At 42.5% G+C, this 57,671-nt stretch carries 55 protein-coding genes (1 of these 55 running past the window's edge); 32 read left to right on the top strand and 23 right to left on the bottom strand.

Going from position 1 to position 57,671, the window contains the following annotated elements; translation table 11 throughout:
- The 6 genes from BBA02S_RS06775 to BBA02S_RS06750 form a co-directional block, all read left to right on the top strand.
- A protein-coding gene (locus BBA02S_RS06775) for a purine-cytosine permease family protein (RefSeq protein WP_041098798.1) crosses the window boundary here: on the top strand, positions 1-501 show its end. It extends 924 nt beyond the left edge of the window; the window shows 501 of its 1,425 coding nt (coding positions 925-1,425); the start codon falls outside the window, past its left edge; the stop codon is at positions 499-501.
- Positions 502-674: 173 nt separating this feature from the next.
- Positions 675-2,018 carry a glutamyl-tRNA reductase gene (hemA, locus tag BBA02S_RS06770; RefSeq protein WP_052477359.1) on the top strand — a complete coding sequence of 448 codons (1,344 nt, stop codon included), beginning with the start codon at positions 675-677 and terminating at the stop codon, positions 2,016-2,018.
- A gap of 39 nt (positions 2,019-2,057) precedes the next feature.
- A complete protein-coding gene (locus tag BBA02S_RS06765; protein ID WP_041114134.1) occupies positions 2,058-3,032 on the top strand; it encodes a heme-dependent oxidative N-demethylase family protein in 975 nt (324 codons plus the stop codon).
- Between the two features lie 27 nt (positions 3,033-3,059).
- On the top strand, positions 3,060-3,557 hold the full coding sequence (locus tag BBA02S_RS06760) for a hypothetical protein (RefSeq protein ID WP_041114135.1): 498 nt from the start codon (positions 3,060-3,062) through the stop codon (positions 3,555-3,557).
- A 42-nt stretch (positions 3,558-3,599) separates the two neighbouring features.
- On the top strand, positions 3,600-4,562 hold the full coding sequence (locus BBA02S_RS06755) for a PDR/VanB family oxidoreductase (protein WP_041114136.1): 963 nt from the start codon (positions 3,600-3,602) through the stop codon (positions 4,560-4,562).
- Between the two features lie 19 nt (positions 4,563-4,581).
- Positions 4,582-6,075 (top strand): aldehyde dehydrogenase family protein, encoded by a 1,494-nt coding sequence (locus BBA02S_RS06750; protein WP_052475213.1) that lies wholly within the window; start codon positions 4,582-4,584, stop codon positions 6,073-6,075.
- 549 nt (positions 6,076-6,624) lie between these two features.
- On the opposite strand, the gene BBA02S_RS06745 is transcribed toward BBA02S_RS06750, so the two are convergent.
- The 3 genes from BBA02S_RS06745 to BBA02S_RS06740 form a co-directional block, all read right to left on the bottom strand.
- The gene (locus BBA02S_RS06745) at positions 6,625-7,161 is read right to left on the bottom strand and encodes a GNAT family N-acetyltransferase (RefSeq protein WP_041114137.1); all 537 of its coding nucleotides are present in this window, start codon (positions 7,159-7,161) and stop codon (positions 6,625-6,627) included.
- A gap of 169 nt (positions 7,162-7,330) precedes the next feature.
- Positions 7,331-7,498 carry a hypothetical protein gene (locus tag BBA02S_RS20580; protein WP_156141486.1) on the bottom strand — a complete coding sequence of 56 codons (168 nt, stop codon included), beginning with the start codon at positions 7,496-7,498 and terminating at the stop codon, positions 7,331-7,333.
- Between the two features lie 300 nt (positions 7,499-7,798).
- Positions 7,799-8,176 carry a hypothetical protein gene (locus tag BBA02S_RS06740; protein WP_231557204.1) on the bottom strand — a complete coding sequence of 126 codons (378 nt, stop codon included), beginning with the start codon at positions 8,174-8,176 and terminating at the stop codon, positions 7,799-7,801.
- A gap of 697 nt (positions 8,177-8,873) precedes the next feature.
- Here BBA02S_RS06740 and BBA02S_RS20220 point away from each other — a divergent pair.
- Together BBA02S_RS20220 and BBA02S_RS06720 are read left to right on the top strand one after the other, a co-directional pair.
- Positions 8,874-10,207 (top strand): IS3 family transposase gene (locus BBA02S_RS20220; protein ID WP_087903777.1). Its coding sequence is split into 2 segments (ribosomal slippage): positions 8,874-9,246 and positions 9,246-10,207, totalling 1,335 coding nucleotides; the frame shifts between segments, so codons are not numbered across the junction.
- Positions 10,208-10,339: 132 nt separating this feature from the next.
- Positions 10,340-10,933, top strand: a complete 594-nt coding sequence (locus BBA02S_RS06720; protein WP_052477360.1) for a hypothetical protein — start codon at positions 10,340-10,342, stop codon at positions 10,931-10,933.
- A gap of 287 nt (positions 10,934-11,220) precedes the next feature.
- Here BBA02S_RS06720 and BBA02S_RS20215 read toward each other — a convergent pair whose 3' ends face one another.
- Positions 11,221-11,400 carry a hypothetical protein gene (locus tag BBA02S_RS20215; protein WP_041114140.1) on the bottom strand — a complete coding sequence of 60 codons (180 nt, stop codon included), beginning with the start codon at positions 11,398-11,400 and terminating at the stop codon, positions 11,221-11,223.
- A 189-nt stretch (positions 11,401-11,589) separates the two neighbouring features.
- Here BBA02S_RS20215 and BBA02S_RS06715 point away from each other — a divergent pair, with 189 nt between their 5' ends.
- The 5 genes from BBA02S_RS06715 (at position 11,590) to BBA02S_RS06695 (ending at position 14,779) form a co-directional block, all read left to right on the top strand.
- A complete protein-coding gene (locus BBA02S_RS06715) occupies positions 11,590-11,967 on the top strand; it encodes a hypothetical protein (RefSeq protein WP_052475214.1) in 378 nt (125 codons plus the stop codon).
- A 33-nt stretch (positions 11,968-12,000) separates the two neighbouring features.
- Complete coding sequence (locus BBA02S_RS06710) at positions 12,001-12,453, top strand: hypothetical protein (protein ID WP_041098814.1); 453 nt, start codon at positions 12,001-12,003, stop codon at positions 12,451-12,453.
- Between the two features lie 599 nt (positions 12,454-13,052).
- Positions 13,053-13,454 (top strand): hypothetical protein, encoded by a 402-nt coding sequence (locus BBA02S_RS06705; protein ID WP_082821857.1) that lies wholly within the window; start codon positions 13,053-13,055, stop codon positions 13,452-13,454.
- 57 nt (positions 13,455-13,511) lie between these two features.
- On the top strand, positions 13,512-14,030 hold the full coding sequence (locus BBA02S_RS06700; RefSeq protein WP_052477362.1) for a hypothetical protein: 519 nt from the start codon (positions 13,512-13,514) through the stop codon (positions 14,028-14,030).
- Positions 14,031-14,212: 182 nt separating this feature from the next.
- A complete protein-coding gene (locus BBA02S_RS06695; protein WP_041114141.1) occupies positions 14,213-14,779 on the top strand; it encodes a hypothetical protein in 567 nt (188 codons plus the stop codon).
- A 197-nt stretch (positions 14,780-14,976) separates the two neighbouring features.
- Here BBA02S_RS06695 and BBA02S_RS06690 read toward each other — a convergent pair whose 3' ends face one another.
- Both BBA02S_RS06690 and BBA02S_RS06685 read right to left on the bottom strand, forming a co-directional pair.
- Entirely contained in the window at positions 14,977-15,681 is a 705-nt protein-coding gene (locus tag BBA02S_RS06690) for a response regulator transcription factor (RefSeq protein WP_041098818.1), read from the bottom strand.
- The gene (locus BBA02S_RS06685) at positions 15,681-18,377 is read right to left on the bottom strand and encodes a sensor histidine kinase (protein ID WP_041114142.1); all 2,697 of its coding nucleotides are present in this window, start codon (positions 18,375-18,377) and stop codon (positions 15,681-15,683) included. The genes BBA02S_RS06690 and BBA02S_RS06685 overlap by 1 nt, the downstream gene beginning before the upstream one ends.
- Before the next feature lie 370 nt (positions 18,378-18,747).
- On the opposite strand from BBA02S_RS06685, the gene kdpA reads away from it, so the two are divergent.
- From kdpA to kdpC, 3 genes are read left to right on the top strand one after another with little or no spacing between them, the layout of a single operon-like run.
- Positions 18,748-20,442, top strand: coding sequence for a potassium-transporting ATPase subunit KdpA (gene kdpA, locus BBA02S_RS06680; RefSeq protein ID WP_041114143.1), 1,695 nt, complete (start codon positions 18,748-18,750; stop codon positions 20,440-20,442).
- Positions 20,443-20,457: 15 nt separating this feature from the next.
- Positions 20,458-22,524, top strand: coding sequence for a potassium-transporting ATPase subunit KdpB (kdpB, locus tag BBA02S_RS06675; RefSeq protein ID WP_041114144.1), 2,067 nt, complete (start codon positions 20,458-20,460; stop codon positions 22,522-22,524).
- A gap of 15 nt (positions 22,525-22,539) precedes the next feature.
- Positions 22,540-23,181: a potassium-transporting ATPase subunit KdpC gene (kdpC, locus tag BBA02S_RS06670; RefSeq protein ID WP_041114180.1), complete on the top strand. Its 642-nt coding sequence runs from the start codon at positions 22,540-22,542 to the stop codon at positions 23,179-23,181.
- Positions 23,182-23,214: 33 nt separating this feature from the next.
- Here kdpC and BBA02S_RS06665 read toward each other — a convergent pair whose 3' ends face one another.
- A complete protein-coding gene (locus BBA02S_RS06665) occupies positions 23,215-23,886 on the bottom strand; it encodes an HAD family hydrolase (RefSeq protein ID WP_370670944.1) in 672 nt (223 codons plus the stop codon).
- 118 nt (positions 23,887-24,004) lie between these two features.
- Between BBA02S_RS06665 and BBA02S_RS06660 the strand changes: the two genes are divergently transcribed.
- Both BBA02S_RS06660 and BBA02S_RS06655 read left to right on the top strand, forming a co-directional pair.
- Positions 24,005-25,132, top strand: a complete 1,128-nt coding sequence (locus tag BBA02S_RS06660; RefSeq protein ID WP_041114146.1) for a serine hydrolase — start codon at positions 24,005-24,007, stop codon at positions 25,130-25,132.
- A gap of 102 nt (positions 25,133-25,234) precedes the next feature.
- Positions 25,235-25,489 (top strand): hypothetical protein, encoded by a 255-nt coding sequence (locus tag BBA02S_RS06655; protein ID WP_041114147.1) that lies wholly within the window; start codon positions 25,235-25,237, stop codon positions 25,487-25,489.
- A 119-nt stretch (positions 25,490-25,608) separates the two neighbouring features.
- Here BBA02S_RS06655 and BBA02S_RS06650 read toward each other — a convergent pair whose 3' ends face one another.
- Positions 25,609-26,472, bottom strand: a complete 864-nt coding sequence (locus BBA02S_RS06650; RefSeq protein WP_041114148.1) for an AraC family transcriptional regulator — start codon at positions 26,470-26,472, stop codon at positions 25,609-25,611.
- A gap of 95 nt (positions 26,473-26,567) precedes the next feature.
- A complete protein-coding gene (locus BBA02S_RS06645) occupies positions 26,568-27,989 on the bottom strand; it encodes a YfcC family protein (RefSeq protein WP_041098834.1) in 1,422 nt (473 codons plus the stop codon).
- A 332-nt stretch (positions 27,990-28,321) separates the two neighbouring features.
- Here BBA02S_RS06645 and BBA02S_RS06640 point away from each other — a divergent pair, with 332 nt between their 5' ends.
- The gene (locus BBA02S_RS06640; RefSeq protein WP_041114149.1) at positions 28,322-28,972 is read left to right on the top strand and encodes a YczE/YyaS/YitT family protein; all 651 of its coding nucleotides are present in this window, start codon (positions 28,322-28,324) and stop codon (positions 28,970-28,972) included.
- A gap of 301 nt (positions 28,973-29,273) precedes the next feature.
- On the opposite strand, the gene BBA02S_RS06635 is transcribed toward BBA02S_RS06640, so the two are convergent.
- Positions 29,274-29,567 carry a hypothetical protein gene (locus BBA02S_RS06635; RefSeq protein ID WP_041098837.1) on the bottom strand — a complete coding sequence of 98 codons (294 nt, stop codon included), beginning with the start codon at positions 29,565-29,567 and terminating at the stop codon, positions 29,274-29,276.
- A 350-nt stretch (positions 29,568-29,917) separates the two neighbouring features.
- Between BBA02S_RS06635 and BBA02S_RS06630 the strand changes: the two genes are divergently transcribed.
- Positions 29,918-30,622 (top strand): ABC transporter permease, encoded by a 705-nt coding sequence (locus tag BBA02S_RS06630; RefSeq protein ID WP_041114150.1) that lies wholly within the window; start codon positions 29,918-29,920, stop codon positions 30,620-30,622.
- Positions 30,623-30,827: 205 nt separating this feature from the next.
- Here the strand turns inward: BBA02S_RS06630 and BBA02S_RS06625 are convergent, their stop codons facing one another.
- Positions 30,828-31,397: a GNAT family N-acetyltransferase gene (locus tag BBA02S_RS06625; protein WP_041114151.1), complete on the bottom strand. Its 570-nt coding sequence runs from the start codon at positions 31,395-31,397 to the stop codon at positions 30,828-30,830.
- Between the two features lie 91 nt (positions 31,398-31,488).
- Here BBA02S_RS06625 and pdxR point away from each other — a divergent pair, with 91 nt between their 5' ends.
- Positions 31,489-32,844 (top strand): MocR-like pyridoxine biosynthesis transcription factor PdxR, encoded by a 1,356-nt coding sequence (pdxR, locus tag BBA02S_RS06620; RefSeq protein ID WP_041114152.1) that lies wholly within the window; start codon positions 31,489-31,491, stop codon positions 32,842-32,844.
- A 299-nt stretch (positions 32,845-33,143) separates the two neighbouring features.
- Here the strand turns inward: pdxR and BBA02S_RS06615 are convergent, their stop codons facing one another.
- The 3 genes from BBA02S_RS06615 to BBA02S_RS06605 are packed head-to-tail and all read right to left on the bottom strand — an operon-like array spanning position 33,144 to position 34,929.
- On the bottom strand, positions 33,144-33,572 hold the full coding sequence (locus BBA02S_RS06615; RefSeq protein ID WP_041114153.1) for a hypothetical protein: 429 nt from the start codon (positions 33,570-33,572) through the stop codon (positions 33,144-33,146).
- A gap of 39 nt (positions 33,573-33,611) precedes the next feature.
- Positions 33,612-34,061: an SRPBCC family protein gene (locus tag BBA02S_RS06610; protein WP_041098847.1), complete on the bottom strand. Its 450-nt coding sequence runs from the start codon at positions 34,059-34,061 to the stop codon at positions 33,612-33,614.
- A gap of 43 nt (positions 34,062-34,104) precedes the next feature.
- Entirely contained in the window at positions 34,105-34,929 is an 825-nt protein-coding gene (locus tag BBA02S_RS06605; protein ID WP_306305168.1) for a lipid II flippase Amj family protein, read from the bottom strand.
- A gap of 254 nt (positions 34,930-35,183) precedes the next feature.
- Here BBA02S_RS06605 and BBA02S_RS06600 point away from each other — a divergent pair, with 254 nt between their 5' ends.
- Complete coding sequence (locus BBA02S_RS06600; protein WP_231557205.1) at positions 35,184-37,475, top strand: S-layer homology domain-containing protein; 2,292 nt, start codon at positions 35,184-35,186, stop codon at positions 37,473-37,475.
- Between the two features lie 147 nt (positions 37,476-37,622).
- On the opposite strand, the gene BBA02S_RS21690 is transcribed toward BBA02S_RS06600, so the two are convergent.
- From BBA02S_RS21690 to BBA02S_RS06585, 3 genes are all read right to left on the bottom strand, one after another.
- Positions 37,623-37,844: a YunG family protein gene (locus tag BBA02S_RS21690; RefSeq protein ID WP_041114156.1), complete on the bottom strand. Its 222-nt coding sequence runs from the start codon at positions 37,842-37,844 to the stop codon at positions 37,623-37,625.
- Between the two features lie 169 nt (positions 37,845-38,013).
- A complete protein-coding gene (locus tag BBA02S_RS06590; protein ID WP_041098855.1) occupies positions 38,014-38,451 on the bottom strand; it encodes a hypothetical protein in 438 nt (145 codons plus the stop codon).
- Between the two features lie 37 nt (positions 38,452-38,488).
- Positions 38,489-38,956: a hypothetical protein gene (locus tag BBA02S_RS06585; RefSeq protein WP_041114157.1), complete on the bottom strand. Its 468-nt coding sequence runs from the start codon at positions 38,954-38,956 to the stop codon at positions 38,489-38,491.
- A 480-nt stretch (positions 38,957-39,436) separates the two neighbouring features.
- On the opposite strand from BBA02S_RS06585, the gene BBA02S_RS06575 reads away from it, so the two are divergent.
- Positions 39,437-40,195 (top strand): IclR family transcriptional regulator, encoded by a 759-nt coding sequence (locus BBA02S_RS06575; protein WP_041114159.1) that lies wholly within the window; start codon positions 39,437-39,439, stop codon positions 40,193-40,195.
- A gap of 127 nt (positions 40,196-40,322) precedes the next feature.
- Here BBA02S_RS06575 and BBA02S_RS06570 read toward each other — a convergent pair whose 3' ends face one another.
- Both BBA02S_RS06570 and pxpB read right to left on the bottom strand, forming a co-directional pair.
- Complete coding sequence (locus BBA02S_RS06570) at positions 40,323-41,318, bottom strand: 5-oxoprolinase subunit C family protein (protein ID WP_041114160.1); 996 nt, start codon at positions 41,316-41,318, stop codon at positions 40,323-40,325.
- The gene (gene pxpB / locus BBA02S_RS06565) at positions 41,315-42,064 is read right to left on the bottom strand and encodes a 5-oxoprolinase subunit PxpB (protein WP_041114161.1); all 750 of its coding nucleotides are present in this window, start codon (positions 42,062-42,064) and stop codon (positions 41,315-41,317) included. Before pxpB ends, BBA02S_RS06570 begins: the two co-directional genes overlap by 4 nt.
- Positions 42,065-42,353: 289 nt before the next feature.
- On the opposite strand from pxpB, the gene BBA02S_RS06560 reads away from it, so the two are divergent.
- From BBA02S_RS06560 to BBA02S_RS06550, 3 genes are read left to right on the top strand one after another with little or no spacing between them, the layout of a single operon-like run.
- Complete coding sequence (locus BBA02S_RS06560) at positions 42,354-43,115, top strand: LamB/YcsF family protein (RefSeq protein ID WP_041114162.1); 762 nt, start codon at positions 42,354-42,356, stop codon at positions 43,113-43,115.
- Between the two features lie 14 nt (positions 43,116-43,129).
- The gene (locus BBA02S_RS06555; protein ID WP_041098868.1) at positions 43,130-44,356 is read left to right on the top strand and encodes an NRAMP family divalent metal transporter; all 1,227 of its coding nucleotides are present in this window, start codon (positions 43,130-43,132) and stop codon (positions 44,354-44,356) included.
- A 20-nt stretch (positions 44,357-44,376) separates the two neighbouring features.
- Positions 44,377-45,168, top strand: coding sequence for a putative hydro-lyase (locus BBA02S_RS06550; protein WP_041098870.1), 792 nt, complete (start codon positions 44,377-44,379; stop codon positions 45,166-45,168).
- Between the two features lie 268 nt (positions 45,169-45,436).
- On the opposite strand, the gene spoIIP is transcribed toward BBA02S_RS06550, so the two are convergent.
- Positions 45,437-46,576, bottom strand: a complete 1,140-nt coding sequence (gene spoIIP / locus BBA02S_RS06545) for a stage II sporulation protein P (protein WP_041098872.1) — start codon at positions 46,574-46,576, stop codon at positions 45,437-45,439.
- A 1,348-nt stretch (positions 46,577-47,924) separates the two neighbouring features.
- Between spoIIP and BBA02S_RS06540 the strand changes: the two genes are divergently transcribed.
- The 4 genes from BBA02S_RS06540 (at position 47,925) to BBA02S_RS06525 (ending at position 50,391) form a co-directional block, all read left to right on the top strand.
- Positions 47,925-48,722 (top strand): ParA family protein, encoded by a 798-nt coding sequence (locus tag BBA02S_RS06540; protein WP_041098874.1) that lies wholly within the window; start codon positions 47,925-47,927, stop codon positions 48,720-48,722.
- Positions 48,706-48,990 (top strand): hypothetical protein, encoded by a 285-nt coding sequence (locus BBA02S_RS06535; protein WP_041098876.1) that lies wholly within the window; start codon positions 48,706-48,708, stop codon positions 48,988-48,990. Before BBA02S_RS06540 ends, BBA02S_RS06535 begins: the two co-directional genes overlap by 17 nt.
- Before the next feature lie 318 nt (positions 48,991-49,308).
- Positions 49,309-49,722, top strand: coding sequence for a VOC family protein (locus BBA02S_RS06530; protein WP_052477366.1), 414 nt, complete (start codon positions 49,309-49,311; stop codon positions 49,720-49,722).
- 306 nt (positions 49,723-50,028) lie between these two features.
- Positions 50,029-50,391, top strand: coding sequence for a VOC family protein (locus BBA02S_RS06525; protein WP_041114163.1), 363 nt, complete (start codon positions 50,029-50,031; stop codon positions 50,389-50,391).
- 386 nt (positions 50,392-50,777) lie between these two features.
- Here BBA02S_RS06525 and BBA02S_RS06520 read toward each other — a convergent pair whose 3' ends face one another.
- Entirely contained in the window at positions 50,778-52,574 is a 1,797-nt protein-coding gene (locus BBA02S_RS06520) for a transcriptional regulator (protein WP_041114164.1), read from the bottom strand.
- Positions 52,575-53,289: 715 nt separating this feature from the next.
- Here BBA02S_RS06520 and BBA02S_RS06515 point away from each other — a divergent pair.
- Together BBA02S_RS06515 and BBA02S_RS06510 are read left to right on the top strand one after the other, a co-directional pair.
- Entirely contained in the window at positions 53,290-54,447 is a 1,158-nt protein-coding gene (locus BBA02S_RS06515; RefSeq protein ID WP_041098883.1) for a hypothetical protein, read from the top strand.
- Between the two features lie 582 nt (positions 54,448-55,029).
- The gene (locus tag BBA02S_RS06510) at positions 55,030-55,398 is read left to right on the top strand and encodes an HsmA family protein (protein ID WP_041098885.1); all 369 of its coding nucleotides are present in this window, start codon (positions 55,030-55,032) and stop codon (positions 55,396-55,398) included.
- Between the two features lie 227 nt (positions 55,399-55,625).
- On the opposite strand, the gene BBA02S_RS06505 is transcribed toward BBA02S_RS06510, so the two are convergent.
- Together BBA02S_RS06505 and BBA02S_RS06500 are read right to left on the bottom strand one after the other, a co-directional pair.
- Complete coding sequence (locus BBA02S_RS06505) at positions 55,626-56,081, bottom strand: DUF2262 domain-containing protein (RefSeq protein WP_041098886.1); 456 nt, start codon at positions 56,079-56,081, stop codon at positions 55,626-55,628.
- A 635-nt stretch (positions 56,082-56,716) separates the two neighbouring features.
- A complete protein-coding gene (locus BBA02S_RS06500; protein ID WP_052477364.1) occupies positions 56,717-57,049 on the bottom strand; it encodes a hypothetical protein in 333 nt (110 codons plus the stop codon).
- Positions 57,050-57,671 lie beyond the last annotated feature (622 nt).

The raw sequence follows: 57,671 nt of genomic DNA, 5'->3' as shown, positions 1-57,671 counted from the left end.
TTCCTGATGTATTCACAAGCAATCAGCTTTAAAACCGTGTTTCCAAAGAAATCCTGGACGGCGGCCATGGCAACGGCGATACCGACTGTCCTGTTATTGTTAAGCGCTTCTTTTTACGATGCGTTCGGATCTTTCATCACTGTGATTTCCTATATCATGGCGATATTTGGAGGAATCGTCATTGCTGACTTTTTCTTCGTAAAAAAACAGAAGATTTCCATCCGGGATCTTTACGATACAAACGGAAGCTATTATTACTGGCGAGGAGTGAACCCATCCGCCATTGTAAGCTTTATCATTGGCACGGTGGTGTATTGGAGCTTGTACAATCCGGTAGCTGATACGTCGAGCAGCTTGTTCTACTATATGTCCGCTGGGATTCCGGCATACTTTGCGGCAGGGATATGCTATTACGTTTCAGCCAAGTACATCTTTTCGTATGATGCCGATCTAAGCGTGACCAGCACTTCTTTGCCGTCCAAAAGCAACGACGCTGTTTAATCCGGAAAATTTACTTTTGAAATAAAATTTCCAAATTGAAATCATCCAGGCGAATGCAAAGCTCACTTATCCTGATGCAGCCTGGCATTCTTCGAAAATAACGCTTGGCACGGATATTGCAACTACTGAATCAAGAAAACGATTTCACAAAAATTATTGGAAGGAGGGATACTTTGACTATCTTGGCAATTGGGTTAAATCATGAGCGGGCTCCCCTGACCATCAGGGAACAGACGCACTTTGACATGCGCGAAAAGAAGGAGATGGAACTTCAATTAATCTCTAATCCCGTCATTAAAGAATGCTTGGTTCTCAGTACATGTAACCGGACAGAGATTTATGCAGCTGCAGACAATCTTTGTTTGGCAGCAAAGCTAGTAAAAGAAAAGCTGCTGAAAAAAGTGACCAAACACTATCACACAGCCGAAAAAGCAGTTTATGTGAAAGCCAATGATGAGGCTGTTGCTCATTTATTTAGCGTCATTTGCGGTCTAGACTCCTTAGTTATAGGGGAAGCGCAAATCCTCGGGCAGGTTAAACGGGCATTTTTCGACAGCCAAGAGAGCGGTCACACCGGCCGGCTGTTCAACCGTCTTTTTCAGCAGGCGATAACGATTGGAAAAAGAGCGCATACGCAAACAGCCGTAGGAAAGCAAGCGGTTTCCATCAGCTATGCAGCGATTCAAATGCTGAAGCAGAAAACTCCTCCATTAGAGCGGAAAAAAGCCCTGCTCATTGGCGCAGGAACGATGAACAAGTTAGCTGCCAGGCACTTAAAGGAAGCAGGATGCAGCCAGCTGTTTTTTACAAACCGCACATTAAATAAAGCGGAAGAATTAGCCGCTGTCCATAATGGGAACGCTGCCCCTTTGGATCAGTGCTTGCAGCTGCTGGAGCAAGTTGATGTAGTCATTTGCTCTATCGATAAAGCGGATTATCTGCTGAACAAAGCAGATGTAATCAACCTTGCAGGAAAAAGAAAAGAACGTCCTCTTACTTTCATTGATCTCGGGGTTCCAAGAAACATAGATCCCAAAATTGGCGAACTGGACAATGTTCATTTATATGACCTGGATCATTTAAATGACATCATTGCTTCCAACCGGCAGCAACGGTTAAGAGAGGCAAATAAGATCAAGCAGCTAATAGCAAATGAAGTAAATGAATTTCATGCGTGGAGAAAAACATTGCCTGTTACGCCCCTTATCCAAGAACTGCAAGAAAAAGCTTCTGGTATCAAGGCGGAGGCAATAAAGCACATTCAAAATAAATCCCCCGGCCTCTCTGAAAAAGAAAAGCAGGTTATTTTGAAATACACAGAAATGATTTCCAATCAACTCATCCGCCAGCCGATTCTTATGCTGAAAGAGATTGCTTCGCAGGAAGAGACTCCTGAAAAAAAGGTGGAATATCTGAAATTAATTTCCAGAATATTCGAACTGAAAAGCGAGCTGAAGCTTGACTTTGAGGCAGAACAGGCATTTCCGCATCACCTGTTAAAAGATACAGGAAGCTAATAGCAACAAGTTACTTTTACTTAAAAAGGAGAGAATCAGATGTTTAAATCAACTAATCTTGATCTGTTTACATTTCCATTTACGAATTTTAAAAATAAGACCTACCGTTATTCCAATGACTTAGTGGCTTTGAGTGAAGACAAAGTAAACTTTATGAAAATCACGCCTGAGTACAAAGTGCAAATCAAACGGAAGCGGGAGATGCTGGAAGAACAGCCGGAAGTCCGCTACCAGTCCTTCCCGCACACAATGGAAATGCAATGGGAGTTTGTGGAGCTGTTAATCGATCTGTCCATAAACAAATATCCTGAGCATTTCAGCGTGGAAAAAGACGGCGATCAATGGACATTCACGAATCATATCCTTGGAGAAACCGAAACCTTCATTTTCGGCGATGAATCCAGCCTTTCACTGGAGCCTTATGATATGATTGGCCGTCATTTCCATAATGACTTTATGTTAATGGTCAACCGAGACGACAACTTCTACTTAGAAGTCGCCCAGGAATCCTTTGCGGCGTTGTTCTCGCCAAACTGGAATCTTGGCATGTCCTTTAATGAAATACACGGGCCGGTGCCGTTTGTCAGCCGGGACGGTGTGGAACTCACTGACAGAATCAGAAAGTTCCTGCTGACCATTGAGCCGGGTGCGCCAAGAACGCGGGTAAACTGGAACCTCATGGCAGACCGCTGGGATGTCAATTATGAAACGATGGATATCTGGGGACCTGAAAGAGATAAAGTAACAGCGGAAAATGCCGGAAAGCTGGTTCATCTTCGGGTAGAAGAGCAATGGTTCATCCGTATGCCGCGAAGCAATGCCATTTTATTTGTCTTAGACACACAATTTCTCCCATTAGAAGACTTGGTGCTGAGACCGGAATGGCTGGAGACCACTTATTTCAACCTCGCGGATATTCCAGATTATATGGCGGAGTACAAAGGGATGGCGCCTTTCCTGCCTCAGTCTGTAGAGTATCTTGAAAACTTGATGAACAGTATGAAAGTGAAGTAAAAAACCAAGTAGAAAGGGAGAAGCACTTTGTATAATAGCCCAGTGTTGTATGACCAATCGGAAACAATTAAAGAAAAGCTTTCCTTTAATGATAAAAGAAAAAAGCACCTCATTATTTACGATCAAAAAGCCGCCGGCGATGTGAAACAAGCTTTAACCGCACACTCACAAGAAGAACTGAACTATGAGCCATTTGAAATTGAAGATGCTATCAAGCTTCAAGACCTGCGCACCCTGCTCTACAGCCAGAAGATGGGCACTCACCTGTACATCGCTTCAAACTGGGATCACGCGGCCACTGTTTTTGCCGAAGCCACCGAAGCAGGATTTACAGAAGATGAAATCCAGACCGTTATATATGGCCCTAAGAGGCGCTACATTTACTGCATGAAATGCTATCACACCAGTGAAATCAGCGACGGCGATGAAGTCCAGTGCGCCCGCTGCGATGCTTACATGGAAGTTGGCCCGTTTTTCTCTAAAGTTCGCAAAGGCTATATAGGATACCCATTTATCCCTAATTAACTGGATAGTACTCACAATGAAGAAAGGACCGAGGTGAAGGTTATGAGAGTCATCGGAAACATAGAAATGTACGTAGGAAAGATCGAGCAAATAACTGAAAGTGTTAAACGCTTTTATCTGTACCCTTCAGATCAGAAATTATTGCCGGCATTTACAGGCGGCGCGCATATTACCACCTATGTCGACCTGGGAGATAACATCCTCGAACGGGAGTACTCGCTCGTCAGCCATCCAACTGACCGCACGCATTATGCTATATCGATCAACCGGGACCCACATTCAAGGGGAGGATCTGCTTATTGGCATGACCATATAAAAGTCGGCGACAAGGTGATAAGCAGTTTCCCGAAAAATCATTTTACGCTAGGATTTCATGCTAAACACCACGTGTTTTATGCGGCCGGGATCGGCATTACGCCATTCCTGACAATGATGGAGGAACTCGAAGCCCAAGGGAAAACATTTGAGCTTCATTATGCGGCACGAACAAAGGAAGCATGTGCTTATCATGATTACTTACATGAAAAATATCCGGGCAAATGCACTTTCTACTTTTCAAGAAGCGATGAGCCGCAGCGCATGACACCCGAAACGATGAAGAATCAGAGAATCGGCAGCCACGTGTACTTCTGCGGCCCGGTTGCTATGGTTTCTGAATATAAAGAGGCCGCCCTATCCTATGGATACCCGGAAAAATCCATCCATTTTGAATTGTTCGCCGCTGCATCCGGAGAAAACAATCCATTTTTAGTAGAAGTGATTAACCACAATAAAGTAATCGAAGTGAACCCTGAACAAACACTGCTGGAAGCACTCCTGGATGCAGGCATCGAAGCTCCGTACTCATGCAAAGCCGGCGGATGCGGGCAGTGCGAGGTTGATGTTGTGGAAGGAGAAGTCGATCACCGGGATATCTTTTTCAGCGATGAAGAAAGAGAACAAAAGAAGATGATATTGACATGCTGCTCAAGAGCCAAGGAAGAAAAATTGGTTTTAAAACTATAACTTATGAGGTGGATCAAATATGACAGTGCAAACACAGGCAATGGAATTAAAAATGTACATTAACGGCGAGTGGAGAGATTCTCAAAACTCGGATCTAAATAAAGTAATCAATCCTGCAAACCAAGAAATTATCGCTACAGCCCCACGAGCAACAAAGGAAGAAACAGAAGAAGCGATCGCTGTGGCGAAGGCTGCATTTGAAAGCGGCGTGTGGTCTGATTTAACTACCCACGAGCGGGCTAAATACCTGAATAAAATCGCGGATAAAATTGAAGAGAACTTTGATGAACTCGTTAAATTAGAGGTAATGGACAACGGGAAGTTGAAAGCGGAAGCCGAGTTCGATATCAGCGATGCCGCTACATGCTTCCGTTATTACGCCGGTTTGATTATGACTCCTGATGGCGAGACATACCAAGTGCCTGAAGATGTACAGGCGATGGTTGTGAAAGAACCGGTCGGGGTCGCGGGCCTTATTGTTCCTTGGAATTTCCCCTTGTTAATGAGCGTATGGAAAATTGCGCCGGCGCTGGCTGCAGGGAATACTATCGTGTATAAGCCGGCGGAAGCTACTCCAATTACTGCCATGAAATTAGTGGAAATCATTGAAGAAGTCGGCGTTCCAAAAGGAGTTGTCAACCTTGTCATGGGGAAAGGCTCCGTCGTTGGCCAGACTATAGCGGAAAGCGTGGACGTTGACCTTGTATCTTTCACAGGAAGCACAGAGGTCGGGCGTGAAATTATGCGGGCATCTGCAGGAAACTTAAAGAAAGTTTCCCTGGAACTCGGCGGAAAGTCTCCAAACATTATTTTCGCTGACGCAGACTTTGAAACAGCGGTAGACTATGCTTTATTCGGCATCTTCTTCGGCGCCGGCCAAGTATGCTCATCCGGAAGCCGCATTTTGGTGGAGGAAAGCATTTATGATAAGTTCGTAGAACGCTATGTGGAACGGGCTAAACAAATTAAAGTGGGACCGGGGCTGGACGAAACGTCCCAAGTGGGCGCCATTAACAGCGAGCATCAAATGAACACCATTTTAAAATACATCGAAATCGGCAAAGAGGAAGGGGCTACCCTGGCATGCGGCGGCCGCCGTTTAACAGAAAATGGCTTAGATCAAGGCTTCTTCATTGAGCCGACCGTGTTCACAAATGTTACGTCTGATATGCGGGTCGTTCAAGAAGAAATTTTCGGGCCAGTCGTGACCATTCAAAAGTTTAAAGATGAAGCAGAAGCCATCAAATTGGCAAATGACACAGTATATGGCCTGGCCGGCGGTGTATTCTCCGGTGACGGGGCAAAAGCCATGCGGGTTATCAAGAAAGTCCGCGCCGGAATCACTTGGGTGAACTCCTATCACCCTACTTATGTAGAAGCTCCTTGGGGCGGATATAAGCAAAGCGGGATCGGCCGCAGCCTTGGAACTTACGGTTTAGATGACTTCCAGGAAATCAAGCAGATCAATGTGAACCTGGCAGTTGAACCAGTAGGCTGGTTTCCGAACGAATAATCACAGCAAAGAGAAGTGAGCTCCTCACTTCTCTTTTTTCTTGTACGAAGAATCATATAAGACAGGAGAAGGCAAGAGTTCATCGCTCTCCCTGGCTTTTCTGTGACCCGCGGACATCCTCGAATTTGTGCTAAGACATTGATCTATAATCAGGTCGCTCATGTTAAGACAAGAATGTATTTATGATATCCAAGCAGCTCTGCACGATTTCTCCTAGTGCTTCATCTCGTGCTGTGAAATTTCTCTCTTCGCTTGTGCTAATAAATCATCCAGCGTTAGTTAGTGAAGGGTCAGATGTACCCAGCCGCCCCCTTCTTATTTCCAAGCCCGTTCTGGGATATTTTTGCGACTGTTTCTGTTTTTAGAATACCGGCACCGTCATTTAGGATCATCCGGATAAACTTCATGTATTCCCCAATACTAGCATGCAATCCGTGCCCACCCATATCCATTTCGGAAGAGCCCTGCACTTTTCAGATTTAAATAGAGAAAAATAATGCTAGTAAATAAGTTAACGAGTACAATAATAGAATAGACACCTTGCAAATATTATTTATTACTTATTTTTGCATAAACAAACTCGTTGCTTGAACTCCCCTTAAAATAATCCGCATTTTCTATATACTCAACACATTTGAAACCCAAACTTTTAACAAGGTTTATCGAGCGTTCATTACGAGTATCAATGTAAGCGTAATAATCAAAATGACCAAATTGCTCCTTCGAATTTTGCAGCATGATGGACAGAGCTTTTTTTGCATAGCCAGCTCCCCATTTTTTTGGGTCTAAAATGTACGCTATCGAAATAATTCTTTTATCTAACTGAACAGTAGCCTGAAGTGTCCCTATATATAATTTTTCGCTAGACAAATAAATCGCATAATTTAGCCAGACTTCTTCTTTTCTTAAAGAGCCCTTACTAAACATTTTATATTTCTCTTTCAACGTTTCTACTGCTGCTGGGGCATTTTCTGGAATATAGGTATAAATTCTGTCATCCTGCATCATTTCGTAAAGATGGATAGCATGAGAAGGCTGTAAGTCCTCCAAAATGATATCGTTGTCATTTATATTATTCTTTTTCAAGACGTATACCCTCTCTTTCGAATGGAGACCTTTTTGTGCTCTTTCCCTCAGTTATTAAGTAGATAAAGCCCACTATCATTATTGATAGGCCACTGAAAAAAATATACTTCTAATATCACCAAAATTTTGTATAATTCCTCCTAACAGTAAACCAGCAATAGAAAAAAACCTAATGGCCGAAATCTGGATCGAATTCTACAATTTCAGGGCTTTCATTTGTTTGTTCACCGTCATAAAACCAAAGTTCGTATTTTGCATCATTTGTAATTGTTTTTAGTTCACCAAATGCTTCTGTTACCTCTTCTTTTGTAAGGTTTTCTTTTGCGTTTTTTGCCACAGCCTCTTTTGTAATATGCGGAGGCTTAGCTGAACATGCGCTTAGCACAAGTATAATGATTAAGATGGCAAACAGAGAGATTTTTTCAATTTAAAAGCACTTCCTTTTGTATATAACTTTATTCTTAACTCTTACAAAAAACCTATAGGGAATCCTCCATTATTCATCGAAGGTTGTGGCTTTCTCGTCAACTGCGGAATTTTTGTCGCCAGTAATTGAATCAAATAAAAACCTTACAAAGAGCACTAAAAGTCCACTAAACAATATATTTTTTAGTGCTTTAACTCCTTTTATTTGAAATTACTTTGTAATTTCTCGAATATATTTATTCATGTGCTTCCAGTAACCTTCTAACACTTCTAATTCTTCAAATGACATTTTAAATAAATTTATATCTAGCATTTCAACAAACTGGTCTAACAAGACGTTATATGGATTGTTTTTATCCTGTCGATCCATCCCATTATTCAAAACAAAGCTTAACAAACGACTATAGACCCCATTAGCAAACTCATTTAAGATTTCAATTTTAAACGTCTTATCGTAATCGAGTTTAGTGGTATAATTCTCTGGTGTTTCCATATTATCGCTCCATTTCTCTTTGTTTATCTCATGCTTATAAGCCTTTTCAAATTCGCTCCCAGTGATTTTCTCTTTTAGCGGAGACCCGAACCTCATTGGAAACTTCTTCATTTGATGATTTAATTCTGCCTATGCGCTTTTAAACGACGGATATAAGATTGCAAAAAAAGATAAAGAGTGGTCAAAGGCATGAAATAAAGCAAGACAACAGGAAACACTAGCCTATATAGATCCTCAAAAAAACCAAAATACGTGTAGTTATCATAGATGTAGAGAAACAAGAAAAAAGTAGAAACAAGCAACAGCGCTTCGGCAGTATTTATTGTAAATATTTTGTTTGTTTTCAAAAAACCCCTCCCTTTTTATTACTAATTCGGTATAACTTAACCACATTATACCAAATTAGTAATATTTAAACACAACCACTTTCACAAGCTCGCCCTCTCGTTCTACCTCTAAAATGATTTCGTACTGAAATACCTTTCTATAAAAAACAAAGGGACTTACTCAAACGAATATGAGTAAATCCCCTTTCTTTTTCCTTCAAGTTCTTTAAAGTCCCATTCAGCTGACTGGCCAACTTCTGGTTTTCTTTAGCGAGATTCATAGGGAGAATTTTCTCCATTCGGCTTTTCAACCGCTTGTTGTCCCTGGCCACCAGCCACTTTTTCTAAAATAAAAACATTCCCACACCCTGAACTATACCCCGGATAGCGGACACTGATAAAAAAGTGCCCCTATCCGGGGTTTTTTGTGTTTCAATAGATTTAATGAATATGGGCGGAGGATTATCATGAGTAAGAATATTTATAATGAATTCCAAATTAAAGAGCTTGAGAAGAACCCTAATGTACTGAGTGCTTCTGAAAGGTCAATTTCATATAGTCCTGTGTTTAAACTTAAAGCAGTTGTGGATTACAAAGCCGGAAAAACACCCTCGCAAATCTTTATTGAACAAGGCTTTGACCTAGACATGATCGGTAAGGAACAACCCAAACGTTGTCTTAAGCGTTGGAGGGAGTCTTATGAAAGGTTTGGGGAGGAAGGTTTCCTTACGGAACGCAGAGGCAAAGGAAGTACAGGACGTCCTTCTTCGAAGGGAATTTCTGTGGAAGAGAAATTACAAAAAGCTGAATCAAGAATTAAATTCCTTGAGGCAGAGAATGACTTCCTAAAAAAGCTGGAAGAGCTAGAAAGGCAGGCGTTGAAGAAGAAACGATTTTAACGGCAGCTGAGAAGTTTTCCTTGATCGAGAAAACGATAAGAATACACCAGTTGAATAAAGCTGTTTCCTACCTTTGCGAACTGGCAGGTGTCAGTCGAAGTGGCTACTATGATTGGCTTAAGGCTGCACCATTACGGGCACAACGTGACGAGCAGGATGAATTGAATATAGTCATCATCCAAGAAATATTCAAAAGCAAAAAAGAAAAAGTAGGTGCGCTCCAGGTTAAAATGATCATGCAAAATGATTATTCAGCTGTAATGAACCACAAGAAAATTAGACGTTTGATGGCAAAATATAATCTTGTAACCAAGGTGAGGAATGCCAATCCATATCGCAAAATGGCCAAGGCAACACAGGAACATCGAACCTGCCCGAATCTTCTTAATCGTGAATTCAATCAGGAAGAACCAGGGAAGGTCCTGCTTACTGACATTACCTATCTCTATTATGGAAAGGGCCGAAAAGCATACTTATCCTGCGTAAAGGACGGGGCTACAAGGGAAATACTTGCGTACCATCTTGCCACGTCTTTAGAGATGGATATTGTCTATGAAACATTGAAAAAGTTAAAGGCAGCTGTTGGCAATCAGTTTCATCCAGAAGCCATGTTGCATTCCGACCAAGGGATGCACTATACGCATCCTCTATTCCAAAGCAAAGTGAAAAGGCTTGGCTTAACTCAATCAATGTCCCGAAAGGGAAACTGTTGGGATAATGCACCAATGGAGAGCTTCTTTGGACATTTTAAAGATTTAGCAGAATATAAATCACTTGAAAATTTGAAGGAAGTTAAGCAAGAAGTAAATCGAGTAATCGAAGAATATAATCATTACCGTTATCAATGGGGCTTAAATAAAATGACCCCGGTACAATACCGGGACCACTTATTAGCCGCTTAGGCGCTTTTTAAACTGTCCGTAAATGGGGGCACAGTTCACCCCGCTTCGGTGCTTTTTTAAAATTAAGCTTGCTTTTTATGCAAACATTTCGTATTCTGATATGTCAATCATATTTAGAAGGAATTTGAATAAATGAATAGTTTAGAAAGAGCAGCTAAAAGAAAACAGCAAGCAGAGAAAATATTAAATGAATTAAAATTGATAGAGAGATGGGATACTGTAGGCAACTGCTTTATAGCAGGTGCCGCTGCCTATGATTTGATTGTAACTCCGGATATTGATTTAGAAACGTTTAGTGAATTACCGAACCCTCAAACGATCATGAATGAATTAGCATTACTTACACAACACAAGAACGTCATTGAACTAAAATATAGAGATTATACGGGTACGGATTTTAATGGACATTATTTTAAACTGATTTATAAAGCCGATGAAATTGAGTGGAATATTGATATGTGGTTATTTTCATCTGAACGAAGTGGCGCACTCTCAAAGGATTTAGTACCCTTTATGAAAGAAAATTTAACGGAAGAATCTAGAAGAGCCATTCTCGATATTAAAGAAGCATTACTTGAACTTAACGAAAAATACTCATCTATTTTTATTTATCAAGCCGTATTGGAATTTGGAATTAGACATATAGATGACTTTTTAGAATGGGCTAAAAATCATAACACAGCTGTACCGTTTCATTGGCAACCGAAATTATTGAATAGTCGCTAAATAAAAGTTTGAGAGCACATTCAAAAGCCGTAAACATGATTAAATCAGCGTTTACGGCTTTTATGTTGAAACATTCTCTATACTGTTTTTATACATCATTTCCCCCCTCCTATCAGCTTCTTGGATCTTTCGGTTGCATAAAATCACGCATACTTTTCACTTCAATACACACCAAGAGTCTTTTTAAATTGCAAGGGTCGGGCAGTGTTGGGGCAACCCCCGATATACGACAAAATGAAGAGGAAAACCAAAAAGGACACAAGATATTTTCTTGTGTCTTTAATATTTTAGTATGGTGATTTTAAATATTTTTGCCCGGCTTCTGAACCACTCGTCATATCAAAGGTGCGTCCGATTGCTCGAATAATTTTTTGAATTTCTTCGGGACGGTACTCTAAATTTTCTAAGCCTTTAATGGCATAAACAAGACAGGCATTATTGACCCATTTCGACTCATTACCCAGCACATTTCAAACAACTTCACGAATAAATGCTGAGCGATTGCCCTCTGCTTTTCCATCCAATCATTCCCACTTATTTTCATTAAAATTATAATTTTACCAATATTAACCTTGTATAAAAAGGGTTAATTTGAATTTTTTTCTATATTATAATTGCTGTTGGTACATAATAAATCAATAAAAAGGAGTTTTAAATTGAGAAAAAAATTGTTAGTATTAACTTTGGTATTTGCTGTATTGTTTAGTGGATTTGGATTTGAATCAACATTTAAAGAAAACAAAGCATCAGCTTCAAGTAGATGGGAAAATATTGACCACATATCCAAAGGGTGGAGAATACGTCTTGATGACCCTGTTGGGGGAGGAAAATATCATGTTCATATCTATGATAAAAAAGCTGAAATAGCAGTGGAAAATGTTGATGGTACTCCAAGTCATGGACAGACTTTTGATGATTGTATAAACCCTAAGCTTGCAAAAAAAGTAAGAGCGACTAAACTATATCAAAAAGGACTTTCGCTACAAAAATCAAAAGATAAGAGTAATAAAAAACCACCTAGAAAAAAACGTTAATTTTGTATAAGTCACATATCACAGAGGTCTATAATGAAAAATTTTCATCTGAACAGAATATTAAATTTAAAAACAGTAGAAGCATATTTTTTAAGAGATGGATACTTAATTTCTCCTAAGTACTGTTTAGTACTGATTGATTACAAGCGTCCCAGTACAATCAATGATTTTCCTCATTTGAAAGACATTGAAGGAATCTCAGCTGATGAATTCGGAAATGACAATTTTATAAAAGCAGTTATTATTTCTGCAGAAGAAATTGATCAAGAAACGCATGACGAATTATATACAGCAGCTGCTGGATTCTTGGAGGATAAACAAGACTGTCGTTGGAATTTTGTTATTGAAGTTGTTCCTGATTTTTCAAATAAAAATAACTTAAATGATATTTTTCCTTTGCTTCAATCTATCTTAAAAACACATAATCTTTCTTTAAATATTGAAGATATCCCTGAAGAAAAATTTAACTTTCTTTCGCAAGAATAATCATTAAAAAGCATCAGCAAAGAGTTCTTTGCTGATGCTTCTTTGTAATTTATGTGAAACAACCTAGAAAAACCACCTCTTTCCTTACTTCTCCAGTATTTATTTGCACAACATTCATGCGCAGCTTTGTATAAATTTTTTAATCTTTTTTATTTAACTCACTTGTTGGCTCAAACACAAATTCACGATGAAGTTGTTCTATATGTCCATGGTTTTTGAGAGGGGCAAAATTGTAGTGGAAATCCCTTAGAATTTGAGGATTTTTTATATCAAAACTTATATCGAAATCTGTATATCTAAAAGGGAGGTTATTGATAGGATAAAAAAAGAAAGTGACTTAAGGGAGAGCAATTTCGGATAATTAGGTATGTAAGGGGCAGTACAGTTGAATAGCGAAGGAACTTAATGTTTGACGTAGTACGATTTATAAAGTTCGACATGATATAATGTAAATGAAAAATCTCGCCAATCAAAAAGGTGACTGACGAGATCTCTCTATCGCATCCCCTCTCAAAAAGGTGAATGGGGATAGTTAGTATATGTTTATTGTACTATTCATTATACATACTTTAAAAAAATTAGTCAAACGAGGCGTTTTGATGAGCTACTCCATCTTTTTCGATGAATCCAATAAATTAGATAATGAAAAAACCTATTCCTATTACGGGGCATATGGCTGCGATGTGATACAGCAACGTGAACTTGTAATGGGAGTAAATAAAATTTACAGTCGTTTCGGTAAAAAAAGCGAATTTCATTTTACTGAATATAAGAATGATCGGAATATCAATGCAGCACTATCAGTTTTACATTTCTTTATTAATTTAGACATTCCGATCAATCTATTTATTGTTAATAACGAACAGGCATTAACCTTAGCAAAAAAACGCAATCTCTCCATAAAAGAATTGCGCAAACTGTTTTATGTGAAAATTCCTGAGCGGCTTTTTTACGGTTTAACGAGGGAACAGGATTTCCTCCATGATAAAGTGAATATTTAGCTCGACCACAGTCCTGAATATGGATCCATGCGCGTTTATTCAAAGGTAAGGGAACAGATGAATGCACATTCCCTGTATCGTCAAAGGCAATACCAGGTTCAGGAGGTGAAATCAAAGGAGTCCCATCAATCAATTGAAATTCAAATGATCGATATGTTTTTAGGATTAGTTGTTTACATAATTGAACAATCGTATTTAGACAAAAGTAAAAAGGATATTGTGAAAAGTGAACTCCTTTATCGTTTTTTAAATCTTGAACAAAACCTTCAGAAATTTCAGCGTCAAATCACCATTTACCAATGGGGTGGATCTGACATAATTGAACAGATTTCACTCAGTGACTATTTATCAGCTTTTATGCAGTTTAAGGCAAAATACGATATTGAACAAATGCAATTGATTATGAAGACAAGAATGCAGCACCCACAAATAACAACAAAAGAGCTGCGTAATGTTATTGGTTATTCCAGTAATATGCTTCAGCAAATGCTTGGCTATATACGTCAGCTGGATAACCTGGATCGAAATGGTCCATTCCCTGAAATATATGCGCAGATTTTCAATATTTCACAGTAGTTAATTTTACATTAATTAAAAATATAGTTTACTCGCAATGCTTGCCGTAGGACGGTTTTAAACCTATTTCAAGGGGTGGGACAATTTCTCGATACACTGGAATTGAAAAGGAGACAGTTTATCAATGCCTATTTCTACTTGGTTGTATAATAATAAAGTGACTTTTGCGGTTGTAACCAAAAATGAAAAAAACTGGTGAAGAACGGTTTCTTCTTAAGAATACCGAGACAGATATACGCCTTTTGGAATTTTGGCAGTGGAACCAATCGGATCTCTTGAGTAATGCGCTTCGTGGAAAACTTGCAGAGTTTATTGTAGCCAGAGCTGTAAAGGCAACCAATAAAACGAGAATTGAATGGGATATGTTTGACCTTATAACACCAGAAGGCATCAAAATTGAAGTGAAGTCAGCCGCTTATGTACAGTCATGGCAGCAGGCAAAAAACTCGGCCATCAGCTTTGGCATTGCTCCTGCAAAGGGGTGGGAAGCCAGCACGAATACATATGCTGCAGAAATAAAGAGAAATGCAGATGTGTATGTTTTTTGTTTGTTGAGTGAACAGGATCGAAGTGTGGTAAATCCGCTAAACCTGGACCAATGGGAGTTTTTTGTCCTTGCGACTGAGCAAATTAATCAAGAAAAAGGGAATCAAAAGACAATTGGCTTAAACAACCTTTTAAAAATGAAGCCAGTCAGGACAAGGTTTCTTGGTCTTGCGGAAGCAGTGCAAGAAGTAATGAAAAAATAAGTGGGGTTGATATTCCGTAGATTTGACAAGCATGTGCAAAAGTGTACTTTTCTAAAAAAATAAAAAGAGGATGATAAATTAATTGGGTTCAGTTTTCAAGCACCATATTAAAAATAGTGATACAAACCATATAAATTCGTCTTCTTTCTACAAAAACGTCCCTCTAGCCTGCCTTCTTGGCTAGAGGGACCTCCCCTTTACTCCCCGCTCTCCTGCCGCAGCATCCGGTAGCCGACACGTACGTGCGTTTGAATGTATGTTGGCTCGGAAGGATTGTCTTCAATTTTCTTGCGGAGTGTGGCCATAAACACGCGCAAGCTTGGGACGTCTGACGGAAGAGCGTTTTGCCATACTTCCTTTAAGAGAAAGTTATGGGTGAGCACCTTGCCGACATGCTTGGATAACACGACTAACAGCTTATACTCGATCGGCGTGACATGTACTTCCTTGCCGTTGACAAAGACTGTATTGGCCAAATAATGAATTTCTAAGCCGCCGTTGACAAACACCGGCTGCTCCTGGTCCGGGCGAGGATCGTTTGCGCTTCGTCTTAACGCCACACGAATCCGGGCAAGCAGCTCATCCACACTAAAAGGCTTTGTCACATAATCATCCGCACCGGCATCAAGTGCCTGGATTTTATCGCGTTCTTCCCCGCGCGCGCTGACAACGATAATGGGAGTCTGCGCCCAGCTGCGGACTTTCTCTATAAAATCCACTCCGTCCATATCGGGCAGCCCCAAATCCAGGATAATGACATCCGGCTTCATCGATAAACACTTTCTCAAAGCTGCCGTGCCATCTTCAGCGATATCGAATTCATATTGCTGCGTTGTTAATGTCATTTTAATTAAGTTGCCAATGGCTACATCATCTTCTACTACAAGAATGCGCTTGTTCATTAAATCGCTACCATCCCTTTTTTGAGCGAAAAACTAAAGGTGGTTCCCTGCGGCTTATTATCAGACACCGTCAGTTCGCTTCCATGTAAATGCAAAATCGTTTGGCACAGCGCTAAGCCCAGGCCTAATCCTCTCCGGCTGTCGCTCCGCTGAGCTTTTCCTGTTGTGAAAGGCTCAAACAGCTTTGCCTTCAAGCTGTCTTCAATTCCCGGCCCGTTATCGCTAATGCTAAAAAGCACCGCATCTCCGGCCTCCTTTGCGACAATAGAAATATCGCTGCCGGCTGGCGTGTAGGTAAGCGCATTATCAATAATATTGATCAGCACCTGAATAATCAGCCGCGCATCCATCAGTGCCAGCAATAATTCCGGCTCCGCCTGATAAGAAATGTTATGGGTGTTATTTAAGCGGACAACATGCAAAAGGGCTTCCTGGACAATATCCTCGACTAGCTCCGGCTGCAGCTCAATCGCCAATTGCCCGTCATCCAGCTTTGATACGGCCAGCAAATTTTCCACCATTTGCACAAGCCATTTAGAATTGCTGTAAATATCTTGATAGAGCCGTATTTTATCCCCTTCTGGAATTTGTTCCGTATTGGTCAGCAAGATATCGGCATTGCCGGAAATGCTCGTCAGGGGCGTACGCAAATCATGAGAGATCGCCCGCAGCAAGTTGGCCCTCATCTGTTGCAGTTCCGCCTCTCTGACTACTTGAGCATGCAGCTTTTGCAAATACCACTTGTCAAAAGCCAATGAAAAATCGTTAATGACCGCATGAAGCACATGCCGCTCAAAGGCAGGCAACGGATCATGTTTAGAAAGGGCAATGCCAATCACTCCCTTTACTTCCCCGCCGGAGATGACCGGCAAATAGTAGGCACCGGCTTCGGGAAAGATGTCCGTTGATACACCAGCTATCCGCTTGTTGTTAGCCACCCAATTGACTACCCCTAATTCATTGGCATTGCCAAAGAGCCCTTCGATTGCTCTATTTTCGCTGTTTGATAAAGTATCTGTCCGAAAAAAGAGAGACTTGGCGATCAGCCGGTGATCGATTTCAAAAAAATTCACGGGCTTCTCCACTAGTTTAACAATTTGAGAGACACCTTGGGTAATGATCTCATCTATTGATTTAGCATGGTGCAGCTTGCGATTGGTCTCCAGCAGCACTTCCGTCCGGTAAGATTTGCGAATGGCCGCAGCGGCCTGCTCTTTTATTCTTTTTGTTAAGCTGCTTGTAATGATGCCTGATAGAAACATAATAAAAAAAGTGATGGGATAATCCCGGTGGTAAGCCTCGAATGAGAGGCGCGGCTCCGTAAATAGAAAATTAAACAACAGCACCGCTGCAGCTGAACTAATAATGCTCATCATCCAGCCGGATGACCAAATCGCCAGGATAAGCACACCGAGAATGTAGATCGTGATAATATTGGCTTCGCTGTAGCCCATCTGAAAGAAAAACAGTCCCATTAGCGAAGCCAAGCTGAATACGGCAAGCATCTTTAGTCCATCCATCCATTCAAAGTAAAGATGAGCCTTCATCTCCGGCAAATAAATCGGCTCATTTTCTTGATCAGGAACGATATGTATCGCCAGGCTCGGCGCATATTCATTCAAGCGCTGGCTTATTTTAGAGCTTGGCTGCCACCATTTCCTTTTTATAGCCGTTCTGCCGATGACGAGCTTCGTGACACCGCTAATGTGCGCATAGCTGGCAAGTGCAGCCGCGACATCCTCCTCCTGCACAATCACGACATGCCCGCCTAACTGTTCGCTTAATTTCATGTGCTGCTGCAGCCGTTCAACGTCCGCTGGGCTTGCCTCTCCTTTTTCTGCTCTTTGCACGTACAAAGCTGTAAATTTCCCATGCAAAGCTTGAGCAATCCTGGCTGCTGTCCGAATCACTTTGGCATTCGTCGGGGAACTGCTCAAACCGACTAATAGATGCTCTTCTATTTGCACGTTCTGCTTGAACGATTCCTTTGCGGTTTTGTAATATACGGTATCTGCGGTCCGGCGCAAGGCAATTTCCCGCAGAGCCACCAGGTTCTGTTTGCGGAAAAACGAGTCTATCGCTTTTTCAGCTTGCTTTGGCGGGTACACCTTGCCCTCTTTTAATCGCTGGATTAACTCATCCGGTTCAATATCCACCAGCTTTATTTGTGACGCCTGATCAATCACATAGTCGGGAATCCGCTCCCGCACTTTTATTCCGGTAATGTCCTCCACTACATCATGGAGGCTTTCAATATGCTGAATATTAACAGTCGTGTACACATCCATCCCTTTTGCCAGCAACTCCTCGACATCGCCAAAGCGCTTTAAATGCCGCATAACCGGCACATTCGTATGGGCCAATTCATCAATCAAAACGATCTCAGGCTGCCGCTCGATGACCTTGTCAATATCCAGTTCTTGAAAAATCTTTCCTTTGTACTCAATGCTCTTGGCAGGTATTTGTTCCAACCCTTCAAGCAGCGCTAGCGTTTCCGGGCGCGGGTGCCGTTCTATATAGCCGACGACTACATCCTTGCCCAATTGCTTGGCTTGATGGGCAGCATCTAGCATCGCATACGTCTTCCCTACGCCGGCTGCATAACCGAGGAATATCTTTAACTTGCCGGCCGCTGCCTCTTGCTCTGCTTCCATCTTTGCTAAAAACACTTCCGGACTGGGGCGCTGATCTTCCATAATTTCTCACCTCTTTTCTATTATATCTCCATCCTGCATTAAGAAAGCGTAAAGATTTTGGTCTTTATCGTTTCTTAATGCAAACGGCCGTTTTCTAACACTGCTTTAATTTCAATCCGCGTATGATAGGAGCATCCAATGAAAGAAAGGAAGGATTCCGTTGATGGATATTTATATGATCGGCTTGCTCATTGTCAGCTTTGCCAGTCTTTATTTGCTGGCAGCATGGTGTAATCGCTTAGACAACTAAACAAGGAGGAATTCTTATGTGGATCGCGGCAAGCATTTTCATTGTATTGTTATTCGGTTATCTAGGGCATGCGCTCTTGCATCCAGAAAACTACTAAGGCACGTTTAGGAGGGACGCAGTATGTGGCAAATAGCCATTATTCTAGCAATCTATTTACCGCTTGTTATTCTTGCGGGACATTATCTCTTTCGGGTGACCATGCATCAAAAGACCTTTCTTGATCCGGTCTTAGATAAAGCGGATCGCCTCATTTATAAAATCAGCGGTATCAAACAAGAAAATATGACCGGGAAGCAATATGTGCTCGCGCTTATTCTTTCCAATGCATGTATGATCTTCGTTGGCTATGTTCTCTTGCGTATCCAGTCTGTCTTGTTTTTAAATCCGAATGGGATCGGCAATATGGAAGCAACCTTGTCGTTCAACACGATTATCTCTTTTATGACCAATACAAACCTGCAGCACTACAGCGGCGAATCAGGGCTCAGCTACTTATCTCAAATGCTCGTCATTACCTTTATGATGTTTACTTCCGCTGCGACAGGCTATGCCGCATGCATGGCGTTTTGCCGCCGCCTCGTGGCGAAGACAGATACGATTGGGAACTTTTTTGTAGACTTTGTGCGTGTCATCACTCGCGTCTTAATGCCCCTGTCTGTTGGCGTTGCCCTGCTGCTCGTTTCGCAAGGCTCGCCGCAAACGCTAAGCGGCAATCAAACAGTAGAAACAATAGAAGGAAAAATGCAGGATATTGCCTTAGGACCTGTTGCTTCACTTGAATCCATTAAACACGTGGGAACAAATGGCGGGGGATTTAACGGAGCCAATTCGACGACTCCTTTTGAAAACCCGACGGCCATTTCCAACATCATAGAAATCTTATCGATGATGCTGCTTCCGGGTGCCTGCGTGGTCGCCTTCAGCTTAATGGCTGCCCGCAGGAAAAAGAACACACTGTTCGGAAAGCAAGGACTCGCTATTTTCTCTGCTATGGCGGCTTTGTTTCTCATTGGCTTAACTGTCATTTACGCTGCTGAACAGGCAGGCAATCCCATCATTGACAGCTTGGGAATCAACCAGGAACTTGGCAGTATGGAAGGAAAGGAAATGCGCTTTGGCATTCCTCAATCTGTTCTGTTTACCGCCGTAACAACCGCTTTTACAACCGGCTCAGTCAATAATATGCACGATACCTTAACACCGGTCGGCGGACTTGTGGCCATGTTCAATATGATGCTGAATGTTGTATTTGGCGGCAAAGGTGTCGGGTTGATGAACATGATGATGTATGTATTGCTAACTATTTTCATCGCTTGTTTGATGATCGGCCGGACGCCTCAATTTTTAGGGAAAAAGATTGAAGAAAAAGAAATGAAGTTAATTGCTCTCTGCATCTTGATACATCCGGCGATTATCCTGTTATTCTCGGCACTGGCCGTCGCCACAGCAGCTGGAAGCGGAGGAATCACAAATCCGGGCGCCCACGGCTTATCACAGGTGTTGTATGAATATGCTTCCGCCTCGGCCAATAACGGCTCCGGATTTGAAGGATTAAGTGATAACTCCTACTTTTGGAATATCACAACAGGGCTCGCTATGTTCTTTGGACGCTATTTGCCCATTATTATTCAGCTGGCCGTTGCTTCACTGCTGGCTAAAAAGATGTGGCACAGTGATTCAACCGGCACGCTGAAAACAGATAATGCCATGTTTTCCTTCCTGCTCGCAGCCATTGTGCTTCTCATCGGAGCGCTAACATTTTTGCCGGCTTTGGCACTCGGGCCCATTACCGAGCATTTGCAAATACATAGATGATAAGGAGACGCAATGATGGAAACCACACCGAAAAAAAGTTTCATTACGATGGACATGATGAAAGGCTCTATCCTCGGGGCTGCCAAAAAACTCAATCCTTTATATATGATGAAAAACCCGGTCATGTTCGTTGTGGAAATCGGCTTTCTGCTCGTTCTGCTGCTGACAGTTTCTCCGACTATACTGGGGACTGAAGCCGGGCCGCATGACCGGCTTTATAACGCTATTGTCGCCGCTATCCTCTTTGTGACCATTTTATTTTCTAATTTTGCCGAGTCCATTGCGGAAGGGCGGGGAAAAGCGCAAGTCCAAACGCTAAAGAAAACAAAAACGGTCACACAGGCACGTGTTCTGCTCGCTGACGGATCAGAGGTGATGAAGGAAGCTCATGAACTGACAAAGGGAGAGATCGTTCTTGTTTATGCCGGCGAAGTGATTCCGAATGACGGCGAAGTAGTGGACGGCATTGCGACAGTCGACGAATCGGCCATCACCGGCGAATCGGCCCCTGTCGTGAAAGAACGCGGAGGTGATTTTTCTTCGGTCACAGGCGGAACGACCGTAACAAGCGATTGGCTGAAGATTAAAATCACGTCCTTGCCTGGTGAATCATTCTTAGACAAAATGATTTCATTAATTGAAGGCGCCAGCCGCAAAAAAACACCGAACGAAATTGCGCTGAACACCTTGCTAGTAAGCTTAACTATTGTCTTTGTACTGGTCGTCGTTACCCTGTACCCAATGACCGTTTTCTTAAAGGTGCATATTCCAATCGCTACCTTCATTGCACTGACGGTCTGCTTAATTCCGACAACGATCGGCGGTTTGTTGTCAGCAATCGGCATTGCAGGAATGGGCCGTGTCACACAATTTAATGTGATTGCTATGTCTGGCAGAGCAGTAGAGGCCTGCGGAGATGTCGATACTCTTATTTTGGATAAAACCGGGACGATCACCTATGGGAACCGCATGGCCTCTGAGTTTTTCCCTGTTCAGCATGTTCATCAAAAAGAGCTGATACGGGCAGCCTGGCTGAGCTCTTTGACAGATGACACGCCGGAAGGGAAATCGATCCTGTCCCTTGCACAGAAATTAAGCGTCGATGCTTCCGATAAAGAAACGATCATTCAGTCCAGCGAGCACATTCCTTTTACCGCTCAGACACGGATGAGCGGATTGACTATGCCGGATGGCACCACTGTTCGCAAAGGCGCTTACGATACGATCAAAAATGAGAGCCTGAAAGCAGGCTATCCACTCCCTGAGGACTTAGAAAAGCTCGTCCATCAAGTATCCTCGGCTGGAGGCACTCCTTTAGTAGTGGCCAAAAACAGCCGGATCTTAGGAGTTATTTATTTGAAGGACGTAGTAAAGTCAGGATTAAAAGAGCGGTTTGAGCAGCTTCGCGCCATGGGCATCAAAACAATTATGTGCACAGGTGATAACCCGCTGACAGCAGCGGCCATTGCTAAAGAGGCAGGAGTGGACGGCTTTATTGCAGAGAGCAAGCCAGAAGACAAGATTCAGGTCATCAAAGAAGAACAAGCACTTGGAAAAATTGTGGCCATGACGGGTGATGGCACAAATGATGCGCCTGCTCTTGCCCAAGCCAATGTCGGACTGGCAATGAACTCCGGAACAAACGCGGCGAAGGAAGCAGCGAATATGGTTGACTTAGACTCAAACCCAACAAAAATCATAGAGATCGTAGAAATAGGAAAGAAGCTGCTCATGACACGCGGGGCTTTAACCACCTTTAGCATCTCTAATGATGTCGCTAAGTACTTTGCTATTATTCCGGCCATGCTCATGGCTGCTATACCGGAAATGGATGTCTTAAATATCATGAATCTCGCTTCGCCAACGAGCGCGATCCTCGCTGCCTTGCTTTTTAATGCGGTGATTATTCCGCTGCTCATCCCAGTTGCCATAAAAGGGGTTAACTACGAGCCAATGAGCGCGTCTAAGCTGTTAAACAAAAACTTGCTTATTTACGGGCTTGGCGGCATGATCACGCCTTTTATCGGGATTAAGCTGATTGATATGATCCTGAGTCCCATTTTACCCATGATTGGTTTATAGGAGGAAAAGTGAATGATGAAAGAATGGTTCAGAAACGGCAAACAGGCGCTCGGAGTATCATGTATCATGTTTGTTTTATGCGGTCTGCTTTACCCTTTTGCAGTCACGGGCTTGGCTCAAGGGTTATTTCCTTACAAGGCAAATGGCAGCCTGATCAAAGTAGAGGAAAAAGCGGTTGGCTCGGAGAAAGTAGGGCAAGCTTTCACGGCTCCCTACTATTTCACCGGCCGTGTATCCGCCATCAATTATAATATGTATACACAACAGGATACCGTCGCGGATGCAAACGGAGAAGTCCGCTACAGCGGCGTCAGCTCCGGAACCTTTAACTATGCACCGTCTAATCCGGAATTGAAAAAAAGAATCGAAGCGGATATCGAGGCCTTTTTAACCGCCAATCCAACAGTCAAGCGTCAAGACATTCCGGCCGATTTACTGACCGCCTCCGGCTCCGGGCTAGATCCTCACATCAGCCTAAAAGCCGCCGACATTCAAATCCATCGTGTCGCCAAAGCAAGCGGCCTTTCTATTGAAGAGGTAAACAAAATTGTAAAGAACAATACAGAGCCGCGCACACTGGGTCTGTTTGGAGAAGACAAGGTAAATGTCTTAAAGGCTAATATTGACATACTTAAGAAAATGAAGGAACAAAATTAGCGAAAAGGAGCGGACTGTGCCCGCTCCTTTTCGTTATATGGACAGCGAGGAACAAGACCGCAAATAGCTTACTAATTCAGAAAGGTCTTCAATAATGAGATCGGCCTGCGCCAATTCTTGCTCTTGGGCAAAATCAAACCGGCAGCCGATGGATATAAAACCATTGTCCTTCGCCGCCTGAATATCAGATAACCGGTCGCCTACTACCATTCCTTCTGTGATTCCGTGATTTTGTTTGATCTTTCCCACTAATGCCGACTTATTTCCGCTGTTGATTTCTTGTATACTGTACGTGCGCTGGATCCAGCGGTCTAGGCCGTAATAACGGACGATAGCCGCTAAATACTCGGTCTGTCCATTGCTGGCAATATACAAGGCAAATTGTTGAGAAATTTGCTCAAATGTCTCCTTTACATGGGGATAAAGAGCCCCCTCCCCTGCTAAAATGCTTTCAATCAACCGTTCATGAAAAACGTCATTCGCTTGAGCCCTCACACTATCTGCATGGTGGGGCAATAAAGCTTGCCAAACCTCCGGCAAAGAGGCTCCCATCTTGTCACGGTATGTTTCAATGGGTGCTTTTCCTGTCCACAAGCCTTTGCTTCGCAGCTCACCAAAGGTTGCCTCTAACGAATGTTCAAGAATCTTATCGGTTTGAAATAGCGTGCCGTCCATATCAAAAATAATCGCTCGCGCCAAATACACCGCCCCCTATATTAGTTTATCAATAAATTATAACAAAAATTGAAAAAAATTACACGAAATGAAACCTTCCAGCTTTTCAAGCGTACGCACAGATAAGTGAAGATAAGGAAGTGTTAACTTGAAGGCTGTATTATGGATCTCCCTAGGTATCATCATGATTTTAGGCGGAATAGCTGCTGCCGGTGTGTGGATGTTTCATAGAGAAAGGAACGCGCTAGACCCCGCATACATTGTACAACTGACGAAAGAGAAATCAAAAACAAGAATGATTTCCTTATTCATCAGGCGCAATCAGGAAGAGTGGGCCGCTGTAAATGTTCATCAGCCGCTTCCTTTAGCCAGCACAGTGAAAATTATTGTAGCTATCGCCTATGCCCAGCAAGCGGCAAAGGGAAAGATTGATCCGCAGCAGCAAGTGCCGTTCGCGGAACTAGAGAGGTTTTATGTGCCGAAAACAGACGGCGGCGCCCATGAAGCATGGATGGCCCAATGGACAAAGGAAAACGAAAGGGACAGCGTTCCTTTATGTGAAGTAGCCAAAGGAATGATCGCCTACAGCTCCAATGCAAATACCGAATATTTAATGAACGCGCTCGGCCTGCCAGTAATTAACAAGGTTCTTGAAAGCTTAACGCTTTCCCGTCATGAGCCGCTTTATCCCATCGTCAGTGCTCTCTTCGTGCCTGCTCAATTGATGGCTGAGCAAGGCTTGTCCAAAGAAGAAGCATTGCACGCTATGAAAAAGATGGATATCACTGAATATCGCCAGCGGGCACTCCAAATCCACCAGAAATGGCTGGACCGCCCCCCAATCGAAAAGGAAAAAGAGCGAACAAGAAACCTCTTGGATAGGGAATTTCAAAAGGTTTGGTCCGACCGTCTTCCACGTTCAACGACGGCAGACTATGTATCCATCATGGAAAAATTAAACAAAAAAACATTTTTCGATCAGCAAGTCCATCGCTGCCTGGACCCTGTGATGGAACAATTAATGAAGAATCCAGATCATCAGAAATGGCTCTGTCATGCGGGGCAAAAAGGAGGATCTACCGCTTTTGTTTTGACGATGGCTATGTATGCAACCGATAAGCAAAACAATCAAACCGAGCTTGCTTTTTTTGCCGATGGCTTGACGCCGCTTGAACAAGCCAAGCTGTCTCGCAATATAAACGGCTTCCAGCTGAAACTCTTAACAGACCCTGCCTTTCGCACCTATGTCAAAAAAGAACTTGCCTGCAGCGGCTAAAAATTTTCAACCTATGGAAATACAAAGCCGCCGCTCATGAGACTTTTTACATTTCAGAATTACTATTGATTTCATGTTTAACAAAAAGAAGAAGGTGCTGACATGAAAAAAGTGATTTTGCTTCTGTTTTTATTAACGGAAGCTTTCTTCCTCTCCTCTTTCATCCTCGATCTTGGAGCTCCGTTTAGTCCTTATTGGATGATGCTTTTCCTGTCGGGAATGGCAACAGCCCTTATTTTCGGATTAACGCACAAGGGAAGGAATGAAGCATTATTAGCCATCGCTGTGTTCACTTTCAGTGCCGCCTCAATCGGAGGGTATATTTTCAGCCTTTACATCCGCCATTCGTTTGCCTAAACAAAAGCAGGAGTCCGGGCAACTAATCGATCATTTCCCTGCTGCTTATACGGAACTCTTCAGAGAAGAAAACATCAAACCATAAAACACCAGTGCGAAAGCCGCACTGGTGTTTTGTATTACTTAATCGGAATCCAAATCTCTGAATAGGAGTCAGGCTGATAAGGATCTTCATGCGGATAATATTCAAACTCGGGCGTTCCCGCATGCTTATAGGAATGAGATGGAAACCATTCCGAGAAAATCTGTTTCCAAGCGTTCTGCATGGCGGCTGGCATCGGACCATGCACTTCAAACACCGCCCATTTCGAAGCAGGGATATTCAGGATATCTAACCCTTCTGGCGCGTCTCCTTGAAACGGTGCGGCAATCCAATAATCAATCATCTGGCTGCAATCCGCCTCTTTCCCCGCCACACAAACACCGAGAATCCCTTCTATCTCCCCGTTCGTCACTGCGGCCAATCGATCATTTGTGCCGTCTGCATGCACATCCTCCCAAAATCGGGGAATGAGCTTGTTTTGCTCATTAATGGCGGTTGAATACGTCCGCTTCACACCAGCCACTTGAAAGCTTTCTTTTTCAATCAGTTTGTACTTCATCGGATCCACTCCCTTCAAAGTCACTTGAATCGTTAGGCGGTTGTATGATTTGAGGGATACGTTTCCTTTCCGGACATCGCTCGGTGCAATGCCATGCTGCTTGCGAAAAGCTTTCGCGAACGCTTCCGGTGTGTCGTAGCCATACTTTAATGCAATATCGATCACTTTAATCCCGCTGTCTTGCAATTCTTTAGCGGCCAGGGTTAAGCGCCTTTTTCGACTATATTCCCCAATAGACATATTTGTCAGGATCGAAAACGTTCGCTGAAAATGAAACACAGACGCATTCGCCTCTTTGGCAATTTGTTCAATGGACAGGTCGTCTGTTATATGATCCTCAATATATTCAATGGCCTTTTGTATCGACTCTATCCATCCCATCAAATCATCCTCCCGTACTTGTATCCTATCTAAACTTTTGGGAGCCATCCTGTCATTTTGTGCTTTCTTTGAACAGCCCGCCGGCTGCTTATAGTTTACTTCACGCCAATGATCACAGCGGCGATAAGCGCGATAGCCGCTATCAGCAGCCATCCGGCAATCAGCTTCCAAATAAATTTAACCCAGCGCTCATAAGGAATGCCGGCGACAGCCAAGTAGCCCATTAAGGCGGCAGATGTCGGAATAATCGAATTGGTAATGCCATCCCCATACTGAAACGCAAGGACAGCCACCTGGCGTTCGATGCCTAACAAATCGGCAAGCGGCGTCATAATCGGCATGGTTGTAGCTGCCTGGCCGCTTCCAGACGGGATGAAGAAATTAATCACCACTTGCACCACAAACATCCCCACAGCGTTCAATGCATCCGGAAGCGAACCGATGAGGGACGATAAAGATTGAATGATCGTATCAATAATCAGCCCATTTTCTAATACAACTAAAATAGCCCGGGCAAACCCGACAATGAGCGCGCCAAACGCCACAAGCTTCATGCCGTCCACAAAAGAATCAAACATCCGGTTCAGGCGAAGGCCGCCCGCTATCCCTGAAGCAAATCCAATAATAAGAAAAGAGGCGGTTAACTCAGGAATATACCATTTCAGCTTGAATACCCCATACATGTTAAAGGCAAGCCCTGAAACAAGAATGAGCAGCACAAGCCCATGACGCATCGTAAAATCTTGAAATTCTTCGCCTGCACGATGGCTCTTTCTCTCTTTTTCTTTTAATTCAATGTCATAAACTAGACTCTGCGCCGGATCTTTTTTCACCTTGGCCGCATAGCGCATCACATAAAAAATAGCCAAAGATAAAACGAATAAGTACACGCAAAAACGGAAGCCGATCCCGCTGAACATTTTGACTTCAGCAATGGATTGGGCTACGCCGACTGTAAAGGGATTCATCATTCCGCCGATAAAACCGCTCGCAGCTCCCAAGCTGATCATGGCTGTCCCCGTAATGGCATCGTAGCCCAATGCTCTGGCAATGGCGATGCCGATCGGAACGAAGATAATGCTTTCCTCTGCCATCCCCGTTGTAGCTCCGGCAAACGAAAATAAAATCATCGTGATCGGAATCAGCAATTTTTCATTGTTTTCTAATTTAACAACGGCTTTATGTATTCCTGCCTCAATGGTTCCGGTTTCCCGAAGAATTCCAAAGGCCCCTCCTACCAAAAAGATATAAAAGATAATCGTTGAACCTTTTGTCATCCCTTCAGGAATAGACTTGAAGATTTCAAAAAAGCTGACAGGATCACTGTCTACCTTTTCGTAGCTGCCCGGCACCACAACCGTTTGCTCGCCCTGTTCTACTCTTTCAAACTGTCCCGCCGGAATGAGGTAAGTAGCAATCGCTGCGAGAATAATAATGGTAAAAATAATGGCATAGGTATGCGGTATTCTCTTTTTCCTTTCCTCATTGACCTGTAAAGTGGTTGCTCGTTGTTCCATTCATGTTCCTCCCCTGAAAATAAGGTGTCGCTAATAAGACGCTAAGTCGACTTCGTTCATAATATACTGAAAATTCTTCAAATGTCAATGTATGTTTATAAAGGAATATTCTTCATGTCATTTTAGGCAAATAAGCAGCCAACCAATCCAGGGGCTGTTGCGTCTCCCCTGATCTCTAAAGCAAAAAAGCACTGAACGGGCCGGACCGCGTTCACAATGCAAATGGGCCTTCTTAAAAAACTTCTTAAACTAATGAATGGTCTATGCTAAAGTGGATGGGGACGTTATTTCAGAATACTAACTAAGCAGTTTGATAGGAATGGAGGGTGCGTATGCGCCGGGAATATCGCTTGCGGTGGACTTTTTTTATTTTGGGTTTGATTGTACTGGCTTTTGGCATCTCTTTAACAATTAAAGGAAAAGTGCTGGGCATCGGGCCTTGGGACGTGTTTCATTACGGATTATACAAGCAGCTGGGATTAACGATCGGCACTTGGTCCATCCTTGCCGGCGTCATCATTATTCTCTCGACATGGATAGGGACAAAGACGCCGCCGAAAATTGGGGCTATTGTGAATATGCTTTTGCTCGGTCTCTTTATTGATCTCTTCAATGCGCTGCTGCCGGCGCCAGAAACATTTTTAGTGCAGCTAGTATTTTTCATGGCTGGCGTTTTTATATTAGGCTTCGGCATCAGTTTATATGTGTCTGCTGATCTCGGAGCGGGACCGCGGGACAGTTTAATGCTACTGATCGTTGAGAAAACCGGCTGGAGCATTGCCTATGTGCGAAATGGCATGGAGATCACCGTCTTTATTTTAGGCTGGCTGCTGGGGGGACCAGTCGGCATTGGCACGATTATTATCGCTTTTTTCTTGGGAAAAATCATTCAAGCTACTTTGCCGGCGTGTCAGGCATGGCTGAACGGGCTGATCAAAAAAGACCCTAGCCTATTTGCAGCCAAAAAAGATCTCCTTTCATGAAAAAAGGATCTCTCAGCTGGTCAATAAGAGGGGTTCGGACAACCTGATCCGAACCCCTTTCTCAGTTTTGTTTAATTGAAAAGAATAACCTGCCTCTTCAGGCTCATCATAATCCAGGGAATTCCCGCCCCCTGTCAAAGCAAGCATACCTGCATCAATTTTAAAACAAGAACCAGCGGGCGACTGACACGCTGTTGCTAGAAATCAACTGTTCCCATGCACAGGCTGTACTTCAATCGCCAATCGCTTTTTTATATACATAGCGAAAACCGCCCCTAAGCCCTGCGGGAAAACAAGTTAATTAGAAATCTTTGGGCAGCATTTCCCCACCGGCAATCCATAAATCCCTGTTTTTAGCATAAGGTATCATTAATTGCGCTACTTTTTTATAATCTTTTTTAATATCAAATTCGCCTATTGTGCCTGAATTGCCGCTTCCATGATCTAATGAACCAATGATATATAACTTATTATTTCTCACAAAAGCCTCTACATAGGGAAATTTTAAGTTTTTTTGATGTTTGATTTGTAAGTCCTTATTCCATTCTAAAATATTTAATCCTGAATCTTCGCTTTTACCAGAAGAAAGAATCAAAATTAGCTGGATCTACTACAGTTACCTTCATTAACATCAATTAAACTGCATTTTTGGAAAAAATAGTACATTGTTACAAAAGAAGTCTGTCCAGTCTTTTTTGTTCGAAGGACCTACAGAAGAGAAAATGAGCCAAAGGCTCATGATCATTAGGAGCCTCTTCATTCACTGACTAGTGCAGCAGTCAGCTGGCAAATGGTTTCGCTTAAGAAATTTTTAAGGTTTGTGTAAGAAAAAGGAGAGGTTTGTTCCGTATAATCAATACATACAGTGGACAGGGAGACAGAACGGGCTTCCGCTCTGAACGTACTGTCCACTTACCCCAAATTTGTTAAATGGAGTGAGAATCCGTGTTGAAATTAATGAAGTTAGAGTGGAAAAAGCACCAACTGTCGAGGTATTTTAAGGGATTGTTCTTTTGTATTGCAGGAATTTTTGCAGCTGTTGGCTTAATGGCATGGGGGGCGAAAGCAGAAAATGAGGAAATGTTTTCAAATTATGACGACCTTATGTTGTTAACGAATATTTTAATTCGAGTCACCTTCATTATCTTTTCTGCTGTTCTGTTATCACGCTTAGTGATCGATGAATACAGAAGCAAGACGATGCAGCTGCTGTTTAGCTATCCAATTGAGCGCAAGAAAATCATGAAAGCCAAATTAGCGGTGGTCTTTATATTTTGTTTCTTCAGCATCTTATTGGCCACATTGGTCCTCAGCTTATTGATTTTCTTCTTGAACCCAATGATTCATTTTTTTGATGCGCCTGTCCATGCCAGCGACATGATCGCTACAGCTCCATCTGTTCTAATCAGCGCCTTTATGGTTGCAGGAATCAGCTTTATTCCTTTGTTTTTCGGCATGAGAAAGAAATCGACTTCTGCGAATATCACTTCCGCTGTTTTAATTGGACTTGTGATCAACTCCACGGTTTCTGACGGAAACAGCCAAGTTAGTTTGTTTCAGTTCATCGGCGTACCGGTCGCCCTTTGTTTATTCGGGCTGTTCATCGGCTATCTCTCCTATTATAAAGTCGATAGAATCGACGCAGCCTAGTGATAGTTAAAATTTTTTAAGCGTACAGCTCTTATCTAATTGGACGATCGGACAGCGGCCTGACGAACTAATAGCCCGTGTCATTAATAGATAAAAGCGGCACATCTATCTACTATTTAAGGACAGGTGTGCCGCTTTTATTTAGGCTGTTTTCATGTACATCATCTATTCAGCAAGCGCCGCCTTTTCAGAAACAAGCTTTTATTTATAACAACTGCTCCAGAAACAGCCGCTTGATTTTCGGCCAATCTTCTCGTGTGATACTGTATACAACTGTGTGGCGGATGCTGCCATTCCGCTGAATCATATGGTTGCGCAAAACCCCTTCCTTTACACCGCCGATGCGTTCAATCGCTCGCTGGGAACGTTCATTTAAATGCCCCGTTTTAATTTGGACGCGGTGATAACCCCGTTCTTCAAAGCAGTATTGTAACAGCAGCCACTTACAGTGTGTGTTAACAGGTGTGCGCCAATAATCTGGGTTCAGCCATGTTGAGCCGATCTCTACCCGTTTATGAGCCGGTTGAAGATCTAAAAACCAGGTGCAGCCAATGATTTGCTTTGTTTCATGATGAAAAACAACAAAGGCAAAATCCGTGCCCTGCTCACGTTTTTTTAGGGCATCCTTCACATACTGGCGGCAGGCTTCTTTAGATGTTAAGTCAACGGACATATGCTTCCAGATATTCGCGTGTTGAGCAGCGGCATGAATTCCGTCTATATGTTCCCATTCCAGCGGCATAAGTGAAACGATGGTATGTTCTAATTTCTTCATTTGTCTCCCTCCTTGTGACTATTTAAGACGATTTCTGATACTATGAATAGTATCAGAAATGCCCAAATTTATAATACCAAGGAGTATAAACATGGAATTAGAAGTACGCTTTTCTGCTGGAAAGCCCAAGTTCATTCAAATTTATGAAAGCATCCGGCAGGAGATTCTCATAGGCACTCTTCAAACAGATACACAGCTGCCTGCGAAAAGAACATTAGCTGCTCAATTAAATGTAAGTGTCATCACTGTTCAGCAAGCATACGATCAATTGGCCAGTGAAGGATATATTTACTCAATAGAGAGACAAGGTTATTTTGTGGCTGCTCTTTTAGAGGAATGGCATGAAAAGGAATCCCTCACCGGAGAGCTGCCGGCCAAGCAACAAGCATTTATACCTGCCTATAACTTTAAAAATGGACAAGTAGATGCTCAAAGCTTTCCCTATAAGCAGTGGCTGCCCATTTATCGCGAAACACTAAAGTGTCTCTCCCCTCAAAATGCTCCATGGCAAGGGGAGGCGTCTCTGCGCCGTGCCATTGCTCAATATTTGGCGACGGCCAGAGGATTAAGCTGCAGTGAACAGCAAATATTTATCTTTAGCGGCTTTCAACAACAGTTCATGAATTGTATATTGTTTTTCAAGAACGGAACAATGGGGATGGAAGAGCCGGGCTTTATCAGGGCGAAGTCCATCCTTCAGCAGCTTGAACGCCCCTACCAGCTTATACCCATAGATGAAAACGGGTGCCAAGTGCCGGAATGTCCTTTAAGCTGTCTTTATACCACCCCGGCACATCAGTTCCTAAATGGACAAATAATGCCCATTCAAAGAAGGATCGAGCTGCTGAACTGGGCTAAACAGAATCAAGGCGTGATCATAGAAGACGATTATGATTCAGAATTCCGCTATACCGGTCATCCCATTCCAACATTGGCCAATCTTGACCGCCTTCAGCATGTGATTTATTTTGGCACATTCTCTAAAACGCTAATCCCTTCTTTAAGGATCAGCTACATCGTATTGCCCGTTCACTTTGTTCAGCCCTTTGAGGAATTTAATAAGCACTCGAAATCGACGGTTTCTAAAGTAGATCAACAAACGTTAGCGGAATTTATGAGGAAAGATTTATATAGTAAGCATGTCGCCAAAATGCGGGTGCTTTACCGCAAGAAACGAGCCCGCCTGTTGGAGAGCATAAAAAGCTATTTAGGGCCGGACTTTCAAGTGAAAGGAGAAGAGGCCGGATTACATGTTGTGCTGGAGCTGCCAAATGGTCTGACAGAAGATGCTGTCATAGCCAAAGCGGAGCAACACGGCATCCTGCTGGATCGGGTTTCTGTTTTGTATGAACGCCAAAAACCAGCCCATCAGATTATGCTCGGATATGGAGAACCCAGCTTGGATGAGATTGAGCAAGGGATCAAGAAATTGGCTGAGATTTTATAAGTTCCATCCGTTTGCGATTTCCTTGGCCGGCAGGTTGAAAAATAAGTAAGGGCGGCAACCAAAAAGGATAGTGAGGAACCATGCGTTCCTTACTATCCTTGCTCTTTTATCATTTATTCAGCCTGTTTATTTTCGCTTGTGTGATGTTCACCCACTAGTCACCAGAAAAATCTTCACTTTCTCTTCAAGGTGTGCAGCCCGCAGCCTTCCTTTATTCCAGCCGCTGTTGTCCACTTTTTCAAATCTTGCTTTTCTCCTACCCATGTTTCATAAAAATGATCCTCTTCATCTCTGTTTGTTCAATCAGGCGCGGCTTGTTTCTCCAACACGATCACTTCTTGCTGTTCTTTGCCCTGTTCCACCCAGCTAATAGTGACTGTTAATTGATCTGCTGCTGAGGCCCCGATTTGCTTAATGCCCTCCGCAGAAAGAGATTCCTCTCCTTGTTCGTCTAAAACGATGTCCCCTGCACTAAAAGCCCCTTCCTCTGCTTCCGCCTCATACATTAACTCTTTTACTTCTTTAGGGTGGCTGCCTTTAAACTTTACATGCATGTAGGAGTCCTTCCCTTTTTCCGGGGACTCTGTTGTCTGGCCGGTATATATCTCTGTCTGCCAGTTGTCCCCTTCTCCTTTAAATAAGAAGCCTTCCCTTTGATCGGCATTGCATCCGGCAAGCACCCACATAAACAATAGAAGCCACCAACTATGAAACATCCGTTTTCTCATCCTGCAGCCCCCTCTACTCTTTATCCTCTTCACCAGCCTTTAAGCTTCCGCTATCTTTTTTAACTCGATGGCCTTCGAAGCAATAAACTGTCTCATATAATTTTCTAAAAACCATTTATCGGCGATTACACCAAGCAGACCGAACGGTGCACGGTAGTCAAACCGGTCGATCATCACTGTGCCTCCGGTCTCTTCTCTAAACTCATGAACATGCGTGAACGAACGAAACGCCCCTTTCACCATAATGTCAACAAACCGATAAGGCTTTTGCATCTCTGTTATTTGGGCTGTCAGCCTTTGCCTAATGCCGAAATGCACCGCCTCCCATGTTACCGTGTCGCCCGCTTCCAGCAGCCCTTCCGTTACTCCTCCAACCGCTCGTTCCTTTGTTTTTGATACTGTTTGAGTATGAATATCTACATTTCTTGCCAAGTCAAAGCAGACCTCGATTGGGGCCTTAATCCATAATTGATGTTCAATTACCGGCATAAAAGCAAGCTCCTTTTCCGGAAATCAGCAGTCTTCTCCGCTTTCAAAGCCATTCAGAAAACCAGGCTACATAATACGCACACGGGATAAAAATAAGCTGTGCGACCACTGTTCCTACAAATTTAGATCCTATCATTGCCACGGAGTAGCTTTTCAGATTGGCATAACGCTGTTCTTTTCTAACGACGCGGTCTGCCAATACAGATGCTTTCGGATCGATAAACAAAGTCAGCAAAATTGTCGCCATGCCATTAATGATCCCGGAAGACATAATAGCGGCCGCAGCATTTTCCGGCGTCAGCAAAGAGGCATAAAGAGAAGATAAAACACCTACTGTATACACCGCCGTAATGGCGATGTTGATACAAAACATCCTTTTCGGAAAATTGCGCAGCGTAATGCCCTCCAAATAAGACAGCCGCGGCAGACGCAGATAGCGGATAGCCTTTTTCAATCCTCTTATATTGCACCACTTTCTTGCCAAGCTGACCATTGACCCTTTTTCATTCACCAGCTGAATAATCGCCCGGGAAAAAATAGCGATGAAAGTAGGAAACAAAAAGATGCCAATCAATACGCCTAACGATGTCACACCAATCAATACACGATACTGACTCTCAATGAATTCCAGCTTGTGAGCAGCTGGGGCGGCTGAGAGCAGCTTTCCTGTCAGCGCCTGCTGAAACATCGTAGAAAATCTGGACACGATAATCATCGTGCTGAACAGGGACAGAGCTGAAGCAATCAGTCCGATTCTCGCCCCGGATAACCGAGTGGAGTAAGCTAACGTTTCAATGGCTGTAACAATGACTAAAAACAATGAAATTATAACTAGCTTTCCTGTAAGAATGGCCATCGTTTTATTCACTCTTCCTTCTAACGAAATAAAAATTATTTATCTATCTTCTTTCATTATTGGGTAATTATAACAAATATTGAGAATTATAACATTGTATCCCTTCATATTTTTCCTTTCATCCCGCTTTTAGGAAGGGAAATATAACAACTTTGTATTATAAGTCAACTTCTTAAAGAAACTGACATTAGAATGTAATATAATCCCTGTTTTTCAATATGTTATACTTCATTTGTATATTTTTAATAATTAGGTAGAAAGGAGTAATGATGAGAAAACTAGCAACAAGTCTGGGCATAATCATCCTATTTCTCATACTGACCATTCCATCCGCTTTTCAAACTGCTAACGCTGCCAGCAGCCCAAGCATCGCTGAGCAAGTGAAAGCGCTTACTGATGCTGGCGTGTTAAAAGGCTATGATGATGGATCGCTTCAGCTCGATGCTCAAGTAACAAGAGGCCAATTTATTGCCTTTCTAGTGAGGGCATTAGACCTTCCGCCGGGAGATTCCGGATTTAAAGATGTTGGCACCAATCACAGCTTATATCCAGAAATCTCTGCTGCTAAAAAAGCAGGGCTGCTTGTTGGGACACTGGATGGGTATGCGCTGGCGAATCAATCCGTCACACGCTCAGATGTCGCTGTGATGCTGGATCGGGCCATGCAATTAAAAGGCGATTACACAAAGAAAGCGACGTTAACGTACAAAGACCAGGCACAGATTGGCCGCTATGCCTATGAATCTGTGCAGCGCATGACCTATTACGGATTAATTAAAGGCACGGAGGATAACTATTTCTTCCCGCAAAAAACCGCCACACGCGGCGAATCAATCCGGTTTGTCTACCGTTTCATGGACACGCTTCATTTATTTTCTTCTGACAAGGAACCGATTACCCCTCCTAAGCCAGCGGATTCTTCAGAAGTGGTCGTTCCAGTCAATGACTATCAGTATATTAAAGTGCGAATGAATACCCGAGGGGTGCCGTTGACTTATAACAAGCGCACGAAAGATGTACATATCCGTTCTGCCGATGAGCATTTCTATTACCATATGGGCAACGCGTCCAAGCCGCTCGGTTCACTGCGTGTTACATTGAGAAAGCTGGATAACGGTGATGTATTCGTCTTTACAAAATTCATTCATAACGGCGATAACACGTATTCGGCTTCCGTGATCGTTCCATTTCATCAGTCAGATAATTATACATTGGCCAAGTACAGTTCATTCGGTGAAGTCAATCAAACACATGACGGCACCTTCGGCGTGGATAAAACTTCTCATCCAACCGGCATTCTATCCGCTAAAAAAGGCCAAGCGGTGACCAATGAGATGATGATCAGCAAAAATTATGTATCACTTCATCGCCAAATGAAGTATGCCAATGGAGACAAATCCGTTCTTCGTGAATTAGTCAATGAACTTGAGAGCTATAAGGTGTATACAGATACGGCACGAAATCTGGTTACTGCCCATGTCAATATGTCCATTAGAGGGAAAGCCATCTCAGAAAATTGGGTGCTGCTGTCCGACAAGCGCCTCTTTGCTGACAACACGAACCGGGATAACTGGTTTAAGCGGACCATTGAGCAATATACAACCATAAATAATTGGCTGACAGCCGACGGAGCCTATACAAAGCTTCCATGGTCGATTGAACCGTCCTACCAGATGGGGTATGGGCGCAACATCGGCAGAATGCAGGGCGGCGTCTATTTAACTGCTTATAATGGAAATAAAGAGCGCTATTTTTACGATCTTGTAGTGAATGCAATCGCAGACCTGGATGTTTTTTCAGGCGGTGCTCTCACTGCTAGGAAAAACCCTATTTTTCCGACGGAATACACTAGTACCTGGCTGAAAAAAGCATACGGCACGACCGCCCCTTATTTTGATACGAGATTGAATGAAAATGCAGCGCTCTTCTTGAAAAACACATCGGAGTCTTTGTCTATTCAAGAGCTTACAGGAGCCAATTTCCGTTATGCGGATTATCTCGTTCAGCAAAAGAAATTAGGGAATACCATTCCGGTAACAGCCTCCAGCTACTTAATTTCTGATTACTACGGATTAGGAAACGGGCAAACGAAAACACATGCCTCCCTGAATCATGCACTTGGGGAAATGAGGTTTTTATTGGAAACGTATAAGCAGACAAAAAATGATGCTTATTTAAAGACCGCTCGCGAAATAAAAGCCGGCATTGAACACTTGCATCCAAAGTGGATTCGCTCAAACGGCGACCTTTGGTACCAGGTCAATCCGAACCTGACCTTTGCGGGTTCAGACTATCCTCATTTAACTTTAATGGACTTGCTATTAAGCCAAAACGTATTTGCGGAAACCGGCATCCCGCGCAGCGCGATTTTTGATGAATTGATTCGCACGAAAACAAAGTACATGGTCGCTAACAATGTCCCGATTCCTTCCTTCGCCGTTCAGCTTCTGCGTGAACAAGGATTCGGAGGCCTGATTAACGATAAGTACAAAGCATCGACAAGAAAAGCAGACGTAGAAAAACGTCCGAAAGACGACCTTGATCTGCTCGCAGAATAAAAAAACAGACTCGTTGAAACATTGTCTGTTTTCTCCTGCCTCAAATGTTATTTAGAAACATCCGCCAGAAAGAATAAGCTTTCTGGCGGATGTTTTGCTTTTTTACGAAGAGATACTTTTCGATCACTTGTTGTTCTTGCCAACCTTTCATTGTTGTTTGTTCATGAACCAGTGAACGTTTGATTGTAAGTAACGATATGGAGAGTCGTTCGTGTCTTGAAAAGCCTCCTCCCTGTTTGAAATGATATCTTCATAATGAATGGGGGAGAAAAATGGTTTTCTCGTCAAATCATCTCTCCTCCCATTCATCCAATTATAAAAAGCCCCACCGTCTTTCATTCGTGTCTTAACGATGTCTCCTCCGAGAATGTCATAATCATTTCATTATACATAAAAAGGGGACCTCGCTTCATAAAGGGAAAACGTCTAGTTAAAAGGCATGAATCCGGTCAATACCGAATTCATGACTTGGAGAGCTGGTCTTCTTGTCTAGCGTTTAGAGCGGAATCCTTTTATTTCCATTCTCTTTTTAATTCACTTATCGCATTCCCATCGCAGTGAAATCAACGTCCAGATCCTTTTGGATGACACGGTCATTTACAAATTCAAACGTAATATATTTAAACCCTTGTACGTTAAAAGCGACAACAAAAGCGAAGGTGTCGTCCGTGTTGCTTCCAAAACCGCCGCAGGAGCAACGAGCAAATTCTAATGGCCGAAATGCCTGGATCATCACCGGATTGGCAGCTCCAGGAGGAAGAGATACGAAAGGAGGGTTATAGCGAACGGTATATACGCCTGGTTTTTGAGCGTTTTTAGTAACGGTGAAATCTCCCTCTTTTTTTTGCGGATTTTGCCCGTTCGCCGGAATAAAACCAGCGACAATGGCCGGTTGCGGCAGAGAAACAGCTTGACAGCAATCACATTGGCAGCCATTGGGATGGTTATGGCTGGATCGGCTTTTCCTTAGTGGCATGTTACCACCTCCTTTTTATTGAAATAAGCCTGCAGCATTAAACGGAATTTGGAACCAGGCCAAACGCCGCGAATTGAACATCAAGGTCCTTTTGGATGACTTGGTCATCAATGATTTGGAAAGTAACATACTTAAACCCATCCGGGCTATAATTGAGTACATAAGCGAATACATTAGCGTTGCCTCCAAAAATGAAGTCGCTGCTGTTGCATACTAATGGAAGAAATGCTTGTGTCATTACAGGGGCCGGCAATCCTGGAATAAGTGCAGCGAAGGGGGGATTATAGCGGACGGTGTAGACTCCGGGAGCCTCCGCACTTTTAGTAACGGTAAAGTCTCCCTCTATTTTTTGAGAGATTTGGCCATTTGCTCTTATAGAACCTGAGATGGTTTTGCCGACTAATGCAGGAGTTGGCTCGGATGGGCAGCAGCCGCAGGAGCCATGATTAGCTTGGCAGCAATCATGGCTATCATCGCCGTTGCTTCTGTTTTTTCTCGTAGACATGTTATCACCTCCTCTGTTTACTGAGACAAGCCTTTTTCCGGCAACACCCCCGGTTTATGCAAACTTGTCTCCTAATATATAATATGTTTTCGCATCAAGGAAGGTTGGACAAAAGGAATGCCTATCTAATAAAAACATAGAATGCTATTTGGTAAGAATAGCTGTTTTATTCAGCGGCTTTATCTATGTTCCCTAAGTCTACGAAACAGCTCGTGCAGCTAGCAAAAGCCTCCCCTTCCTTACACTTAAAAGAAAAAGATCACCGCTCTTCTTCTCTATGGACTGTTCCTGCTATGCGGCTCCTGCTAAGTAAAGAACAACTAACAAGCGGATTCCTTCCTTTTCAAAAATTTGCTATGATACTATTAAACGATGTGAATGCCCCTTCTTTGCTTTCCATGCCACTCGCTGGTTGGATAGCGGCTCCGTCTTCCAGGATGAACAGTTGGGATGAGGGCCTCTATATAAAGGAGAGAAGTCATGTACAGTAAAAACAAAACCGTTGTCCGGTCGATGGACATTTTAAACCTCTTTATCAATCACGCGGAATTGACCTTCCAAGAGATCATTGATTTATCCGGCATTCCGAAAACGACCGTTTACCGGATGCTGATGTCGTTGGAGGAAATGGGACTTCTGGAAAAAGGGACTGATGCAAAATACCGGTTAGGCTTAATGTTTCTTAGCTTTGGCCATCTTGTTTCTTCGCGGCTGGATATTCGGCGCATAGCCCTGCCAGTGATGCAAAAATTGCATGATGAAGTAGATGAAGCAATTAATTTGATTATTAGACAAGAGGATGAAGCCATCTATATTGAGAAGATTGATACCCATCAAAAGGTTCGCCTGTACACAGCCATCGGCAGAAGAAGCCCGTTATATGCCGGAGCCTGCTCCCGGGTAATTTTGTCCTTTTTGTCTCAGGAAGAAATTGAGCGCTATGTGGATGAAGTGGAGCTAAAGCCTTTTGCTGCGGGGACGATTACCGATAAAGAGCGGCTTTGCGAAACCATTCAGCAAACGAAAAGAGACGGATATGCCATCAGCCACTCTGAATTAGAGAACCATACTTCTGCGATTGCCGCTCCTATTTTCAACCATAAAGGAGAGATCGTAGCCGGAATCAGCATGGCGGGGATTGAAGCGCATTATCAAGCGGAACAGGTGCCCCTTTTCGCCGAGAAGGTGAAGGAGGCGGCCAGACAAATCTCAGAGCGCTTGGGCTACCGGCACGCTTAAAAACCATCCTTTGTTTCTGCTTTCCAGGGACAGAGGATGGTTTTTCATTTATATAGGTTTCGCTGTTCAACTCTACATGGTGTATACCTGAAAAATCGGCCGTGTCATTTTCCAATAACCTTTCTCCTTATGAGTAAAGCTCTTTAAAACGAATGCCCATTTTAATTTCATGAATGACCTGTTCTTTCCTTAATAATTCCCTTTCCGCCGCTTCCAACGAAATCTCTTGAAAATGTACCTTTGCCTTAGGCTGCAGCTGGGCCATAGTTGACAAATCGGCAGAAATAATTTGTCCGATTTTCGGATAACCGCCTGTTGTTTGGCGGTCTGCCATTAAGATAATCGGCTGCCCACTCGGCGGCACTTGAACGGTCCCTTTCGTCACCCCTTCAGATAATAGTTCATCGGGTGCCGCTAAAGAAAGAGCAGTTCCTTCCATCCGGTAACCCATTCGATCGGCGTGAGTAGTCACATGATAAGGCTGGCTAAAAAATGCCGTTTGACTCTTTGTATCAAACCGGTCAAAATCAGTTCCCCGAATGACCCGAATAAGTTGCTCCTGCTTTAAACTAACAAGAGCCTCATAATTAACAGCCCACGGCACATCTTCATCGCTTTTGCTTAAGGCATTCCATAGAGACAGGTTTGATTGATTGCTCTTCCCGCACATAAGCACATCATTTTTTTGCAATGCCCGGCCTCGAAACCCGCCAATGCCCGCACGGAGATAGGTGCTTTTGCTGCCCATTACCTCTGGAACCGCAATCCCGCCGGCAATAGCTACATATGCCCGGCAGCCTTTTACAGGAGATTTAAATTGCAGCACCGAGCCCTTTCTTACCAAGAGGGGTCTCCATGTTGGAGCTTTTTCCCCATCGAGCACAGCCAGCAAATCCCCGCCGGTAATCGCAATCATGCATTCTCTTTCAAAGGATAAGGACGTGCCCCATAAGGTGATTTCGAGCGCCCCTTCATTTTCCTGGTTTCCGACTAGCAAATTGGCTACGCGCAACGAATAAGCGTCCATCGCTCCGCTTGCAATGACGCCGTATTTTTGCGCTCCATATCTTCCCAAATCCTGTACAGTTGTCAACAGACCTCCATTCAGCACCCTGATCGTCATCGCTTTCGCTCCTTATAAGCCTTGTATTCTTCAGAAGACATGCTGACAAACCTCACTCGGTCTCCAGCCTGCAGCAGCGTTGGCGGAAACGAATCCGGACGAAACAGCTCCAGAGGCGTGCGGCCAATGATCTGCCATCCTCCTGGCGTCTCAAGCGGATAAACACCTGTTTGCTTGCCGGCAATTCCGACAGAGCCGGGTGCGATAGCCAATCGGGGATTTTCCCTGCGCGGCGTAGCAATTCTTTCATCCATCCCGCCCATAAACGGAAAACCGGGAGCAAAGCCGATCATATAGACTAAACACTCATTTTGCGTATGTATTTGAATAACTTCTTCTGCCGATACATGATGGAACGCGGCTACCGCCTCTAAATCAGGCCCGTACTCGCCTCCATATAAAACGGGAATTTCAATTAGCCTTGCTTCCGCCTCTTTCCTCTCATCTACTTGTTCAAGCAGCTTATTGATTTCTTGGCAAACAGCTTCAAAAGACGTCAGCAGTCGATCAGTCCTCTCCCCGTATTTGGATTGATTCTGCTGAACGGCTACGGGATCATAATAAACAGTAATGTTATGAAAAGCCGGCACGGATTCAATAAATCCCTTGAATGGCTGAGCTTCTAATATTGTTGAGAGCGCTCTCACTTTTTGATGAATAGAAGGGGTTATGCCTTCACCCAGCTGGACGATCAATGCAGAGTCACCTAAAGGTTTTATGTCGATCTCTGTAAAAGAATGACTCATATTAACACCCCTATTAGTTTCATTATTCGGTACAAATGTTTTTAAAAATGGATTATTTTAAATTATAAAGAGGACAAAAAGAAAAAACAAGCGCAAAAAAGCCAATATTACGTCAGTTCTGTATTTTCTATTAATCCGACAAGAAAGTCTATTCAGACATTTTGTTTTATGCTACAATGACTTTACATTTCAAAACTAAAGTTCCTAATTACGGAACTTTAGTTATTTTTACTGTAAACGCTTTCGTTTTAGGCAGCGCTCTGAAAAAAAGTCTGCAGGGAGGAAAATGATGTTTCAAGTAGATTTGAATTGCGACATTGGAGAAAGTTATGGCCGCTACAGGCTGAGAGAACAGAAGGAAATCTTGAGGTATGTGACCTCTGCCAATATTGCTTGCGGATTTCATGCGGGTGACCCTGGCGTGATGAGAGAAACTGTTCGGCTAGCTATCGACAACGGAGTGAAAGTTGGCGCGCACCCAGGCCTGCCGGATCTGAACGGTTTCGGGCGGCGGGAAATGAAAATTACAGCACAAGAAGCTTATGATATGGTCGTTTATCAGGTCGGCGCTCTTCAAGGCTTTTTATCTGTACATAATGAAACGATGCAGCACGTAAAACCCCATGGCGCTTTATATAATATGGCGGCCAGGGACGCTTCATTGGCCGAGGCGATTGCTCAAGCTGTATACGATATTTCCCCGTCACTTGTTTTATTTGGCCTGGCGGGAAGTGAATTGACAAAAGCGGGAGAAAAAATTGGTTTGCCAACCGCACATGAAGTGTTTGCCGACCGTACGTATCAATCAGACGGAAAGCTGACGTCCCGCTCAGAGCCTGGCGCCTTGATTACAGATCAGGAACAGTCTGTGTCACAGGTAGTGAAAATGGTAACAGAGGGAACAGTCATCTCTCAGCAAAATATTGCTGTTCCCTTAAAAGCAGATACCGTTTGCATCCATGGCGATGGAGAGCATGCACTCGCTTTTGCCAAATACATCAAGGACACTCTGGAAAAACACTGCATTTCTATTCTTTCAATTATTAACTAGATAGGGGCATCTATATGGCAGAACTGAAAAGAGAAACCGTTGTAAAAACAAAGAAAAAAACCAGCAATAGGAGTGTTTTGCTCGGCGCCGCTTTTTTAATGGCTACTTCCTCCATCGGTCCGGGCTTTCTCACTCAAACAACCGTCTTTACCCAGCAGCTGGCCGCAAGCTTTGCCTTCGTTATTTTAATTTCTTTAATTTTAGATGTTTTTGCCCAAATGAATGTTTGGAGGATTATTGCTGTTTCAGGCTTGCGCGGACAAGAGATTGCTAACAAGGTATTGCCGGGATTAGGCGTATTTTTGGCCGTCTTAATTGTGATGGGAGGGCTTGCCTTTAACATTGGCAATATTGCCGGGGCGGGTCTCGGGCTCAATGCCATGCTTGGCATTCAACCCATTACCGGAGCGATAATTAGCGCGGCGTTCGCCATCTTCATTTTTATCGTAAAAGAAGCCGGAAAAGCGATGGACCGGATTGCCCAGGCAGCTGGCTTTGTCATGATCCTGCTGATGATGTATGTAGCACTCTCTACCTCCCCTCCTGTCGGGGAAGCGCTCGCCAATACGGTAAAACCGGAAAAAATCAGTATACTAGCCATTGTCACGCTTGTTGGCGGAACAGTTGGAGGATATATCACCTTTGCCGGCGGGCATCGTTTGTTAGACGCAGGAATTAAGGGGATTGATTCTTTGCCGGAAGTAACGAAAAGCTCGATTATGGGAATTACAGCGACAGGAATTATGCGGATTGCTTTATTCTTGGCTGTACTCGGCGTCGTTTCGCAAGGGCTGGCAATTGATCCAGACAACCCGCCAGCTTCTGTTTTCCAACTGGCTGTCGGCGACATCGGCTATAAAATATTTGGTGTCATTATGTGGGCCGCTGCCGTTACCTCTGTTGTAGGAGCAGCCTATACTTCTGTCTCATTTATTCGTTCGTTCAGCCCGGCACTGGAAAAATACCACAATTGGGTCATTATCCTGTTTATCCTGGTCTCTACGGCAACGTTTGCGTTAGTCGGACGCCCTGTGAAAGTCCTACTGCTAGTCGGTGCCCTTAATGCGCTCATTCTGCCGCTTTCATTAGGAACGTTGCTGATCGCCGCTTACAAGAAAAATATTGTCGGAGACTATAAACATCCATTATGGCTGACCATCACGGGCGCATTCGTCGTTATGATTATGGGATGCTTGGGAATAATGACACTATTTGAACAGCTGCCATTGCTATTTAAATAATCTTCATGGGAGGTTTAGAAATGATACATGCTGACCAGATGTCTGCCAGCCAGATTAGGGAGCTTATTCGGAAACAAGAGATCACTGGACCGACTGCGGGCATGGCCAATGGATTTGCCCAAGCTAATTTGGTCGTTTTAAAAAAAGACTGCGCTTTTGATTTCCTGCTGTTTTGCCAACGGAATCCTAAGCCCTGCCCTTTGCTCGATGTAACCGATCCTGGTTGCTTTCATCCCAAAAAAATCGCTGAGAAGGCAGATATTCGCAAAGATCTTCCTAAATACCGCATCTATAAAGAGGGCATCTTCACGGAGGAAACGACCGATATAACAGAATACTGGGAAAACGATATGGTCGCCTTCTTGCTGGGCTGCAGCTTTACATTCGAAACGGCGCTACTAGCCAATGGCCTTCCGGTTCGGCATATTGAGGAACATAAAAACGTTCCGATGTATAAAACAAATGTTTCATGTGAAAAAGCAGGCATATTTGACGGTCCTATGGTTGTCAGCATGCGGCCTATGCTGCCTAAGGAGGCAATCCGCGCCACTCAAATTACCACCCGCTTCCCTGCCGTGCACGGTGCGCCTATCCAGATTGGCGAGCCGGGCCAGATTGGCATCACCGATCTTTCCGAGCCGGATTTTGGCGAGGCCGTCACCATTCGCGAAGGAGAAGTTCCCGTTTTCTGGGCTTGCGGCGTAACGCCTCAGGCAGTGGCTTTACAAAGCAAGCCGCCGCTCATGATTACCCACGCTCCCGGTCATATGTTTATTAGCGATATACGAGATGAAGATCTTAGTGTGCTGTAAAGGCGGCGCCGTTTAAAAACATGAGCGAAGGAAAAGTCTGCTTTCATCAAAAAGAACCGTTCTCCTTTCTTTATTGCTACAGGAGAGAACGGTTCTTTTTATTGGATAAAACGGTTCTGCTTGGTTTTATGTAGCCCCTCATTTTTTAAATCTTATGTGTAGAAGCTATGTATGAAAGAAAGAAGGAAGGAAACAACATTAAAATAAAAGAAGAAATAAACGTTCCTTTATTAAAGTTGAAAACAGGAGGTGAAGGATGAACACTCTTTCACTCACCTTCTCCCCCTACTCTCTTGGCCTTCCGGTAATATTCATTTATAGCATAGGCTAACGCCTTAGTCGTATTGCGCAATTCATCCATGTTGTTATCAACGCCCCCTATCTCAATGAGAATCGAGCGCTGGGATAAATCTTGATTATAGACTCCATCCACGCCTTTTCCGCTTTTGCCAATAATCCCCCTGCTTAAATGAGGGTACTGCTGCTGCAGAATGTTATGGATGGCTTTTGCTAGGCTAAGGTTCTCATTGAAGTTAGGATTGTTTTTGCCGACAACAAATACGACTTTGGCATAGCTTTTATTATTAATAGAAACGGTGGTATTCTTCTTTCTTAAAGAATCTCGATGCAGGTCAATAAAATATTGTAAATCCCCGTTTTCGGCCATGGCTGCTTGAACGAATGTCCGGGACACTTTATATGATCTGGTTGTTTTCCATCCTTTCCTTTTCAGCTCTTCCCCCATATTCGTTTTATCTACCGTTACGCCCAATCCCAGATTTTCAAGTTCCTTCCCGAGCATTTCGCCGACTGCCGTAACATTCATTTTAGAATCAACAGCTTTATCAGCATCCGGGTTTCCTTCCAGACCGAGCAATGGCAAATAAGACTCCCAGCTATGGGTGTGGTAAATATAAAAACTCTTCCGCTTGGGCGGATTCACTTTCCCCCTATCTGGGTCAGGCTCTGTTGGCGGATCTTTGGCTGTATCCGTTGTGTTAAGCGTATCCTCTAAGGGAGGAGCCGACTCAATAGGAAGAGTAGCAAAATTAGTTCCTTTCCCAGTAACGAGGATTTCATCTTTATAGATTTCAAACCCTGGCAACTCATTTCCCACTAAACTGCGAACATCTCCTATGTTGATATTCGTCGCTAACTCAAACCCTAGCGAAATAATAGAGGATGGATTCTTTTTGACATGATTAGAAGAAAAAGCAGGAAGCTCGGCTGCAAGCATCGTCATCAAAATAGGCGGAGAAACTGTCTCTACATTTTTCTGCAAATACTCATACACAGCTTGTCTTTCCCTCGAAAAAATACTTGCGGCAAGAATGAAAGCGCATATAAGAAATAACAGACTGACCACTAGCAAAGAAAAGTTCGAAGCATTATCATCTCTATTCGTCATTGGTCACCCTCTTCGTTTCTGCCTTTACTAAAAAGTTATGCATCCACTTCAAGGGCTGATGACAAAAACGTGAATAGAAACAGCTTCTTCTTTGCCTTGTACTAAAAAAGTATTCTTTTCTTTATTTATTGAAAAGAACTTATCAACGTTTATTGAAAAGAAGAAAACAACGAAACAAAGAATCAATTTATTACTTATTTTTGAGAAGACAGGAGGATGATTAGCTTCTCCTATACGTGAGTAATAAAAAACTCTATGGTGAACATGTGAAGGATGAGACCTGTCACGTTTGTCTAATCGTGCCTTTGCTTCTCCCTTCTGAAAGCTCCTGGCCAATCTCTGCTTTCAGTGAAGAAAGGACAGACAAAAAGTATTTAAGAAGAAAACAACGTTGGAAGGAAAGAAGGTATAAATATTTCTTGTTTTAATCTAGAGCATTCACCTTCACGAAAACAAAGCCTCTTGCTTTATTTTTTCTGAGAGGCCCACCAGCTTTTAAAGTGAACGGATTGGCCGGCACCTCCTCTCTGACATCTCGGACCACATCCACGACAGGAAACATGCAAGAAAAAAAATAGACTCTCATGCACTAGCCTGGAGAAAGACGTCTAGAATCATTTAGCAAATTAGAATCTTTCTTTATTTAAGGGAAAGAAAGTATAAACGTTTATTCAAAAGAAGAAAACAATGCAATAAAATTAACATCGGGCTTGTTCTGGTTAAAAGAGGGCTTTCAGTTACTCTTTCAGCATCAAGGCCGTACGTACATAAGGAAGAAGCGTGCGCACAAGAAGGACTCTATTAAAATCAGCTGTTCCTTCTTTCATTAGCCAGACCCCAGGAGAATACATCAAATAAAAAGATATAAAGAAAGAAAAGAAGAAAACAACGTTGTAAATGTAAAGTGGATCTTATACAGCACTGGCCTGGGGCCTTATGTTCGGGTTGCCAAAGCCCATTTCGCTGGTCCTTACTCTCCAATTGTAATTACTGCCTATACAACGATTCTGTTTTTAGAAGCAAACTAGCTGCTTGCACTTCATCAATAGCGCAAACAAACGACTTAAGAGGATATTCTCTAACATAAAAACCAATCAAACATCCAAACAACGTTTATTAAAAAGAAGAAAAGAAGAATGGTTTTTTTAGCTGTCTTATAAACAAATGAGACAGCTTTTCTGCATTCGTGCTTTGCAACAAAGAGCCTCTCAAAGTATGATACGTATAGAAGCTCTTTTATCGATCCTCTTAATCTAGGAAAAGAAATGAAAAAGTGGAAGGGATACAGGATTCAGTGTAGAATGAATAAAAGAAGAAAACAATATTGGAAGAAAGGAAGATATGAACATTGGCTATTACAATTACAATGGGAATCCAAAAAGGGGGCTGCGGAAAGTCAACGACAACAGGCATCCTCTCTCACCTGATGCAGGAAGATGGCTATCGTGTCCTCGCCGTAGATATGGATAGTCAAGGGAATTTAACCGAACTTCTAAGCGGGCAGCCTGCCAATGAGTTTATGGGAAAATCCGTCCTAGAAGCGATGCAGCAGCGCGATATCAAGAGCTATATCGTTCCGGTCAATGATCATCTGGATTTATTGCCTGCTAATAACTTCCTGGCAACCATGCCCCGGTGGATCTATACAGGCCGCACCTATCAAGGAGAAACCATTCCTGCAGGTGAAAAACCAATCCTCGTTCTTGATCAAGCATTAGAACAAGTGCGCGACCAGTATGATTTTATCGTGATTGATACGCCGCCGTCACTTTCTGAACAAACAACCAATGCACTTTGCGCCAGCGAATACGTCGTCGTGATGTTCGAATGTTCAAACTGGAGCTACTCCGCTATCCCAAACTTTATGGACTCTGTCACCAGCGCCAATGAATTAGGGAACCGCGGCACTCAAGTATTAGGAATTTTGCGGACTATGAATGATGTAAGACGCAGTGATGCAAAAGCTTTTAATGAGCTGATTGCAGAAGATTATCCGGATGAGGTATTTGAGACGATCATTACACGCAAAGCTCCTATTGGAAGACTTTCTTTATATGGATTCAATGAAAATACAGAACTGAAACAAGCACTGGAGCAATATCGAAATTTCTACAAGGAGCTGATCCAACGTGTCAAAGGTGAATGACATTAAAAACAGAAAACGCCTGCAGAAAACCATTACGCCTACACAGGCATTAGCTGAAACCATTGAAGAAGATAACAACATTCCTTTAAAAGAAGAAATAAACCAACCAAGAAAGGAAGAAAAGAAAGTGGAGAGAAAGCGTGTATCTTTTGATTTACGAACGGATTTACATAAAGAGCTGAAAATGCAGTCACTCATTCAGGAAAAAAACATCTATATTCTCATTGAAGAAGCCTTAGAAAAATATTTAAAAGAAGCAAAAAATTAAATAACTCAAAAGATAGTGATCCAAATTAGCAGTGCTGCTTGATCGAAAAAGCTGGCGGCGCTCCATTAGTTAGGATATCACTATCTTTTTCTTTAGAAATGAATGACATGATTTCACTCTGCTCTATTCAGAAGAATTATTTCTTCTTTTCTTCCTATAAACGTTTATTCGTATAAATATTTTTTGTTCTAGCTGTGCATTTGCTTATCTCTTCGGAAAAGATAGAGATCCGTTTGTACTTGCATAGAGCAGCAAACAAAGACTCCTTCCTTTATACTTATTATTGAATGTCACAAGGAAGGGGAGAGAAGAGAATTGATACACGAACAATGGCCAAATGAGCTAGAGGTGGCACAAGTAAGAATAGCGCGCCCCACTCATCAGTTAAAGGAAATTGAACGATTTTATTGCGAAGGAGTCGGGCTGAATAAAATTGGCTCCTTTACTGATCATCAAGGCTATTCGGGACTTATGCTGGGACTGCCGAATGCTGCCTATCATTTGGAGTTTACGGAACATGTTGACGGCAGCCCGTGCCCGGCCCCTACAAAGGATAATCTGCTTGTACTGTATATGCCAAATATTGAAGGGATTCAGCGTATGGCAAAACGTTTGGAGCATATGGGCTATCCGGCAGTGGAGCCGGAGAATCCTTATTGGCTGGAAAGAGGGGTAACTGTGGAAGATCCAGATGGCTGGCGTATCGTTTTGATGAATACCTCTGGAATCTAAGAACTCTGTAAAGTTAGCAAAAGCATCGCTCCCGCAGCGAATTCGCGGGAGCATTGCTTGTCAGTTTTCATTCTTGAAACTCTTGAGAACGTTTATTTGTATTTCAGCTTGGTTCCTTACAACGAAGCTCTAATCAGTGAATCAATCGTTTTAGAATAAACGTTTCTTCTTTTCTTTAAAAGTTTATTTGTATATTTCTATAAAAGTTCTTCTTGGCATATGCACATACATACTCCTCTTATCCTGTGGAAAAATTTTCATAATGACGCTATTATAGGTAAGAAGGATAGAGGAGGAGGGCTCGATATGATTGTTGGATTACATCACGCACAAATCACCATTCCAAAGGGAGCGGAAAAAGAAGCGCGGCATTTTTATTGTACAGTGTTAGGATTAGAGGAGATAACGAAGCCAGACGCTTTAAAAAAACGCGGGGGCTTTTGGCTGCAAGTCGGTGACAAACAAGTTCACATTGGAACAGAGGAAGGAGTAGACCGCCACATTACAAAAGCTCATTTAGCTTATCAAGTGACGGACCTTTTCTACTGGAAGGAAGTATTAGAAAATAATAACATCCCTATACTTAGCTCTGTCCCGATTCCTCACTTTGAACGTTTTGAATTCAGGGATCCTTTTGGCAATCGTGTTGAAATGATCAAAGAAGTATAAACAACGTTTTCTGTCTCACACATAATCACCCATTTTACGAGCTGTTTTTAACAGCGCGCTTTCTGCTGTCATCTAGTTTATTTGATTTGGGAAAGGAAGATGAGGATCAAATGGATTTAATGCTATTTAAAAACCAATCTTCCTATATTTTTTTCTTCGTTTCTTCCTTCTTTCCATTCTTCTTTTCTAGATATGAAGAAACAAATAAATATTTTTCGGGTAACTCTGTTAAAAATAGCATCCATTCCGCTGCGGGGAGTCGCCTTCTTCAGCTTCTTGCATGAACGACTGAGAAGCCCTTATGAACTACCGGAGGACTGTATAAAGAAAAGAAAAGAAAAGAAAAGCCAAGTCTAGTCTAAGACTTGGCTTTTCTTTATACAGGATTACTCTTCCAATTGCGATTTTTTTAGCCATTGAACAATTTTTAAATCGTTCTTTTTATTTCTTCTTTTGGTTTCTTTATTTTCAAAGCGCTTTAACGTGTTATAGCCGATGCCAATTTCCTTGGCCGCTTTTGCAAGAGACAGCCCGCGCCGTTCTCTTTCTGCGATCACCATCTCAGCCGTTAAGGAATCTTCTGTAATTTCCGGGGCGGGCTCTTCTTTCCCAATCACCGGCTGGGACGGAGCAGGGGCAGTTTCTCTCCCCACGGCAGCTTTTTTGACCACAGGTTCAAATGATGCCGGTCTTCCTCGTCGCTGTCCCATTTCCTGAATAATCACCGGCTGGGTAAGTGATTCAATCATTTGGTTGATTGCTAAAGAATCCACCTGATGCTGATCCTGTAATATAGATAGCTTTCTTTTGTTTTTTTCCAGCATTTCCGCTGAAGGAATAATAGCCACTTTCAGTCCGTGAAAATAGGACAGCCAGCCCGTTTTGCCAAACAAGCTGAAATCCACCGGCTCTGTGAAATACCAATCCTTCACAATTCCCTTCGCCTTTAACTCGTCTAAAGCTTTGACAAAACGGTCATACATATCCAATCCTCTCATTCTGACTGGAAAATCAATTTCACGTACGAGCGTTTTAACCGTAAATGGCTGGTATAAGTTATTTTTGGATAGGCGGATAAACCATTGCGTCGCAAGATAACGCGATAAACGCTTCTCCGGACGCTGCCGGACAGGATGGAACTCAAGCGCGCTCAAATCAATAATGCCTAAGCGCTTATTCTCATTTAAGAAGGACGTCAACAAAGAGGTCGGTTTAATTTGACAAGCATAAATGCCTAAAAACTTATCGTTTTCATCATAGGCCGCCCGAACTTTTCCTACTTCAAACATTTTCTGAAAATCCCGGTACTTATACTTTTTACTTTCCTTCAAATCACTTTCATCGACCTCAATGACTTCTCCTTCTTTCAAGGAAATCCAGATATTTGACAAAGCCTTCACTCGGGACATAATGTTAAAGCGATCTCGCTCCCGTACCTCCAAGCTGCTGTTTGGATCCACCAGGTTGCTTCTCAGCTTGAGCGCATCATTGGAATGGAAATATAAATAGCCGTCTTCATCTTTCGGAGCAAAGAGAAATAAAAAGCAAATAATATCAAAGATATCAGCCGTCATTTCATCCATGGCACTAAAAGCGGTGCGAAGCTTGTCCCAGTATTCTTGCTCTTCATCTGTAAAAGGCATGTCCAGTCCTCCCGCTACATTCACGCGTGCCATTCCATGGACATTGCCACGGGAATCTTTAATTTCCGCTTGAAACACATCGTCCGACTCTCCAGCCGACACAAACGCTTTAGGCTGCGTCACAATGTTTCTTACGAGATGAAACTGATAGTCCATGCTAGATACTAAATGCCGTTCTTCTTTTGCTAATTGAACAGCTGCCTCATTCACACTTAAGTGGACATCGAGCGGAAAGTCCTCGTTAACGTACTCGCCAATCTGCTCAAGCACATGCTTATGGTGCTCCTTGAAAACCTCGCGTATATTTTCCTGTGTGACTTTTTTATTTACTAACAGAGAGCGTACAATCTCACACAAATAATCAAAGCTTCTATATGTTTTCTGATTATCAAACGTTTGATTGATCTCTTTCATTACATACTGCTGCCATTCCTCAATAATGAAGCTATTTGAAAAATACCGCTGAACCTCTTCTAATACGGCCAGTTTAAAAAAATCATCACTAAGTGCGAGCTTATTAGGGTTAATATATTCATTCATGCTATCTCTCCCCAAGTCGTTCTGTCTATGTGGTCTCTTCATTATGCCAGTTCTTTCTGCAAAATGGCAACTTGCCACTTTACAGGTCAAATAGAAAAGGCGCCGGCGGCCGTTCGCTAACATGAGCTTGCCATTCCCCACTAAACTTTCCATTTCTCGTCCTACCCGTGCACTTTGCCTTTCCACTTTCCGTTTTCCTTCGTCTTACCCGTGCATCTGTCTTGCCATTTTCCATTCTGTTCTGTCCTACCCGTACACCTTTTCCACTTTTATTTTACTAAACATGGATAAAAAGCGCCTGATTCAGTCGAAAATTGCCGCTTTTTTGCCATTTATCGTCCTACCCGTGCACCTTTCTTGCCATTTTACTTTTCCCTCCGTCCTACCCGTGCACCTTTTTTTTGCCATTTTAAAATTTCTCCGTCCTACCCGTGCACCTTTTCAAAAAGGCGACTTTCAGAAAAAGTGATTAAATCAACGTTTTAGCTGTTTTTTTTTAAACAGCCTTTCCATTTTCACCTTGCCACTTTCCATTTTGCTCCGTCCTACCCGTGCACTTGAAAAAAATTTAAAAAATCGCTGAGCCCTTGTCCTGACTGGGCTGAACAGCGATTAAAAATTTGCCACTTTTCTCTTAGAGAGCGCCTTTTTGGAAAAGGGGGTCGTGTATAATAGACATACTTATACATAAAACGCTAGAAGGGAGGGTATGAAGATGGCAAAATTCCGTAAACAAAACAAACGGCAATTAGTGAAAATGGACGGTTTCCGTTTTCCGCATCAGCTGCTAGAAGAGCTTCGGACTTTTCAAAAAGACAAAAATAAGCAAGTTCCGGCAAGTGCCTATGCCGTTCTTTTGTCCATTCTGAAACAAATTCACATCGAAAAGAACAGCCAGGGCAAAGTCCAGGAATTTAATCTGGCTTTTTGGAGCAAGAAGCTGCACGTGGCTTATTCAACGATGCATGCTGGACGAAAGTTTTTAGAAGAGCATGGCTTTCTCTATGAGGAGGTCTTGGCAAACGGCTTGCCTGCATGGGTGCTGGCGAACTATAAAGAGTATACAACACCTGAACTGAAAGCCGGTCATGAATTAAACTACTTTATTGTCCCTCATACTCTCCTGGACACAACCATTGTGGCAGAATTCGTGCGCACATCTAATCCAGAGGCGTTTGAATTAATGTTTTCCCTGTTCAACCAATTTCGCCACGGAATCGCCAAGCTTGATCATAAAAACGAAGTAGCCGCACTTGAACAATCACGGACAATGGCGACGTTAAAAGACAAATTAAAAAAACGGGCAAAAGGGGTAAGGGAAGTATTAGCCATTTTGCAGCCTTTGTTCGAGGTGGAATATACAGGCGTGCAAGTGCGCGGCCGTCAGCTATGGATTCGCAAAGTCCTGTTTCGCTTAAAATCTGAATGCGTGAAAGAGAACACAGATGAATTTCATGTCGAGCCGCTTCTAGCCAAGTTCCAGGAAAATACGCTTTATGTACTGGATGGACTGAAGCTGCGCTACAAACCAAGGGATCTCTTTGACATTATGCTATCCTTTAAACAAGAGGTGCTTGATATTGTCAAATTCCTGATCGATGAAAATGAAAGTGAAGGACGTTATACATACCGTGATGCATGGGCAGAGAGCTTATTTTTCCGCTGCCTGGATCAATTTGAACAGCATATTAAAACGCAAATGAGCAAAAGAGGGAAATTCTCGTTCCATACGTCCATCGGCGCCTATTTCCGGACGATTTACCGGCGAGAACTACCTCAAGAGTTAAAGAAAATTCCATATGATAAAGTTCATCAGGCCAAGTACACTGAATATCTCCAAACCGGAAAAGTACCTGCCTTGCATTGGATTTGAAGCCTTGTTTTTTAAAATTTTATTGAAACAAGGCTGTTTTCCGTGCTTAAAAAAGTTAACATGTCTCCATATGTTTTTTGTTTTTATCACCAGCGCTAAGTTTTTTTAAAGAAACGGGCTCTTTTTAAGAGCCCGTTTCTTTTTTCTTTCTCTATATATCAATAGATTGTCTGTTATCTTTTACTTGTATCAAATAATTGTCACTAATTTTTGTGAAAGACAAATGATTGCTTCTAAGTAGATTTTGATATCATTCAATTGCCTCTGAGCTGTGGATTATTCAATAGATAGCTTGTGGTCTTATGAATTTATCAAATACAGACTTCTTCGTTTCTGGAAAGAACCCATACAGGACAAGGGATGAACGCTCATTTAGAAAAGGACCTTATTAGTTCTGAGTATTTATTTTGATCTATCTTTTATAGAATTGATTATTTACTATTCTTTGATGTTTATACTTATAAAAAACGATGCTAAAAATGTAATGCAATATTCATTTTGCGTTCATATTCCTTTTTTATTATAAGCTCAAGCAGAAAAAAGTGATAAATCTGATCTTCTTAACTAAGAGGAGGAACAATTATGTTAATGTATGCAATCATTTTTATTACGTTGGCCCTTGTTTTTTATACAATTGGAGTGTGGGCAGAGAAATTTCAAAAACAGCTGAAAACTTGGCATGTATCGATCTTTTGGCTAGGTTTAATATGCGATACAGCTGGAACAACCATTATGGGGAAATTAGCCGAGGAAAGCTTCTTATTTAGTTTTCACGGCATTACCGGCTTATTGGCTATCTTGCTGATGTTATTCCATGCTGTCTGGGCAACCATTGTCATTGTCCGGAAAGACAAGCACATGCAAGTAAAGTTTCATACATTCAGTATTCTCGTCTGGGTGATTTGGCTGATCCCTTATATTTCAGGTGTTATTTTTGGAATGACTAAATAAGAATAGAAAGCGAACGGCTAAAAGCCTATACCTGTTTCTTCAAGGAGAGCAGGTATAGGCTTTTCTATAAGCAGATTTAAAGAAAATCTGCTGGGTTCAAGGGAGAAAACAGACATTTATCCAGGACCTGTTTGGTTGGATTATTTAAAAATTCTCAACATGCTCTCCCTCTGGAAAAAGAGAAAGGGAGATAAACAGAAGGGGAAGAGTTTGCTTTCCTGCCTTTCTTATATAGTAGCCTCCAGCAGTGAATAATGATCATCAAAACAAGCATGGACTCTATGTCCGCCGAACAAATCGCCGTCAAGATACTCACAATAAATGCTCTCAGTCTTAATGACAATGTCGTGCAGGGTGAGTGCTTCCGCAAATTCCCTCTCTGTAATATCGTAAAGCCCGTTGTCAACGGCTTCCCAATTTAAATCCTCATCGTTTTCATCATATTCAGGCCAACAATCATTTTTATAAGCAATCAATTTTTCTGCTATACGGGCTTTGGCTTTTTTGTCAAAATCCTCAAGGCAGACAAAAAGCTTTTCTGCCTTTTGAATTAGCACCGTGACATCGGCCGTTTCTTGCGCATCTAACTTCCAGTTTATTTTTCCAATTGTCCGTTCATATGCTGGATAAGATTCATTATAAATAAGCTGGCCCATTAATTTGCTGTGCACACTGTTTTTCATCATTTCCTTCCTTTCTGCTGCTTTATATTGATCTACGGCCTATTCTTTATCAAGAAAGGGAGATGTGCAACAGCGGCTGCGAGCCATGGCGTATCGCTTAACAAATGCGAGTTGCGGTTCATAAACATACACGCAAGACACCAATGGCCCAGGAGAAAGCAATAGATCACTTTTTCTGTTAGTAGTATTTAAAAAGAAGTTTGATTTTAAGCTTCCAACGTTGTTTTCTTCTTTTCTTCTTGTGAAAGAAGGTTGTTAAAATTTGATTTGTACAAAGGGAGACTATGCTGGCTGATTCAGGAAAATAATCTAGCGAATAGGAGGGGCCAATAAATGCTTAACGCAGGTACTCCTCCTCATCATTCCAATCAGTGAGGAATGATAATGAGGAGTGTCGGTGAAGATGCAGCTTTGAAATCCAGCGACAGCAAAAACATCCTTAAACCCGTTATTTTACGTTAAGTTAAAAGCAGTCATATTGAAAAAGGATTGATCAAAATGAAGTTTTTTATTTTAGCTAAGTATAAGATTTTTATAAAAAAGTTTAATCATTTTCACTTGTTGGTGACAAAATAATCCTCGGCTAATATTTTAATTACCTCGTAACCCCAAATAGAAAATGTCTTATATTTTTCCTATTCTTCTCTTGTAATAGGCCGCAATTCTTTAAAGCCCTTCAAAAGCATACACCCGTCAAACGATTCTTGAGAACGAAAATAGTCTGCTTCAATTTCGTCCAATGCTAATGGACGATGACCCAGAATCTTCCCATCTAGCCCTGTTTCGCGAATTGTTTTAATATGAACTGAACCTTGTTCAACGATTTTACATCCAACCAAATCTTCTGCAACAGGAGGATTTCCCCCAACCCATCCCATTAAACCTGCCAAGAACTGACCAGGGAGTAAATATTGATTCGTTGTAGGCTTAAACGGATACTCTACTTTAATTTTCATCACCGCCATCATTATATATACTCACTCTTTACTATAAATTTTGTATAATCCCTTCTTCAATTATCTGTCCCTTTAATGGAATAACTTTATTATCACTTAATCGGTTCTTAATCCACAAGAAAACCGACATCTTTTCTTTATAGAGAGAGGAAATTTCGGTTCATCTTTTCACAACCAGTTCAACTGTATTTCGAAGCCAAAGAAAAGGCTGTTAAGTTTCCTTTTTCTTGTGGGTCAAACAATCTCTCTCTTGATAAAATTAACTAATTCTTTCCTATATATATGATTTGTTCAGAGAGAGTTGATTTTAAAGAGCTATTCTGGATTGAGGAAAGAATTTAAATAATAGAAAGTTTAATTTGCTTATTCCAAACTTAAAAACTGAAGCAGCTTAATAGTATGCAGCTGGGTGAAAAGCGGCTGATGAGAAATGGACTTGTCAGTTAAAAAGTGTTTGAAATAGGATTGACTTTTTCTATTAAGCTATGATATATTTTTATCTGCTGCTAATACCAAATGAAAATTTAAAAAGAACCTAGTATCTTTTTAAAAAAAGTTTTGAAAAGCAGTTGACTTTAAAATGTATGCGTGCTATTATAATATAGCTGTCGCTGATAACGACAACGAATTGATC

It is taken from the genome of Bacillus badius NBRC 15713 (assembly GCF_001591605.1).
GTDB classification, from domain to species: domain Bacteria; phylum Bacillota; class Bacilli; order Bacillales; family Domibacillaceae; genus Pseudobacillus; species Pseudobacillus badius.
The sequence above is the reverse complement of the archived record's forward strand: the minus strand, read 5'-3'. Positions and strand labels throughout refer to the sequence as shown.

Coding starts and splice junctions, on each gene's coding strand:
- BBA02S_RS06755 (WP_041114136.1), top strand. CDS start 3,600: ATGAGAGTCATCGGAAACATAGAAATGTACGTAGGAAAGATCGAGCAA.
- BBA02S_RS06740 (WP_231557204.1), bottom strand. CDS start 8,176: ATGAGGTTCGGGTCTCCGCTAAAAGAGAAAATCACTGGGAGCGAATTT.
- BBA02S_RS06570 (WP_041114160.1), bottom strand. CDS start 41,318: ATGACGATCAGGGTGCTGAATGGAGGTCTGTTGACAACTGTACAGGAT.
- pdxR (WP_041114152.1), top strand. CDS start 31,489: ATGGAATTAGAAGTACGCTTTTCTGCTGGAAAGCCCAAGTTCATTCAA.
- BBA02S_RS06500 (WP_052477364.1), bottom strand. CDS start 57,049: ATGATGGCGGTGATGAAAATTAAAGTAGAGTATCCGTTTAAGCCTACA.
- BBA02S_RS06585 (WP_041114157.1), bottom strand. CDS start 38,956: ATGTCTACGAGAAAAAACAGAAGCAACGGCGATGATAGCCATGATTGC.
- kdpA (WP_041114143.1), top strand. CDS start 18,748: ATGTGGCAAATAGCCATTATTCTAGCAATCTATTTACCGCTTGTTATT.
- BBA02S_RS06720 (WP_052477360.1), top strand. CDS start 10,340: ATGAATAGTTTAGAAAGAGCAGCTAAAAGAAAACAGCAAGCAGAGAAA.
- BBA02S_RS06555 (WP_041098868.1), top strand. CDS start 43,130: ATGGCAGAACTGAAAAGAGAAACCGTTGTAAAAACAAAGAAAAAAACC.
- BBA02S_RS06710 (WP_041098814.1), top strand. CDS start 12,001: ATGAAAAATTTTCATCTGAACAGAATATTAAATTTAAAAACAGTAGAA.
- spoIIP (WP_041098872.1), bottom strand. CDS start 46,576: ATGACGAATAGAGATGATAATGCTTCGAACTTTTCTTTGCTAGTGGTC.
- BBA02S_RS06610 (WP_041098847.1), bottom strand. CDS start 34,061: ATGCCGGTAATTGAACATCAATTATGGATTAAGGCCCCAATCGAGGTC.
- BBA02S_RS06600 (WP_231557205.1), top strand. CDS start 35,184: ATGATGAGAAAACTAGCAACAAGTCTGGGCATAATCATCCTATTTCTC.
- BBA02S_RS06560 (WP_041114162.1), top strand. CDS start 42,354: ATGTTTCAAGTAGATTTGAATTGCGACATTGGAGAAAGTTATGGCCGC.
- kdpB (WP_041114144.1), top strand. CDS start 20,458: ATGGAAACCACACCGAAAAAAAGTTTCATTACGATGGACATGATGAAA.
- BBA02S_RS06515 (WP_041098883.1), top strand. CDS start 53,290: ATGGCAAAATTCCGTAAACAAAACAAACGGCAATTAGTGAAAATGGAC.
- BBA02S_RS06575 (WP_041114159.1), top strand. CDS start 39,437: ATGTACAGTAAAAACAAAACCGTTGTCCGGTCGATGGACATTTTAAAC.
- BBA02S_RS06690 (WP_041098818.1), bottom strand. CDS start 15,681: ATGAACAAGCGCATTCTTGTAGTAGAAGATGATGTAGCCATTGGCAAC.
- BBA02S_RS06645 (WP_041098834.1), bottom strand. CDS start 27,989: ATGGAACAACGAGCAACCACTTTACAGGTCAATGAGGAAAGGAAAAAG.
- BBA02S_RS06705 (WP_082821857.1), top strand. CDS start 13,053: ATGAGCTACTCCATCTTTTTCGATGAATCCAATAAATTAGATAATGAA.
- BBA02S_RS06590 (WP_041098855.1), bottom strand. CDS start 38,451: ATGCCACTAAGGAAAAGCCGATCCAGCCATAACCATCCCAATGGCTGC.
- BBA02S_RS06655 (WP_041114147.1), top strand. CDS start 25,235: ATGAAAAAAGTGATTTTGCTTCTGTTTTTATTAACGGAAGCTTTCTTC.
- pxpB (WP_041114161.1), bottom strand. CDS start 42,064: ATGAGTCATTCTTTTACAGAGATCGACATAAAACCTTTAGGTGACTCT.
- kdpC (WP_041114180.1), top strand. CDS start 22,540: ATGAAAGAATGGTTCAGAAACGGCAAACAGGCGCTCGGAGTATCATGT.
- BBA02S_RS06700 (WP_052477362.1), top strand. CDS start 13,512: ATGAATGCACATTCCCTGTATCGTCAAAGGCAATACCAGGTTCAGGAG.
- BBA02S_RS06625 (WP_041114151.1), bottom strand. CDS start 31,397: ATGAAGAAATTAGAACATACCATCGTTTCACTTATGCCGCTGGAATGG.
- BBA02S_RS06510 (WP_041098885.1), top strand. CDS start 55,030: ATGTTAATGTATGCAATCATTTTTATTACGTTGGCCCTTGTTTTTTAT.
- BBA02S_RS06765 (WP_041114134.1), top strand. CDS start 2,058: ATGTTTAAATCAACTAATCTTGATCTGTTTACATTTCCATTTACGAAT.
- BBA02S_RS06505 (WP_041098886.1), bottom strand. CDS start 56,081: ATGAAAAACAGTGTGCACAGCAAATTAATGGGCCAGCTTATTTATAAT.
- BBA02S_RS06520 (WP_041114164.1), bottom strand. CDS start 52,574: ATGAATGAATATATTAACCCTAATAAGCTCGCACTTAGTGATGATTTT.
- BBA02S_RS06750 (WP_052475213.1), top strand. CDS start 4,582: ATGACAGTGCAAACACAGGCAATGGAATTAAAAATGTACATTAACGGC.
- BBA02S_RS06615 (WP_041114153.1), bottom strand. CDS start 33,572: ATGAGAAAACGGATGTTTCATAGTTGGTGGCTTCTATTGTTTATGTGG.
- BBA02S_RS06695 (WP_041114141.1), top strand. CDS start 14,213: ATGAAAAAAACTGGTGAAGAACGGTTTCTTCTTAAGAATACCGAGACA.
- BBA02S_RS06525 (WP_041114163.1), top strand. CDS start 50,029: ATGATTGTTGGATTACATCACGCACAAATCACCATTCCAAAGGGAGCG.
- BBA02S_RS06650 (WP_041114148.1), bottom strand. CDS start 26,472: ATGGGATGGATAGAGTCGATACAAAAGGCCATTGAATATATTGAGGAT.
- BBA02S_RS06640 (WP_041114149.1), top strand. CDS start 28,322: ATGCGCCGGGAATATCGCTTGCGGTGGACTTTTTTTATTTTGGGTTTG.
- BBA02S_RS06550 (WP_041098870.1), top strand. CDS start 44,377: ATGATACATGCTGACCAGATGTCTGCCAGCCAGATTAGGGAGCTTATT.
- BBA02S_RS06685 (WP_041114142.1), bottom strand. CDS start 18,377: ATGGAAGATCAGCGCCCCAGTCCGGAAGTGTTTTTAGCAAAGATGGAA.